Source organism: Pseudodonghicola xiamenensis DSM 18339 (assembly GCF_000429365.1).
Lineage (GTDB): Bacteria > Pseudomonadota > Alphaproteobacteria > Rhodobacterales > Rhodobacteraceae > Pseudodonghicola > Pseudodonghicola xiamenensis.
In genome coordinates, this window is sequence record NZ_AUBS01000010.1 from 57,672 (window position 1) to 113,490 (window position 55,819).

The window sequence follows — 55,819 nt, forward strand, 5'->3', positions numbered from 1 at the left end:
CCGGCCAGACAGTCGCGCGCAAGTTGCTGGTATTCCGCGGTGCCGCGTGTTTTCCACGCGACTTCTTTCTCGCTGACCTCGCGGATCACCTTTGCCGGCGATCCCACCACCATCGAACGCGGCGGAATCACGGTTTCGCCACGCACAAACGCCTGCGCGCCGACAATCGATTCCGCCCCTAGCTCTACACCATCCATAATGACGGAATTCATTCCGACCAGAGCGTTCCGGCCAATTGTGCAGCCGTGCAGGATCGCGCCATGGCCGATGTGACCGTCGGTTTCCACGACGGCGTCGCGGCCGGGAAAGGAATGGATGATGCAGTTATCCTGAACATTGGCTCCATCCCCGATCACGATTCTGCCGAAATCGCCCCGCAGGCTTGCGCCGGGTCCGATGTAGCATCCATGACCCAAGATGACATTTCCGATCAGAACGGCCTGAGGATGGACATATGTATCATCGGGAACAACGGGTATAAACCCTTTGAATTCATAGCAATGCGCCATTTTTCTTGCCCTTTCGTAGTCTGTAAACCAATGGTCGCGAAATCCAGACATCCCAAATGCATCATTCGCTGTGTCAGGCCATGGTCAGACTCAGAGGTCTGGACCGAAAATTGCCCGGACTTCCGAGACAGGCAGCGCGAACAACCAAACATATGTTAGAAACTTCGACAAGCACCATACTCCACAGTGTGATCGTGTTGACAGGTCCGCGTGGCGTCATGTAAATTCTAACAAACGGTAGAAAATGCAATGGCACTTGTATAATTCAGGCCAGTCCAAACCTGAGAGAGAGAAATGTCAGATAAAGCCTATGTCGTCGGCGTCGGGATGGTCCCGTTCCAGAAGCCGGGGAAATCCGAGAGCTACGATGTGATGGCAACCGCGGCGACCCGGTCCGCTCTGGCCGACGCGGGTCTGGACTACGACAAAATCCAACAGGCCTATGTGGGCTATGTCTATGGCGACAGCACTTGCGGCCAGCGCGCCCTGTACCATGTTGGAATGACCGGCATCCCGGTTCTGAATGTGAACAACAACTGCTCGACGGGGTCGTCCGCCCTGTTCCTGGCGCGTCAGGCCGTGGAAAGCGGCGCGGTGGAATGTGCTCTGGCGCTTGGGTTCGAGCAGATGCAGCCCGGCGCAATCGGTGCAATGTTCCATGACCGGGTCAGCCCGTTTGCAGCTTTCGACGCAGAAACCGACGAACTGGTTGGCAGTGCCGAGATCCCACTGGCACTGCGGTACTTCGGCGGTGCGGGCAAGGCGCATATGGACGAGTTCGGCACCCCCCTGGAAACCTTCGCAAAAATCCGCGCCAAGGCCAGCCGACATGCGGCCAAAAATCCGGTTGCCCTGTTCCGGCAGGAGGTGACGGCGGAAGACGTCATGGCCGCCCAGGTCGTCTGGCCCGGCGTCATGACCAAGCTCATGGCCTGTCCGCCAACCTGTGGCGCGGCCGCCGCGATCATTTGTTCCAAGGAATTCGCCGACAAGCACGGACTGGACAGTTCGGTTCGGATCTCGGCGCAGGCCATGACGACGGACGGCCCGGAAACTTTCGAAGCCCATGACATGCGCGAAGTGGTCGGCTTTTCGATGGCCAAGCGCGCCGCCGATCAGGTCTACGAGGCGGCGGGCATCGGGCCTGAGGACGTGGATGTGGTCGAACTGCACGACTGTTTCGCCCACAACGAGCTGATCACCTATGAAGCGCTTGGTCTTTGCGGTCGCGGCGAAGCGGCGAAATTCGTTGATGATGGCGACAACACCTACGGCGGAAAATACGTGACCAACCCGTCGGGCGGCCTTTTGTCCAAAGGCCATCCGCTTGGGGCGACCGGCCTAGCGCAATGTACCGAGCTCGTTCAGCAGCTTCGCGGCCAGGCAGATGCGCGCCAGGTTGATGGCGCACGTCTGGCGCTTCAGCACAATCTGGGCCTCGGCGGGGCCTGCGTCACCACGCTTTATGAAAAAGCCTGATAGCGCCTTTCGGGAGGAATCAATATGACTGGAAAACTCGACGGGCGCGTGGCGCTGGTCTCGGGCTCGGGCCGGGGCATTGGCCACGAAATCGCTCTCAAACTGGCCTCGGAAGGGGCCCGGCTGGTGATCAACGATCTGGATGCCGATCCGGCCAATGAAACCGCCGAGGCGGTGCGCGCAACGGGAGCCGAGGCCGTGGTCTGTGTCGGCAGCGTCACCGAGGACGGTTTTGCCGAACGGTTCATCAAGGCCGGCATGGACAGCTTTGGCGGGCTGGACATCATCGTGAACAATGCGGGCTATACTTGGGACAGCGTCGTTCAGAAAATGACCGACGAACAATGGCAGGCGATCATCGACGTTCACCTGACGGCCCCCTTCAGGATCCTGCGCGCCGCGCAGCCGGTGATCAGCGCCAAGGCCAAGGAAGAGGCCGCCGCCGGACAGGAAGTGTTCCGCAAGGTGGTCAACATCTCGTCCATCGCAGGGACCGGCGGCAATGCTGGCCAGATCAACTATTCCGCCGCCAAGGCCGGCATTCTGGGTGTCACCCGGACGATGGCCAAGGAATGGGGCCGCTACAAGGTCAACGTCAATGCCGTGGCTTTCGGCCCGATCCGCACCCGCCTGACCGAGGGCAGCGCCGACGGAGACAGCACGATCCAGGTCGAGGAAAAAGAGATCAAGGTCGGCGTGAATCCCGACCTTCTAACCCAGATGGAGCGCATGATCCCGCTAGGCCGGGTCGGCACGCCGGAAGAGGCAGCCGGTGCCGTCTATCTGTTCTGTGCACCCGAATCGAACTTCATTTCCGGGCAGCACATCATCTGCGGCGGCGGTTTCGTGATCTAAAGCATTTGCCCGGAGCCGATAACGGGGTCCGGGCAAGCACATTGTTGTCTGGGCGGCCTCTTGGCGGTCGCCCATGCGGAATTTCCCGCAAACTCCAATCGGGCACGATTAAGACGATTGACTCACTTGCGCTATTGACCTAACAGTCGTTAGTTAGGCGCTGAGGCGAAACGAAGGTCTATGGCACAAAGCACTGCAAGCAAAGTCAACGAGACATCGCGCAGCGCGGTCGGACGGGACGGGGTGCTGGACATTGCCGCGCGGCTTTTCCGCGAACAAGGCTACGGGTCCGTTTCGCTCCGAAAAATTGCCGAGGCCGCCGGGATCAAGGCGGGTAGCATATACTATCATTTCGGTTCCAAGGACGAGATCGTCGCGGCCGTTCTTGATGCAGGGATTCGGGTCGTTCACGCGAGTATGAGAGACGCCATCACCGACCTGCCAGCCGATACCGATGGCGAAACGATCCTGCGCTCTGCGATCCGGGCGCATTTGCGCGCGCTTCTTGATGTGAGCGATTATACATCGGCGAATGTGCGTATTTTCGGGCAGGTGCCGCAATCCGTCCGGGATGCCAACTTGCCCACGCGCAGGGCCTATGAGGCAGAGTGGGACAGTCTTCTGTCCCAGCTTAAGAAAGATGGCACGCTGAAGCAAGACGTCGATATCCGTCGCCTGCGCCTGATGCTGATCGGTACATTGAACGCCACGCTCGATTGGTTCGACCCGGACCGCGGTAGCGCCGATGCGTTGTCACGCACCTATGCCGATGTGTTCCTCAACGGGATACTCCAAAGACAGGATACCTAACTTCATGGCACGTCTTGAAACAGCGGTGCTGACCGCATCAGAGACCTACACCCGCAACCACGCCGCACAAAGCGAGCGCGTCGAAATGCTGCGCGCGCGGATCGCCGAAGCAACGGCTGGCGGCCGCCCCGACATGGTCGCGCGGCATCGCAAGCGCAGCAAGCTGTTGGTTCGCGAACGGATCGACCTGCTGGTGGATACGGGCACTGCGTTTCTTGAGCTGTCGTCGCTTGCCGCCTACGGTCAATACGGGGGCGAGGTGCCCGGTGCGGGAATCGTGACCGGTATCGGGATCGTCCACGGGCTTCCCTGCGTTGTGATCGCCAACGATGCGACAGTGAAGGGTGGGTCTTTCTATCACGAAACCGTGCAGAAACACATCCGCGCCCAGGAAATCGCAGCCGAGAACCGGCTGCCCTGCCTCTATCTGGTGGATTGCGGCGGTGCCTATCTGCCAGAGCAGGACCGGGTTTTCCCCGATGCCCGCCATTTCGGCAATTCCTTTTATCGTCAAACCAACATGTCCGCGAGCGGCCTGCCGCAGATCTCGGCGGTCTTTGGAGGCTGCACGGCCGGTGGGGCCTATATCCCGGCCCTGTCGGACGAAGTCATCATGGTACGCGGCAATGCACGCATCCATCTGGGCGGCCCCTCGATCGTCAAGGTGGCGATCAACGAAGAGGTTGATGGAGAAACATTGGGGGGGGCCGAGATGCATTCGCGCGTCTCCGGTGTGTCTGACCATCTGGCCGAGGACGAGTATCATGCGCTTGCTCTGATGCGCGACATCGTATCCGAACTGGGCCTGTCGCGCCCGATGGGTCCCGATGCAACCTGCGCGCCGCCGGCGCGCAACCCAGAGGAACTGCTTGGCGTCATCAGCGCCGATCGCAAACAGCCCTATGACATGCGCGAGGTTCTGCTGCGCATGATCGACGCCGGCGAATTCCGCGAATTCAAGCCCGGATGGGGTGAGACGCTGGTCTGCGGCACCGCGCGGATTCACGGCTATCGAGTGGGCATTCTCGCAAATAATGGGGCGCTTGTGTCCAACAGTTCGCTCAAGGGCGCGCAATTCGTGTCGATGTGCGATCAACGCAACATACCGCTTTTGTTCCTCCACAACATCTCGGGCTTCATGGTCGGCACCGAAGCCGAGCGCGGCGGCATTGCCAAAGACAGTGCCAAGCTGGTCTATGCCATGTCGGTTGCCAAGGTGCCGCGCCTGTCGGTCCTCTTGGGCGGCTCATACGGGGCAGGCAACTACGGCATGTGCGGACGTGGTTTCGCCCCGAATTTTCTCTTTGCCTGGCCCACGGCGGAACTGGCCACCATGTCTGCCGACATCGCCACAAATGTGATGCTGGAACTGCGCCGCCAGAAAGGGGGCGACCCGGGCAAGATGGAGGCCGACATGAAGCTGATCGAGGAGCAGGTTCGGGCCCAGTATGCTGAACAGTCCGATCCCTATTATGCCACCTCGCGGCTTTGGGATGACGGGCTGATCGAACCCGCGCAAACCCGCGATATCCTTGGCCTGTGCCTGGCCATCGTGACATCGGTGCCCGAAGCCGGTCGCCATACGCCTGTATTCAGAATGTGAGGCTTCAAGTTGACCAATACCTACAACACGATCCTTGTCGAAACTGATGCGCGCGGCGTCGCCACGCTGACGCTCAACCGCCCCGACAAACACAACGCGCTGAATGGCGAATTGATCGCAGAGCTATACGATGCCGCAGAAAAGCTGGCTGCAGATGACGATGTGCGTATTGTGGTCCTGACCGGCGCGGGCAAGAGCTTCTGCGCGGGCGGCGATTTCAACTGGTTCGCCTCTAACGTCAAGAAAACCCGTAGTGAAAGGGTCGCACAAAGCGCCACGCTGGCGCTGCTGTTGCGCCGTCTTGACACGCTGCCTAAGCCCTTGATCGGGCGGATCAACGGCCCGGCCTACGGTGGCGGTGTCGGCATGATCTCCGTCTGCGACTACACCATCGGCGCCGAAGACGCGCGCTTCGGTCTGACCGAGGTCAAACTGGGCCTTCTGCCCGCGAATATATCGCCTTATGTGGTGGCCCGCATCGGCAAGGTGCATTCGCGTGAAACCATGCTGTCGGGGGCGTTGTTCGACACGGTCCGTGCCGAGCGGATCGGTCTGTTGACCGAAGTTGTCGCGCCGGCCGACCTGGACGCCACGGTGAACCGGTTGGTGCATGATCACCTTCAGGCCGCGCCGGGTGCCGTGGCCGATACCAAGGCGCTGATCGCCTATGTCGCGTCCCACGATCTGGAGACCAACATGATCTACACCGCCGACCGGCTGGCCGATGCGTGGGAGACGGAGGAAGGTATCGAAGGCATCAACAGCTTCATCAACAAGGGCGTTCCGTCATGGCGGGTGAAATGAGCTTCACCCGCGTTTTGATCGCCAACCGGGGCGAGATTGCCCGGCGCATCCAGCGCGGGTGCCGCAAACTGGGGCTGGAAAACGTAGCGGTGTTTTCGGACGCGGACCGCGACGCGCCCTTCGTGGCCGAGGCCGATCATGCCGTCTGCATCGGTGGGGCCGCCCCGTCGGACAGTTATTTGAACGTCGAGGCCATCCTTGAGGCCGCGCGGGCGACGGGCGCGGGTGCGGTGCACCCGGGCTATGGTTTTCTGTCTGAGAATGCCGGTTTCGCGGCGGCGGTCGAGGCGGCGGGCCTTGTGTTCATCGGGCCGGAACCCGACGCTATCGCGCGGATGGGCTCCAAGATCGAGGCCAAGGCTGCCGCCGAAGCCGCAGGCGTGCCCGTCCTGCCCGGCTATCGCGGCGAGGATCAGTCCGACGCGCGCCTGCTGCAAGAGGCCGAGGCGCTTGGCACCCCCTTTCTGGTCAAGGCCAGCGCCGGCGGCGGCGGACGCGGGATGCGGCTTGTCTCCGATCTGGGCGACGCACCCGAAGCGATTGCATCTGCCCGGGCCGAAGCGCAGAGCGCCTTCGGCGATCCGGCGGTGTTCCTCGAACGCTATGCGCCCCGTGCCCGCCACGTCGAAGTGCAGGTTCTGGGCGACACTCACGGCACCGTGCTGCATCTGGGCGACCGCGATTGTTCGCTGCAACGCAACCACCAAAAGCTGATCGAAGAAGCCCCCGCCGCCGATCTTCCCGAGGCTGTGCGCGACCGCATGCGTGCTGCAGCGGTGCGGTTGGCGCTGGCGATCGGCTATCGCTCCGCCGGGACGGTGGAATACCTCTATGACCCCGGGCGCGGTGAATACTACTTTCTGGAAATGAACACCCGCTTGCAGGTCGAACACCCCGTGACTGAGGCAATCACCGGCATCGACCTTGTTGAATGGCAGTTGCGCATCGCGCGGGGCGAGCCGCTGACACTGGCGCAATCGGATGTGAAATTCGACGGGCACGCGATTGAAATCCGCATCGCCGCCGAAAACCCGGCCGAGAATTTCCGCCCCGAAACGGGCGAGATCAGCCTTTGGGCTCCGCCCGCCGGCGTGCGGCTCGATACCGGGGTCGAGGCAGGCTCGGTCGTCAGCCACCATTACGATTCGATGATTGCCAAGCTGATCGTCCACGCGCCGGACCGGGCCGGTGCGATCCGTCAGGCGGTCGTCGCAATGGATGCCTTTGCCGTCGGTGGCGTCGGTCTGAACCTGGCCTATCAGCGCGCGTTGCTGACACACCCGGATTTTGAGGCGTTCCGTCACCATACCTCGGGCCTGCCCGAGATGTTTCCAGGCGGCTGGACTGAACCGTCCGCTGATCCCCGGGACATGGCCTTTGCCGCGATGGCGCTGCATCTGCGTCTCGTGCCGGCGGGCGCGTCGCCCTGGGAAAGCCTGGGGTCATGGCGACTCACAGCCCCTGCGAGACAGTCCGGCGCGGCCTTCTATTGGGACACAACCAAAGACGAACCGATCCGCATGAACGGCTCCGGGTCGGGGTTGACTGCCATTCAGCCGGACGGCCAGACCATCACGGTCGAGAGTGCCGCTTTAACAGGATGCCGACTGAGCGGACGCATCGATGGGGTTCCGTTTTCGCGCATCGCTTACGTCGTGCGCGCGCCGAGTCACTGGCGAGTGCACCTGCAAACCCCTGCTGGAATGACCGCGACAGACCTGCGTACGCTGGAAGACCAGCATCTGCAACGTGCCACCGGCGGGTCTGGCGTCGCTGACCTGTTGTCCGCACCCATGCCCGGCGCCGTGGCCGAGGTGCGCGTCGCACTCGGCGACCGCGTCAAAGCCGGTGACACCCTGGTGGTGCTTGAGGCCATGAAGCTGTTGCAAAGCCTGCCCGCGCCGGTCGCGGGCGTGGTGACTGAAATCTATTGTGCACCCGGCGATACGGTCGCCGGGCACGCCCCACTTATCAAACTCGATCCAGAGGAAAACACATGACCAGACAAGACAGCATTACTCAGGTCACCGGCCCGTTCAACGAAGACCTCGAGTTGATCCGCAACCAGTTGCGCCGGTTCATTGAAGCCGAGGTGATCGCCAAGGCCGAGCCTTGGGAGGAGGAGGGCAAGGTACCCCGCGACGTGCTGCGCCGGATGGGTGATCTCGGCGTGCTGGGGATGCGCTATGACGAACAGTATGGCGGCGCGGGGCTGGACGTGATGTCCAGCGTGGTTTTGGCCGAAGAGGTCGGGCGATCCACTTTCGGCGGGTTCTCGGCCACGGTTCTGGTCCACACCGACATGGCCTCGCCGCATCTGGAAAACGCCGGCACGCCCGAACAGAAGGCGCGCTGGATGCCGTCGATCGTCTCGGGCGAAATGATCACCGCCGTTGCTGTGACTGAACCGGGCGCGGGCTCGGACGTGGCCGGCATGCGCACCCGCGCGGTGCGGGACGGGTCGGACTGGGTGCTGAACGGCACCAAGATGTTCATCACCAACGGCGTGCATGGCGATCTCTACTTTGTCGGTGCCAAGACCGATCCCGATGCCAAGGGGTCGCGCGGGATCACCATGTTCGCGGTCGAAAAGGGCACGCCGGGCTTTTCGGTGGGCCGGGCGTTGAATAAGACCGGCTGGCTGTGCTCGGACACTGCCGAACTGATCTTCGAAGAAGTCCGCATCCCGACCGAAAACGTTTTGGGCGAGGTCAACCACGGCTTCTATTCGGTAATGAAGAACTTCCAGAACGAACGCATCGTGCTGGGTGCGATGGCCTGTGCCGAGGCGCAAACCGCGCTGGACATAACTGTGGATTACGTCAAGCAGCGCAAGGCCTTTGGCGGCGCTCTTTGGGACAAGCAGGCCGTGCGCCAGCGACTGGCCGACTGTCAGACGCGGATCGTGGCAGGGCGTCAGCTGGTCTATCACGCCGCCGGTTTGGATGCCGCGGGCCGTGACTGCGTGAAAGAGGTCTCGATGGTCAAAGCCTATTGCGGCGAACTGGTGAACAGCGTGCTCTATGACTGCGTCCAGTTTCATGGCGGTATGGGCTATATGCGCGAAACACCGGTGGAACGCATGTCACGCGATGCCCGTGTGCAGGCCATCGGCGGCGGGGCGAGCGAAGTCATGTTGGAAGAAGTCGCCAAGCGCATGTGAGCTTACTATCCAAAAAAGTAACAATCTACAGAAACAAGGACGAAAAAGATGAATCTGGAAACCACTCAAAGCCGATCAGTCGCAAGACTGACCCGAGAGATCTCGATAATACTCGTCGGCACAATTCTTCTGACAATATCCGCCAAAATCGTGGTGCCGTTCTACCCCGTACCTATGTCTACACAGACCTTGGTTGTCTTGGGTCTGGGTCTTTTCCTGGGGCCGGTGCGTAGTAGTCTTGTTGTTGTGACATACCTTTTTGAAGGTCTGCTTGGCCTGCCGGTCTTCGCAGGCACGCCTCCGGCTCCGGCAGGACTGGCATATATCGCGGGTCCCACAGGCGGATACCTGGTAGGCTTCGCACTTGCAGCGGCGGCTGCCGGTTGGGTTGTTCAAGCACTGCAAGGACTTTGGCCTTCATTCAGAGCATCTGTCGCGGTCTTTTCGGGCTCGATACTCATGTATTGCGCAGGGCTGTTCTGGTTGGGTGGCTTTGTCGGTTATGGCGAGGAATTGCTGAACGCCGGGCTTTACCCATTCCTGATCGGGGATCTGACGAAGGCGACAATTGCTGTAGTTCTGTATTCTGCTTACCATAATCGCCGCGCTGTGTGACTGCCAGCCCAAGACCGTATCAGACTGTTTTAGTCTCATACGGTCTTAGTCCGATATAAGTTGAAATGGTCCGATGCCAGATTTGGTAGGCACCGGACGCCAGCCTGAGGTTTCCGGCGCCATGCGAGAGCAACGCACAAAACTGTGCGAACCGGATTGTTCGCAATCAATAACTGGTCGCACACAATGAAAAGAAGCAGCATGTTTTTCTCAGAGCCGGAGCCTTGCCGCGCGAAGGGAGTCGAATTGGCCCCTGGAATTCTGAGGATCGTCGCGAACAATCCCGGAAAGATGACCTACCACGGGACAAATAGCTACATCATTGATACGCCTGATGGTCGGTTCATAATCGACCCCGGCCCAGCAGAAGACAGTACACATTTCGAGGCAATCATCGAAAATTTGGGGGCCAAACCATCCGGGATTCTGCTCACACACCACCATTCTGATCATTTTGGAGTCGTCCCAGCCCTGCGAGCACGGACAGACGCACCTGTTTATGCCTCACGGGCATTCCCTGACGATGCATTTCGACCTGACCGGTTTCTGGAGGACGGACAGGTCATTGCCGGTCTTACCGTCCTGCACACACCTGGTCACGCGAGCGACCACCTTTGTTTCGCGAGACCTGACGGAGTGCTCTTCACGGGCGACCACGTTATGAGCTGGAACAGTTCGATCGTCAGCCCCCCTGACGGAAACATGCACGACTACTGCGCGCAGCTACAGCGGCTGATTGAGCGCGACGATAGGATCTACTGTCCGGGGCACGGACCTATACTCCGGGATCCGCAACCTTACGTCAAACGGTTGCTTTCCAACCGCATGCGTCGCGAGGCGGAGATCCTCGCCCACCTCTCAAACACCCCGGGTTCGGTCCAGAATATCGCCGCTTCCGTCTACCAGAAAACCGACCCACATATCGCAATGGCCGCAGAACGAAACGTTGCGGCGCATCTGGAGAAGCTGTTGTCTGAGTCGCGGGTGGTACAAGATGGCGGAGTCTGGAAATTAACATAAGACGCGTTATGCGACTAGCAACAAAACATTGAAATCATTTGAATTTCGCCCTCTACCTCCTCCCTGTGGGCGAACCTCTGGCGGCATCGGCTTTGCCGATGCCGCCTCTTTCACCGGGCTAGGATCGGATACGGCCGGTGCGTAGCGAGACGCTCTTGCAGCCAATCAATCCTTAAGAAAAAATGAAGGTACACAAGAACCAGTGAGTGTTAACAAGGAAGAAGCGGCTCCGGTCGCTCGACTGATCTGTAGTCGCATCAACCGGACGGTTGGCTGGGTTTATCGGTGGAACACGTCCGAGCTGTCGATCCTCTGGATCGGCGCCGCCCGCACCGCAGACCACATCGATCCACCTCTGCGCCCGGACATGCTTGCAGCTGCACAGGCCGTTACTTCGGATGAGGTAACACGCTTCCTGGAAAAGCTGTCGCGCGGGTGAACGATCTCATAATAGTCGCTCCATGTGCGATCGGCGGAATAATAGCGACAGACAAATTGACCCCCAAACAATAGTATATTATTGCAGGGTGCAGATTCGACCGTCAGCCGACTGAGTTCCTCGTCATGCGCAGTTTTCTTCGTCATTTTGCCTTCGCAACGATTGTGAGCACGGCTTCCCTCTTCGGCGCCTCGACCAATGCGTCGGCCCAGACCTACCCGATCGATTGCGCCATCCTACTCTGCCTCTCCGGCGGCTGGCCGGCATCAGAGCCCTGCTCCCGGGCGCGTGCAGAGTTCATCCGCCGGATCACGCCGTGGCCTGTCGAGCCCCCGCTGCAGATCTGGCGTTGCCCCATGGGGGCCTCCTTCAAACCTGAAGACGGTCCCGGTCGCACTCCGCGTGTCTTTGACATCCTCTTCTCCAACGCTGCTCCTCTGCCTCAGAGCCTTGCGGAATCTGACCCCGAGAAAGCTGACACCCTCTTGCCCGTCGTCCTGCGGTCGCAAGGTGTCCACCCCCTACCCCATCCTGACGGGTTCGCATTGCATCTGATCCAGGACCGCGCAGACATCGACATTAGTGGACCGGACTTCAATTTCGTCCGTTCTATCCGTGTCTACGATGTGCGTTACGCACGCCAAAACGAGTCCCGTGACAGCGATTGCAGCCGTTACGAATCCGTCCTTATCGGCACCTATGGAATCCAGGGCGATTTTTCCTGGTCTCGTTCGTCCGTCGCGGCGTTGCCCGAGGCCCATGTCGGCTTGGAACGTTGGGGCGATCATTGTCCCTCCATCTATCACCGCTCGGTCTTCGTCGACTGGCGCGACTACGAGGGCAATTACGGGTTCGAGCAGGTGAATTACTGAGCCGTTTGCCTCTGCGCCAAACCTGTACCAAAGACCGTGCATCGCAGCGCCCCATAACAATTCGTTTTTATCATTGCCCTTCGGTCCCACCGGGGCTTGATCTCGTCATACCGTCCGAGGCGACAAGCCAATCGCCTCGTCCTAAATCCGGTGATCGAGTTCCGTCGCCGCCTCGGCTGCCGCCAATAGCGTAACCGCATCGATCTGCAGAGCACGAGCGAGTACGATCAACTCAACCACGTCGACCCTACGCTCTCCGCTTTCCAGACGGGCGACGAAGGACTGGTGACATCTCAGACGCAAAGCGAGCTCCGCCTGCGTTAAACCAGCCACCTTCCGCGCCGCAATCAAAGCGTCGCGAAGTGCCTCATGTCCCGAACTCCTGATCGTTTTCGCCACGTGTCACAAACCTCTTGTGACAGGGCTAATCTACTTTATAGATTATCTAAAAAGTGGATAATGGGTATTTACTTGATGATAGAGACTCCGAATTGCTCGCCGCCGATACGGACGGTTATCACAAGACGGCGGCCCTTCGAAAAGGTCGCGGCCAATTCACTCGTCCATCAACTCCAGGAAACGCCCGTAGTCCTGGCTCACCTCCCGCGCCTCTTCGAACGCCCGGGCGCGCTCAACTTCAAGGCACCGAAAGTAGCTTTGGATGTCCTGGATGTAGAGTTCAAAGTCGCTGCGGATGAGATCGACATAGTCCCGCGCGGCTTGAGAATCGCTTGGCACGAACGGCCTGGGCGGCGGCAAACAGGACGCGGCGGAGACTTCGCCTGCCAGGCACGCGACCAGAAGTATAGCTTGTGCCATGATCGACACGCACAACCTGAAGGCGTCCAAGCCCCTTATTTTCTTGATCAAATGCATGGGAACCGTCTATTCGTCAATTGAGCAACAATCCGCTTGTCGCATCAAAAGTTTATCTTGTGCGCCAATACTATATCATCGTATGCCTGGACTTCAACACCTGAAGCCTGGTCATTCGCCCTATTGGAGAACGTGATCCGGGTGATGGACCTAGAAAAAGAAGCCCCGAATGTGGTCACCGAACCCAGATTCCGCGATCTGGTCGCCAGCGGCTATCGCGTCGAAGTTGTCTGCAAGGAAGACGCCTTCAAGAAAGGCCCCAACTGGCATGGGGTCTGGATCATGCGCGCCGTCAGCGACGATGGGATCGAGAAACTTCTGGTCACGGCCCGGACCCGAACCTCGCGCAACGACATCAAGATCCGCGAGATCAAGACCGTCACCGGGGTCATCTCCTTCCTGCAAGGGATCGGTTTCTCGCACGCCGACGTGCCTCTGGAAGAGGGCAAGCGGACGGTTCACAAACTCTCCAGCGAAGAGATGGCTGCCAGCCGGGCTTAGCGCCCTTTTCCTTTCCTACCTGGGCCTCCCGGCATCGGCAGACATGGTCCTGGTGATGGCGGGGGACGGTTCTCTTTCGCCGTCGCGCGCCCAGGAGCGGTTCGCGCGCAACTACAATGACGGGGTTGGCGTTGGCTCGGCTTCGGACGGTTTGCGCATCTTGGGCGAGGAGCGCCGCACTGAGCGACGTGAAGGGGTGCGCGTCGCGGCGATGATCCCTCGCGCGCTCACACCACGCCCGGATATCCTCGCCGCGATCGAGGAGACCGGACTGCGCTATGCGAGCCACCCTGGGCTCCGTGCAGCCGATATCACCGTCACGGACTGGCTCCACCTCTATCGCGCCAATATCGAGATCGAGAGTGCGTACAATCCGCACGCCGTCTCCCATGTCGGGGCGGTCGGGCTCGGGCAGTTGATGCCCGATACAGCCCGCGCTCTTGCCGTCGACCCCCATGATTGGAAACAGAACCTCGACGGCTCCGCGCGTTACCTCGCCCTGATGTTGGCCGAGTTTGGCGACGCGCGACTCGCGCTCGCCGCCTACAATGCCGGACCCGACGCCGTGCGCGAGCATTCCGGCATTCCACCGTTTCGAGAAACCCAAAACCACGTCCAGCGGGTGCTGGCCGTCTTCAACCGGCTGGAAGGAGCGTCCCCATGAAGCCATTGACGAAATCCCTGATCACCCTTGCCGCTCTCCTCATCGTTGCGGCAGAACCGGCCCTGGCCCAGAGCATCGACCTCTCACCGATTCAGAGCTTGCTTCAGGGCATCGTGGACGCGCTGACCGGACCGCTTGGAGTCGTCATCGCCACCCTCGCGGTCCTCGGCGTGTTCCTCAGCTGGTTCTTCAACATCATCGATCTGCGCCAAGCCCTCTGGGTGCTGGTGGGCATCGCGGGTGTTGCGGCCGCGCCGACCATCGTTGCCGCCGTCTTCGGGTCGTGAGAGGAGGCGAACGTGGCCGAACGATCGCCGCTCTTTCTGGGCCTCGTACGCCCGCCCAAGCTCCTCGGCCTGCCGATCATGTATGCCATGGTCTGGCTCTTCGGCTCTGTGCTGCTCTTCGTCTGGGTGCAGCACCTGGTTGTCCTGGGCATCACGGCGGTGCTCTATCCGGTTCTCTGGAAAGCGGCTGACTGGGATCCGCGTTTCATCGACGTGATGATGACGGCGATGCAGGAGACGCCGCCGACGCGGAACCGGTCCATCCACGGGGGCGATAGCTATGCGCCATAGTGAAGCCCTGGACGAGACCGTCGATGAACGCACCCTCATGCCGGCCTGGTATGCCCGCGAGAAACGCCTCGCGCACATGCTGCCCTATGTCAGCCTCGTCGATGATCAGACAGTCCGCACCCGGGTCAACGAACTCTTCCAATGCATCCGCCTGAGCGGGGTGAACAGCTACACCACGGACGACGCCTATCTCGACAAGGTGACGGCGCTCTTCGCCCGGATCATCGCGCAGCTGGGCCCCGAGTTCAGCTACTACGTGCACAAGGTCTCGAAGTCGATCACGCCGGACCTGCTCCCGGTCAAGGGGGACGGCTTCGCGGCGGCGGTGGATGATGCCTGGCGCGCAAAGCTGGCCTCGGCAGGTCTCCGGGACAAGACCCTCACACTCACAATCATCCAGCGCCCACCGCCCAGAAGCTTCCTCGGCTTCGTGAACCGTTCCGCACCGGAGCGATTCAAGGAAGAGACCGCGAAACGGCTCAGACGCCTCAAGGAGGCGGTCGGGGTCTTCAACTCCGGCCTGGCGGAACTCAAGCCCCGCATCCTCACGGCGACCTCTGGCGAGTTGGTCGGGTTCCTCGGTGCGCTCAACACCGGCCGCGAACTGCCGCTCTATCCCGCAAACCGCTACGGGTTTCTGGCCTACAACGTTGCCAATACTCGCGTGACGTTTCTGGAAGATCATTTCGAGCTCTCTGACGGCGTGGTCGGCCATCGCTTCGGTAAGAGCTTCACCATCGGCGAATATGCCGAAGGTACCACCTGCACCATGTTCGACATGCTGAACCTGCCGGTCGACATGATCGTCACCCATTCCTTCACACCGATCAATTCGAACCTGATGGCGGGCCGGATCAAACGCCAGAAGCGCCAGATGCAAGCCTCGCAAGACGCCGCTCTGTCGCTCCTAGAGGCACTCGACATCGCGCATGATGATCTTGAGGCCAAACGCCAGAGCTTCGGTGAGCACCACATGGTGGTGACCGTCTTCTGCGACAGCCTCGACGAGTTGCAAACCCTCGGGGCCGAGATCGTGAACGCCGCGGCCGCCGAAGGCGTGAAGATGATCGGCGAGCGGATGGCCGCGAAATCGCATTACTTCAGCCAGCATCCGGGCAACCAGCCGAAGCGGGTGCGCGCCAGCGCCGTTACCAACCGCAACTTCGCGGATTTCGCAGCACTTCATCGCACCCAGCTCGGCAAGGAGAAACACCAGCTGCCCTGGGGCCAGGAGATCACGCTCTTCCCGACGCCGGAACAGAGCGCATATCGTTTCTCTTATCACGAACAGGGCTCGCCAGAGAAAGAACCGACCAGCGGGCATACCCTGATCCTGGGCCGTCCCGGTTCTGGTAAATCGGTCCTCTCGGCCTTTCTGATGACTCAGGCCCGGCGCGTCGGCGCCCGCATCTTCGTTTTTGACTATCGGCTCGGGATGGAGATGGCCGTCCGCGCCAATGGTGGGCGCTACGCCTCGATCAAGGCGGGACAGACGACCGGTCTCAACCCGCTCTGGACCGAAATCGATGAGCGCGGCACCGCCTGGCTCTCGGATTGGCTCGCCTCGCTCCTCTATCGCTCTGACAAGCCCCTGACCCCGGCCCAGACCAACCGCATCCAGGAGGTGGTCCGCCAGAACGCCACAGCCACCAACCCGGCCTTGCGGAACTGGAAGGACTTCGCCTCGCTCTTTGTCTCGACCGACGACAATGGCGACCTGCACCAACGGCTCCTCGAATGGACGGAGGATGGCCGCTACGGCTGGATCTTCGGCCAGAGCCTCGAGGACACCTTCTCCCTTGATGGCGATGTCGTGGGGTTTGACCTGACCGGTATTCTTGACAGCGAGAGCGAGAAGGAGCGCATGGCGGTACTCTCCTATCTCTTCCGCCGGATCGAGCGAGAGATCGAGGACCGTCGCCCCACCATCATCGTGATCGACGAGGCATGGAAGGCGCTCGACAACCCATACTTTGCCGAACGGCTCTCGAACTGGCTGGTGACCGCCCGAAAACAGAACACCGTCGCGGTGATGATGACGCAATATGCGAGCCAGCTCGAACGCACGCGGACCGGCAAGACCATCGTCGAGGCGGTGCCGACGCAGATCCTGCTCCCCAACATCCGGGCCCATGCCTCGGACTACGCGATGCTGAACCTCTTCGAGAAAGAGCTCGACGTGCTCCTGAACACCGGCAGCGACAGCCGTCTCGCCCTCATCCGCGACGACAGCGGCTCCGTGGTGGTCGACGCCGACTTCTCCGCCCTCGGCCCCCTCCTCACCATCCTCGGCGGCATGGAGAAGGGCGAGGCCCTCACCGGCCCCGACTACCGCGACAGACCTGATTTCTGGAGGCTCTCATGATCCGACCCCTCATCCTCCTCGCCGCACTCGGCGTTCTCTCTTCCTGCGCCGAATATCGCGAGCCCCAGGCCAACTGCTTCGCCTTCCGCGCCTCGCTAGATCAGGTCGAGCCGGATTGCATCTTCACACCCATCGGAAACCCGGAAGACGGCGTTGAGGTCTAGGGTCGCACATATCCTCCTGGCGGCTCTCCTACCGGCGGCCGCGCTCGCCCAGGGCGTTCCCACCAACGATTCCGGGCTGACGGCCCGCGATATCGTCGAGACGGGCGACCGGGACGCCGACCTCGCCGTCCAGCGTGAGAAACTCACCGTCGAAGAGTTGCTGACCGAGATCGAACGGGAACAGCTCGCCACGCTGCGCGCCATCCTCGACGCTCAGACGAGCTTCGGAGGCCAGGGTCTTCCGGGCATGGTCGCCGATCTGGAAAGCGGCAGCGGCGCTTCGGACCGGTCCGCGGCGGCGGTCTATGGCTCCGGCGATGTCGATCCCAATCCGGGCGGCGCGGGTATGTTCGGGGATGCGGCAGAAAACATCGAGCAGCTGATCATCCGGGTCGCCCAAGAAACCCACGGGCGGCCCGGGGTCGGGCGGGCCGGTCTTTCCGTCGTGCAATGGCGCGCCCTCCTGCAGGCGCTCATCTGGCAGGAGAGCCGCTTCTCCATCGGCGCACGCTCGCCCGTGGGCGCCTTCGGCCTCACCCAGATCATGCCGGGCACCGCGAGCGATCTCGGAATCAACCCGGAATATTATGACAGCCCCTACTTGCAGGTCGAGGGTGGCGCGCGCTACCTCGCGGCCCAGCTCAACACCTTCGACGGCAACGTCGTCAACGCGCTAGCGGCCTATAACGCCGGGCCTGGCCGTGTGTTCGAATATGGCGGCGTACCGCCCTTCAAGGAGACCCAGCACTACATCAGGGTCATCCCCGAACGCTACAATCTCTACCTCGCGCGGATCGGCGGCATCGAAGCGCTCGGCACGATCGACCCCGCGCTTCTCACCAACGCCAATCTCTCGTTCAGCGGGTTCGGCGCCGCCTTCTACGGCAGCAATTCCCCCGCCGCCATCCGGCAGGCCGCCCTGCGCGTCCAGGACATCGTCACCATGATCGGCGCGACCCAGGACATCCAGGAGAGCATGGCGCTCAACACCTATGCCCGCGCCGAACTGGTCCGGCTGATGGCCGCGCGCATTCGCCTGAAAGCCGCACGGACCCAACCGCTCAGTGCCGCCCAATTGGCTCAGGCCGCGGCCCGCATTGCCGAGAACGAATTCATGGAGTTCACATTGGAGGATCTGGATTGATGGCCCGCAGAATGTTCATTTCAGCACCATTTCGCGCGTTGACCCTGGCCAGCGTCTTGGCGCTTTGCTCGCCTTTCGTGACCAGTGCCCCCGCCCTGGCCCAGGGCGTGCCGGTCGTGGACACCCAGAACATCGCCCAAAACATCCAGCAGCTCCGGCAGATGATCGAGGACGAGATCCTGCAAAACGAGCAACTCGTGCAGCTCCGCGAACAGCTTGCCACGCTCACGGAGCAGCTCGCCGAGCTACAACGAACGTATGAGGCGTTAACGCGTCTCGCAGAGTTGCCCGAGATCATCCGGACACAGATGGAAGACGAACTAAACGGTCTCCTGGACCAGGAGTTCGGCGACATCATCGCCACGATTCAAGCCATCAAGACGGGGGATTTTTCCGGGCTCACCGGATCCGGCGCCGTCGAGATCGAAACCCAGATGGACCGGGTGCTGGCCGATCTCGGCTTCGACGAGGACACGCTCTCGGAAATGGCCCGCAGCGGCAATCCCGGGGCCGTGCGCGTGGCGACACAGGCCACGACCGGCGCGCTGGTCTCGGCCGCGGCCCAGAACAGCTATGAGGATGCCGGGCAGTCGCTCGAACGTGTCGACCGGCTCGTCGGGCTCATCGACGACATGGATGAGCTCAAGGAGAGCGTCGATCTCAACACGCGGGTGACGGCAGAGCTCGCCATCGCGCTCGTCGCCATGTGGCAGCTCGAAGCGATCCAGACCGTAGGAGATGGCACCGGCGGCGTGATCGATGCCGCCACCATCGCCGAAGAACAACGCTTCATGGAGTTCACGCTTCCGGAACTGAGCGCGGATTGAGGACTGATTGTTGGACGAAGAAACCGCCATCATCGAGGAGGAACTGGTCTACGGCGCACTGAGACGGGAACGGCTCTGGCAGCGCCTGGGACTCATCGGCCTCGGCTTTGGCATCCTGGGCTGCCTCAGCGCGGCCGCCGTGGCCATCCTCGATGTCGATCCGCCCCCAGTTGTTGTGCCTTACGATCCCGCCACCGGCTTCGCCCTCCCCGAAGCCACCGTCGGGGCCACCACCGTCACCGAGAACCGCGCCATTATCGAGGCGGAGGTCTTCCGCTACGTGACGGACCGCGAGGTCTACAACCAGCTCGACAATGACGTGCGCATCCGCAGCGTGTTGCGCCGTTCGGACCGTGCAGCAGGGGCCTCACTGCGCCAGATCTGGAACTCGGCCAATGCAGAGTATCCGCCGTCAGTCTACGGGCCAAATGCACGGCTCGATGTCGAGATTCTCAGCATCAACCTGATCGGCAACAACCGGGCCACGGTGCGGCTTCGCAAGCGCCTGACCTCGATCCAGGGGGTCCAAGCGGGCCTCTTCACCGCGACGCTCCTCTTCGAGTTCCGCCCCGAAGAGAGCCGCTCCATCGACCAGGTCTGGACCAACCCGTTTGGCTTCACGGTCGTCGAATACGCGATCCGCTCGGACAGATTGGAGAACCAGTAAGTGCGCTTCCGGAACAAGAAATCAGGGAACGCCTTGCCAGCGTCCCAAAAGCGCGAGAGGCGCCAGGCTTTTTGCAATGCGAAACACGCCGGACACGCCAAGGCGTTCCTCGCGACCTTTTTGATGGTCTCACTGTTTGCGTCCTACGCGTCAGCCGAGGCGATCCCGCGCGGGGGACCCAACGACCACCGCGTCCGGGTCGCATCCTACCAGGAAGGCCAGGTCTACAGGCTGAACGTTTCCCTGACCCATGTCACGACCATCGAGTTCGGGACAGGCGAGAGCATCCGCTCAATCATCGCCGGCGACACGGAAGGCTTCGAGATCGACGGTGTGCCCGGCGGGCGGGCCTTTGCTATTAAACCCGTCGCGCGCGGCGTCCATACCAACGTGACCGTCTACACCAACAGACGGAGCTATTATTTTAATGTGAACGAGGTCTCGAGCCCGACCTTCTATGTCGTGCAGTTCCGCTACCCCGAGGACAATCGCCGCCCTTCCAACGCCATCGCGCGCGCCGCACCGAACACCAATTACGCGGCCAGCGCACGGACGGAGTTCACGCCGACCCGGGTCTGGGACGACGGCACCTTCACCTATTTCGCCTTCCCGCGGAACGCACCCGTCCCGGCGATCTTCCGGTACACGAACGGGCGCGAGCGCACGGTGAACACAGGCCCGGTCGAAGACGGTGTGATCCGTGTCTCGGGCGTGGGGCGCCAATGGGTGCTGCGTCTGGGCGAGGACGTGGTCTGTATCGAGGCGACGCCGCCCGCGGAGGCCGCCTCATGAGTGACAACAACCCGGATCTCGAACAGCGCCTCGCCGCACTCGAACGGGGCAACCCGCGCCTCGGACCCGCTCCGAAACGCCGCTCGCCGCTCCTCGCCCTCCTCCTCGCAGGGCTCATCCTTGCGGGCGGCTTGGTCCTCTTGCTATTCTCGGGCCCTGGGGAAGAGGTCGCCCTGCCGACGGCCACCCCGGACGAGTTCCAAACCGAGGGTGACGGGTTCGGAGAGATCGAACTCTTCGTGCCACCACCCGCCCCGGAACCCGAGATCGTTCTCGTCGAACCAGAACCCAACGCCGAACTTCTGGCGCAGATCGCCGCGCTCCAGGCCCAGATCGAAGAACTGCGCGATGCGCCGGACTCCGACGCCGGGGCGGACAGCGCGGCCGCCGAGGCGATCGATGCGCTGACCGCACGGATCGCCGACCTACAGGACGCCTCCGAGAATGCTCAGGAACAATTCCAGGCCGAACTCGCCGCACGAGATCGAGAGCTGCAACAGCTGCGTATGGACCTGGACCTCGCGCGGTTGGAGGCCAACAAGCCGACGCCCGCCCCGCTCGGACCCACCGACGAAGAGTTGCGCGCCCGCGAAGAAGAGAGGCTGCGGCGCGAGGAAGAGGCGCGACGGCTGGCCGAACTGCAACGCCGGGCCGAGGAGGAGCGTGCCTTCCAGGAACGGCGGATTTCCTCCCCCGTCATCGCCTTCGGCGGAACGGGCGGCGCCAATGCGGGCGAGACAGAACTTACCGAGCGCACCTTCGGCGAGGTGACAGACTTCGTGCTGAACGGCGCGTTGCCGAGCGCCATCACACAAGCCGAAGTCATCGCAAATCCCTCGAACACCGTCATCCAGGGCACGATGATCCAGGCCGTGATGGAGACCGCACTCGACAGCTCGCTCCCCGGACAGACCCGTGCCATCATCTCAGAAGACGTCTTCAGCTATGACGGCTCACGGCTCCTGATCCCGCGCGGCTCGCGCCTCATCGGACGCTTTCGTTCCGGCATCGAGATCGCGCAGCGCCGGGTCACCATCGCCTGGGACCGGATCATCCTGCCCAACAACCAGACCGTTCAGATCAGTTCCTTCGGCGGCGACGAACTCGGGCGCTCGGGCGTCACCGGTTTCGTGGACACGCGCTTCGACGAGCGTTTCGGCTCTGCCGCACTGATTTCGATTATCTCCGCCGCCCCGAGTGTGGCCGCCGCCCAGGTCGAGGATGAGACCACCGCGGACGTACTTGAAGATGTGGGCGACGACCTGGCCAACGCCACCGACAGTGTGATCGGTGAATATCTCTCCATCGGTCCCGTCATCTACGTCGACCAGGGCGCACGCGTCACCGTCATGGTCGACCGGGATCTGGAGATTTTCTGAGATGACGCTCTCCTACCTCCAGACCTCGCTCGACAAGCTGAAGGACGCCGCCCGCGATGACGTGATCGAGATATGCATCAACCCGGATGGCTCTTGCTGGGGTGAGTTCCAGGGGGATCACTTCATGCGGGCACTGGATCAGCGTCTGACGGTCACGGAGGTGCGCGATCTCGGCAACCAGATCGCCTCCTCAGCCAACACGACTATGAGCAAGGACAAGCCCATCGTCTCGGTCTCGATCACCTATCGGGGCCGCCCCATCCGTGCCCAAGTCGTAACCCCGCCCGCGGTGCTCTCGGGCATGTCGATCTCGCTCCGGTTCTTCTCGAGCCTACCGCTGGACCATATCGAGCTTCGTTTCCTCTATGGCGAAGAGCGCAAGCTCGAGGAACTGCGCCAGGAGAAAAACCGCGCGCTGCGCGAGGTCGTTGCCGCCGGTGACATCTACGCGGCCATCCGCTTCTGCGTCGAGAACAAGCTCAACATGATCGTCTCCGGCGGCACCTCGACCGGTAAGACAGTCGCGGCTCGAAAAATCCTCTCCTACGTTCCCGATGAGGAACGGATCGTCACCATCGAGGAAGCCGCAGAGCTTCTCCCCGCTCAGCCGAACGCGGTGACCCTGATCGCCAACCGCGATGCGGAGTTCCAATCCGCCGACGTGCTTCTAACCGCGACGCTGCGCATGAGGCCCGACCGGATCATCCTCGGAGAGGTGCGCGGCAAGGAGGCCATGACCTTCCTCGAGGCGATCAATACCGGCCATGGCGGTTCGATGACAACCCTCCATGCCGAAACCCCGCAGCTCGCCGTCCAGCGTCTCGCCATCGCCGCGCTCAAGACCGAGATCCCGATGACCTACCAGGACATGGTCCAATACATCGAAAGCTCGATCGACGTGATCATCCAGGCGGGCCGCGAGGACGGCCAACGCGGCATCACCGAATTCTATCTCCCCGGAACCGATCTCAGCGGAGGCATGACCCATGAAGCGGTTTGAATACCAGATCATCACCTATCCGATGGACAAGAAAACCAGCCTGATCGCGATGCAGGACGATCTGAACGCACGTGGGAAAGAAGGCTGGGAAGTCGTATCGGTCAGCTCGTCAGAGTTCGCGCATCTTGGCCACACCGCGTTTCTGAAGCGCGAGATTGCCGAAGGAGCTGGCGCGAAATGAGAAACGCCTTGCTTTGCATCTCGATCACCGTTGTGGGGTTTCCGGCTGCCGCCGAACGCGACTTCGTCCCCTCTCTCGACAGCACGTCGGATGTCTGCATCGATCGGCCCGCTGAGCCTGAGTGGATGCAGAACATCACCGTGCGAGAGGCTTACAGACGTGTCCTGGTGCAAGACATTTACCGTGCTCAGAACCTTGAACGTATCGTCGAAACCGGATCCTGCACCTGCGACACACGCTTCCCGTCCTGGGAAGCGGCGGAAACGGAGTTTCGGGAGCGTTTCAACACAGCCGAACGATGGGAAATGCTGGAGGCCTCGGACACTTACAACCGGCGCGCCAACGCGTTGAGACCTGACGCGATGGCAATCTGCGAAGCCGAGGGCAACTGGTAGCAGATTATGAGCGTCGTCACCTACTTCGTCGAGACCTCCCAGGGCTACCTGGATTCTGCCGCAGAGACGCAGTTCGGCGCGGTGGCGGCGACAGTCGGCACGATGCTGGTTCTCGGAACGACGCTTGTGGTCATTCTGGTCTGCGTCAACATGATCTACCAGTACCGCTCCATGGATGGACGCACTGCGTTCTGGCTCGCGGTGAAAGTCGGCCTCATAGGGGTCTTCGCGACAAATTGGGTGCAGTTTAACGCCTTCTCCTCCGCTGTCCTAAACGGCATCGACAGCATCGCCGGATCGCTTGTCGCCTCGGTCGGCGGCGGCACGCCCGGACCGTCGGGGACCTTCGCCGAGGAATTCGACCGGCTGATCGCCGAACTGGGTGAATACCTGAATGCGGCCGGTTCTGAACTGAACTGGATGGCCGGGGCGTTGCTTGACGTTCTTGGCGTACTCCTGCTCTCGATCCTGGGCGGGCTCGCCGCATTCATTCTCGTGGCATCCCGGCTGATGATCGCACTCCTGATAGGCATCGCGCCGGTGATGATCTTCCTCACCCTCTTCGAGGTGACCAAGGACTATTTCGCGCGCTGGCTCTCGGCGCTGATCTCCTTCGCGCTCTATCCGATCGTCGTTGCAGGCGTTTTCGCGACAATCACCGGCGTCAGTTCGGCATTGATCGGCGAGCTCGGCGACCCTGAGGGCGCGTCCAACATCGGGGCCCTCATCCCATTTTTCATGATGGTGCTCATGGCCAAGGGGTTCATCATCGCGACGCCGTTCATTGTCCGCGCGATCTCGGGGAACATCATGATGCCAGCACTATCAGCAGGCCTTGGCGGTACATACGGGTTCGGTCGGGCGCTTGGCGGCAGTCAGCAGGCTTATAATCGGTATCTCATTGGAGGAGCGACTGGCGCTGAATATGCTGCGCTGCGTGCGCGGCAGTTCTTCGGGGTGCAGACAATGCCGCAGAGGCCGGGTGTTAGCCAAACCGTTCCGACGAACCCTGACACTGGTTCGGGCAGCTCAGGCGCGCGAATGCTGGCACAGTTGGCCCGCCTAAGCAGGCTGGGCCGAAGGTAGCATTGACCGTCAAAGGCTTCACCAGCGGGAACATGTTCTTTGCGAGCCTATACCTTTGCCTTCAGCAGAGCTCGCGGCAAACTGCCTGAACGGATTTACCTTGGCACCATCATGCCATGTCCGGGTGAAGTGGAACGGCATCGGCGCCGGTGTTGCTGTCTGGGACGTCTATCCTGTATCCCCTTCTTACATCAAAGCATTCGACGGCAAGCTTCCTTTGGGAAATTGCCGGTAGCGGGCAGTAAATTGCCGCGATGTTCTCGTTGAATTTTTAACTTGTCACTTGACAATTTAAGAGAGTGGAGTATCTAAGGTGCCAAGGAAGAAGCACACATCAAAGGAAATCGAGGCCGTCATCCAGGAGCTCGAAGAGCTGGGATGGGACCTTATTGAGGGCAAGGGGCACGCGTGGGGGATCCTCCGATGCCCGGCCAACGATAAGGATTGCCGCTGTGGCGAGTTTTGTCAGATGTCTGTCTGGTCGACCCCGAAGAATCCACAGCAGTTCGCGAAAAGGATCCGACAGAAGGCTCTGGCCTGCGTGAAGCTTCAGAAGAACGACGAAGGTAATGCCGATGGCTGAAGAATTCGAATTCGAACTGGTCTTTGCGCTCCCCGACGGAGAGCACGATGCGTTTGCGCTCTCTGACGCGGTCTTCGAGGCGGGTTTTGAAGATGCGCTCGTGGGCACCGGTCACGCCGGTCTCCTAGGTGTAGAACTGGAACTTGAAGGGGATGAGGCCGAGAGCGCGATCCTTGAAGCGGCGCGGGCGCTGATCAAGGCGTTGCCGCAGGGCACTGTCCTGCGCGAGGTCCGTCCCGACCTGGTGTCTCTCGCGGATGTCGCCGAGAAGCTCGAGGTGAAGCGACAGGCGCTCCAGCAGCGCAAGATGCCCCTCCCCGTTGCCGGTGGCCTCTACCGCATCGATGAAATGATCGAGGTTCTGATGGAGGCCTCAAAGCCGGCGAAGGGGCAGCGTCGTCCGCGCTTTAACCTGGCTTCCGCCGCGAAGTGGTTTCGTGCCGGCCCCGCGGCCCGCAGGGTGAACGCCCAGTTGACGATGCGTGAGATCGACCCTGCGACGATTGAGCGAGCCCCTCGACCAGAGCGCGACGATCCTGGCTTTCTTCACCCGTGACAATGGTCGGCTCAAGGGCGCGGCCACAAGACGCCATCGCGACATGCTTTCTTGTCGCCCGCATGGCGGCTTAGCCAAGCCCGAATTTCTCGCCCGCCTCGCTGGCTTTTGCTTCCGAACCGGACATCTCCGCCTCCAACCGCTCCAGATCACTCACGGCGTCCTGTACCCGGACGACATCGTCTTCTGTCGCAGCCTCCACCTCCAGATCTACCTGCCGCCCGAAATCCATCTCGAACTGCCGCTGATCGTCCGCGAGGACTGCGGCACGACCGCGCCGAGGCGCTTGAGCCGGACCGGGATCAATGGGTGAGTTTCCGCCGGGTTCCGTGATCCCCATCCTGGCCTCGAAATCGCGTTCCGAGAGACCTGACCCTCGCGGAGCCGAAGGCATCGCCCGGACACTCAGGGGCAATTCCCCCATCGGAGGAACCGAGCCTTTCGGAAACGGCAGATCCCCCTCCTGCGCCGCGTGGATGCCTTTGAAAAACGGATCCTCGTAGTAAACGACCCGCTTCGCCCGGACCGGCATCTGCGCGTCCACGACCACCACGATCTCATCAAGCGGCAGACGTCGCGCCTCATCTTCCGGCAGGAGTGCGACCTCCTCCGTCCGCTCGGACTGGCTGCGGCCCTCGAACGGGTTCTTGCCGACCGCGCGGGAACGTGTGACCACGGTCTTCGTGGTCTTGCCGACAGCCTTGCTCAACTCTTCGACCGTCTTCTCGTCCGAGGGCGTCAGGTAGAGCTTGATCCCGGCGTTGCCTTGCAACGCCCGCCGCGTGTTCTCGCCGTAGATTTCATCGATGGCGGGAATGGTCTGGGTGACCACCGCGAGATGCCCGCGATAGGCGCGCAGTACTTCGATGCTCTCGGCCACGATCGGCATCTTTCCGAGCCGGTTGAACTCGTCGAGCATGATCATGACCGGCCAGGGCTCGTCCGGCCCCGGCTCCTTGTCCTGAAGCGCTGAAAGCAAGTCCGAGAAGAAGAGCCGGATCAACGGTGCCAGCGGTTTCACCATGAGGGGTTGGACGACGAGATAGACGCTGAAGGGTGTCTTGCGGATCGTCCGAAAGTCAAAGTCCGACACCGCCGTCGCATCATCGATCGCCGGGTTCTGCCACTGGTCTAGGCCGGAGGTCATCAGGAGCGAGACATAGGAGGTCAGCGTGTCATTGTTGGTGGACGCCAGCCGTGTGAATATCAGCCGCGCCGCGGCGTTCTGGACCTCATGGGCGCGCGCGAGATATTCCTTCTGCTTCTGCCCGCCCGAGGCGGCGATGCGGTAGATCTCCCCGAGCGTCGGCCGGCGGCGCTGGAACGCGAGTAGCCCGGCCGCAACGAAAAGATCGATCCCGCCCTTCAAAAGACCTTGCACCCGGTCGTTGTCGTTCTGCAGGAAGAGCGTGGCCAAGAGCTGCAGCTCCATCTGTTGGCGGGCCGGGTCTTTAAGCTCATAGATGCGCAAGAGTGGATTGTAGCGATGCGTGCGCCTGTCCTCCCAATCCGTGGGCGCGAAGCGGAACACCGCGTCGCCCTGTGCCGCCCGGTGGCGGGCCGAGGCCTCGAAGCACTCGCCCTTCACATCCAGCACCACCGCTGAGCCCTGCCAGGTCAAGAGGTTCGGGATGACGAAGCCGGTGGTCTTGCCGCGCCCGGTCGGCGCCACAATGAGCGCGTGGGCGAAGGTCCGGGAGCAGAGAAAGGGCGCGCGGGAACCGGGCTTGCCCAACTTACCGATCACGAAACCTGTGCCGGGCGCGCCGAAGAAGCCGTTCCGCTTCATCTCGCGGCGGGTCTGCCAATGGGTGTAGCCGAAGCGGGTCAGGGCCGAGCCCGACATCGCAAGGCTCATCATGAGGCCCGCCACCCCGGCCCCGCCCATGATCAGGTTGATCAGGCGGAAGTCTTCGGAACGGGCGGCCCCGATGGCGCGGTAGTTCTGGGCGATATAGAAGAAGTCGATCTCGGCCCGGAAACCCAGGTCCCGGAACGTCACGACAGCCGAGGCGATGACATAGCCGATCGCGATGGCAACCAGTGTGACCAGCACGACGCCGAGAGCGAGGCGGCGCTTCCCCATGCCTCCCATCAGTGGGTCTCCCCGCGCTCGGTCTCACCGTCGACAAGATCGGCGCGGTGGAGCTCGAACTCGCGGTCGGCGATCTCCTCCACCACGGCGCGGGTCGCCTCGCTATTGGCGGTGGCCGCGTCCGACTGCAGGTAGGTCTTTGCGGCGTAGAGCCGGTCGAGACGGTCTTCGATCTGGGTCTTCAGCACGTCGGCATCCCCGTCTCGCAGGCGTTCGATCTGCGCCGCGTCGAGCTCGCGCTCGACGGCGTCGCGGTAGGCCAGTCGCTGACCGTCGTCCTGGAACGGCGACTGCAGATTGCCGGCCCGTTCATGGTCGACGACCCGCCGGATGTCCGGATCGGCAATTGGCGCGCCCTCGACAGCGTCCGCCTCGCGCGCGTCCGAAAGCCGCCCGTCGCGGAGGTCGAGCGCCACCTGCCGCAACTCGTTTTCGCGGCGGACCTGGTCGATGGCCTCGCTGTCGCGCAGCTCGATGACGGAAGCATAGGTCGCGCCAAGCCCGCGGGCGAGATGCGACGGCATATCGGGATAGCGCGTGCGGAACTCGTCCGTGACGGCATCCGCAACGGGGGTCCGCGCGTCGCGACCTTCCATGATCCGGTCAACCTCGCGGGTGATCTCGCGGGCCCGGGCCTCGTCGGTGATGTGCTCCCTGTAGGGCTCTGACCGGTCGATGACATCGCCCGGGCGCGCGAGCAGTTCGGGACGCGCATCGAGGTAGCCGCGCTGCTCCTCCTCGATCCGCCGCTCCGCCCGGGAGGCGATCTCCCACTCCCGCGCCTCTATTTGGTCCTCGGTCAAGCCTTCCGAACGCATGTCCTGGCGGATGGCGCGCTCCATGTCCTCAGTGGCGTCCCGATGATAATGGACCCTCTCCGTCACGGTGCGATCTTCCACGACACCGTCCTCACGCAAGACCCCTGCCCGCTCCAGCGCGACGCCGAGCTGGACATGGGCCCGGTTGAGGGTCTCGCGCGCCGTCTCCAGATCCGCGCGGCGCTCGAGGTTGAGACCGTCCCTCTCGGCCACCCGCGCCAGATCGTCAGCGATCCATTGCCGCTCGAGCGCCGCGTTCTGCGCGCCCGTCTCCATCCGCGCGACGACGACGGACGAACTGATGCCGGTTCCGCGCAGCGCGGTGTCGACCTGCGCCCGCACCTCGGGGTCGCGCAACCGGTCGAGCCGGGCCGCAGCGATATTGGTCTCGGAATAGACCCCGCCCTCCGAGGGCTTCTCGGTCAGTGTCACGGAGCGCAGCCCCAAGGGCTGCATATGCGCGAGCCGCGACTGGATCTCGTTGAGGCTGCGCTCGAGCCTCGGCCGTTCGGCCTCCGGCTTCGCATCAATCATGCCCTGGACGCGCGCGACCTGATCGGCATAACGGGTCTTCAGATCCTCGAACGATTGCTCCTCTGCCATGTAGACGCCTCCTTCCGACGTGAGTTTGCCGCCCTTCGCCAGAAGCTCTCCCGAGCGGAACAGCGCATCGGCAATATCTTCGCGGTTGTCCGCGGAGGCCTCGGCGGCAAGTGAGTGATAGATGATCCGGGTGTTGGCGATCTCTTCGAGAGCGCGATCCAAGTCTGCCCCGACCCGTGGCCGTGGTTCCGCGGCCCGCCCCTCAACCTTGGCCGCATAGACCTCCCGGGTTCTGGCTGGGTAGTGCACGACACCCCGATCGAGCCGCCGCGTGGCCTCGAGGCGCACCCCGAACCTCTCGGCTTCCTCGACCATGGCGAGGCGGAAATCGTCGTAGTTGAAGCGATGATCGCGCCCCAGAAAGAAGAACTCGCCCTCCTGCGAGCGGCGGTTCAAAACTATATGCGCGTGCGGATGGTCCCGGTCCTCATGCACGGCAATAATGTAGTCGAAATGCCCCTCGTCCGACTGGAAGAACCGCTCCGCGACACTGGCGGTGATGTCGCGCACATCCTCGCCCCGGGTGCCGATCGGGTAGGACATGAGCATATGCGTCGTCTGTCCGAGCTTGGGCTTGAACCCCGCACTCCAGCGCTTGGCAAAGCGCTCCGTCAGGTCCTTGATCTCCGACCCTTCGAGTTTCGTCTTCCCGTCCAGGAAGCCGCTCGAGTCGACGATATGCGAGGACTTCGTGGTGAGGTAATCGAGCTGGTTCGTGAGCTGAGACTTCGTATGGGTGCCCCCGCCCCGGATCGCCTTGAAGACCGCCGCACGATGCCCCGCCGCCGCCCGCACAAGCTGCTTCTGTCGCCCAGCCTGCAGCCCCTGCATCGAGCCCCGGATGCGGCTCCAACCATCCCGAAAGATCTCTCCGGTGACGTCATGGACGGCATCATTCAGCCGCATGGGCAAACTCCCTCAGCGCGGCGGTCGCGGATAGCTGTATGGCATCCCGACGACGGCGCAGCAGCAAGTCAATCTCGTCTGCGGAATCAAGGATGAACCGCGCCAGCCCACGCATCTGCGCGAGGCGCAGTTCGGACAACTCTGCGTTCGCTGCGGAGCCTTCGCCCTGCCCCGCCCGGCTGGCTTTCATAATCTGCTTGGCGATCTGCACGACGCCGTTGCCGACCTCGTGCAGGGAGGCCCGGTAACGCGCCATCTCAGCCGCCAGCTGCGCGTCCGGAACGAAGGTTCCGCCCGCCGCCTGGATCAGCCGCCGGACCCCCTCCGTGCGGGTCTCGATCCCCGCCGCGGCCAGGACCTCATCGAGCGCCACCAACTCCTCCGGGGTCAGTTTCACGGTCACTGCGGCCGTCGCCACGGCCGTATCACGCTGGCGTTCCGCGTCGGCTTTCAGCGTGTACTGCACCGCCCGGGGCGTGACCCCGAAGCGCTTCGCGAGCTTGGATGTCGAGACGCCGTCCCCGGCGGCGCGGACGAGCTCCGCGCGCTCCGTCTCTGTCAGTCTCCTAGTCCGGCTCATGCGAAGAAAGCCTCCCTATTTCCTGCCACCTTCATTCAAGGTCGCCCTCATCATACGTAACTATATGTCACGGTCAATGCAATATTATCGTAGGTTACCCCCAGGCGACCTTGAATTCCGCTTCTGGCCGAGCACCGCAGGTGCGAGGCCCGGCCCGAAGGGCCCAGCAACACCGACCTTCTCCAACCGCGCCTCGGCCGCCCGTTGTCATGCCCGCGCCCGAGGGTCTGGCCGAACACGCATGTGTTCGGACGGAAGCGAGGGGCGGCGCACAATCCCCCCGACTGGGCTGACGGACAGGGTCAAGGGCGGCCAGATTTGGCCCGCCAAATCTCTGCCGGAAAAACCGGCGGGCTTCAGCCCGGCTGTTATTCCGGATGGCCCCCTTGAGGCTGGCCGGCAGACCTGTTCCAGGCGATCTCTCATATCCCCCGCCAGGACCGCTTGCGGTCCTGGCACCTTCCCGGGGGCTCCGGTCGAAGGCAGGGGCTCCCGGCCTTGGCGCAGCCCTCCCTGGGACAGGGAAAGGGCCGCCCGTGGGCGGCCCTTCCTCGTGGGCGGATTACTCCTGCGGTTCCTTCGAGCTCGGCGGGAACATCACCAGCTCCTGGACCGCGACGGGGAAGTCGAGTTTGAGGCTGAAGAACTCCGAACCGTCCCCGTTGCGGGTGTTGCGGAACATCGCGCCGACGCGCTGGAAACGGGTGCGCTCCTGACCTTCGTTGTCGGTGAACTTGACGGGAACGGTGGCGACGTAGTGGTTGGTCATTTGGGTCTCTCCTTTTTGCGATGGGGATCACCCGGCACGGGGGACAAGGGAGGTCCGCAAATGCAAATGCGGAGGGTCCGCGCGCCCCACGCGTGGAAACCGTATTTGTGTTTGCCAGAGCGTGAGCGGAGGGCACGGACCGCCCGACCCCGTGCGATCCACATCTATGAGCAAAGAGGGGAGACCCAAATGTGCACCCCGCACCTCAGCCGCCATCGGTCCTGTCGAGTTATGTCAGACATGACCAGGTCCGCCCCCCCTCTCATCAAACGTGCCGACACGATGTTCCACCCACGCCCGATCGGCACGACCGCGATCGTCGGCCTCAAGCTCGACTTCCCCGTCGCCGGTCTGGCGATCCGGGGCGGTGATACAGCCGCAGGTCTGGCAGCAGAGTTGTCGGCCCGGACGGGTCGCCGTCATCGGGCGGCGCGGTCGTTGCGCTGCGCCCGCCCCAGCGATCTGCACCCGGACGGGCGGATCGCGGGGTTTCTGGCGCGCATGAGGGCAACCCCGCCGGCTGGCTCCGTCAGGAGACCGCCGCCGGGGTATGCCACTCAGCGTGGCCAGAGGCCTCGTGTTCCGGGTGGAGGCCGGCACGGCCGGAACCTGCGAGCGCGGTGACGGCGGTGCAACCGCCGGCAGGGGCCCGTCTTGACCGGCAACCGATCACCACCGACCATCACGTTATTTGCGTCTGACTGAGGGGCCACAGACAGTTAAATAGCGCAGCAGTCCCGCCCGGCCTTGGCCGGGCGGGACTGCTCTCGTGGACAGTGTCGCAGTCGTCGAGTGCGTGTAAGGTTTCGAGGGAGGGATCACCGGGCGACGGGGCCGCCCGATGAAAGGCTATCTTCAGGCGAAGAGAGACTCGCTGAGGTGCCCGCAATGCGCACAGACCTCGCGCCAGTGGAAGTTGACACTCCCGCCATCGATGGTCTCCCAATCGGTCCGCAACGCGTCTTTGCCGCAGGCGGTGCAGGGGACGACATGGCCGCCATTATCGTGATGGTCCTTCCCTGTGGCCGTTCCGGGCTGCGTGGTGCCCGTGCTGTCGCAATGTCGGCAAAGGTCGTCCTCGGTCTTGTTCTCGTCGGTCATGATCTCATTTCCAGATGTTCGGGGAACCACCACGTGAGTGTGGTGGCATGGCCGAATGCCCGGTTTCCGAAACTGTCAGGGTCAGGGACGGCGCAGCCGCCGGCTTGCCGGGCGCAAAAGTTTTCCGGGCGCATCGCTCACCACAGGAATGGCATCGAACACTGGACCGCCCTCTCCTCCCCGGCCCCCTCGCCGAAAAGTTTTGCGATCCTTGACGCGGGCGGGTTCGGGGGCCATCCGGAGGATATGCTTCCGCACTCATGTGTGTGTGATTGACGACAGGTTTGCCCGACGCGAGCAGGCAAAGGGTGCTGCCCGGACGCGGGAGACGGATGGAGCGGCGGGATCGTTTTGGCCCAAAGCCAAAACAGACCAGAGCGCAATCCGACGGAGCCGCCGGGGAGCGACCTGCTCGCGAGACGGGCAAACCGGATCCTCAGGTGCCACGCCGCGGTGAGGCCGAATGGCCGAATGCGCGATCGGCTACGGGCCGATATCTCCACCGCGACTTGGCTTACCGTACGGAGGAGGCCGTCAGTGTGCGGATAGGCCCGTGAAAACGAGACAAAAGGGCCGCCCGAAGGCGACCCTCTCTCTTTCACTCGTCTGCCGTCTTCTTCGCCGGATCGGCGACCCGCATGACGGTGAGCCCTTTCGCCACGGCCTTCTGCCCGAGGTTCAGCGCGACCCCGTTGCCTCCGAAGAGCACAACTCCCGTCGCAGCAAACTTGTCGTCCAGCATCTCATCGTTGCATTTGAAGGGTGCCGCCCGCCCATGCGCGGACCAGCGCGGATCGAAGCGCGCCTGCGCGACGCCGCGCGCCCGAGCCCACCGGGCGGCGATCATCTCGGCCCCGTGCTTGCCACCCTTATGGCAGAGGAAGATCTCCTGGTTGCGGTTCTGCCGGATGCGCTCGCGAACCTTGTCGAGTGTCGAGAAGATGACGTCGATATCGGTCCAGTCGGTCGCCCCCGACACGATCAGGGGAACCCCCTCGACCTTCGACTTCGCGGCTGTCTCGCGATCATGCTGTTCCAGCAACTGCCGGGCCTCGAAGACCGCTCCAGTCTCCTGTGCGCGAGCGCTGGCCCGCGATCCCGCGGCTGGGATGAAGACGTGGCCGGTCTCGACCTCGTAGCATTCCGCCGCCGCCTCGCTCATCACCTCGATGGCCCCGACGATCTCGCGGACCTGCAGGAAGCGGGCCTGCGCCTCTTCGAGCGCGGTCTCGGCGATCTCCGACCCGTCATGGGATTTTGCCAGGGCGCCGATCTTGTCAGCGGTGCGGTCAAGCTCCTTGCCCAGAGCGATCTTGCGGCGCTGCAGAATCGTGGCGACCCCGTGCGCGAGCGGTTCGATCTCGGTCTCGAGACCGGTGCCGCGCAGCTGGCCAAGCAGGGCCTCGAAAGTCTCGCGGACGATGCTATCGGTCAGGACGTGATCCTCGGGGATGGGCAGCTCCGCGTCTTTCTCTGTCAGGCCGAAAAGTTCGATGGTCTCGTAGGTGTTCGTGTTCTCGTAAGTCATGTTGGTGTCTCCAGATGTTCGGGGAACCACCACGTGAGTGTGGTGGCATGGCCGTACGTCTGGTTCACCGAATCTGTCCGGGTCAGGGACGGCGAAGCCGCCGGCATGCCGGGCGCAAAAGTTTTCCGGGCGCATCGCCCACCACAGGCGCGTCATCGAACACTGGACAGCCCTCTTCACCCCCGCCGGCCTCGCCGAAAAGTTTTGCGATCCTTGAGGCGGGCTGATTTGGGGGCCATCCGGAGGATATGCTTCCGCACTCATGTGTGTGTGTTTTGACGGTAGGTTTGCCCGACCCGAGCAGGCAAAGGGCGCGACCGGACGCGGGAGACGGATGGAGCGGCAGGATCGTTTTGGCCTCGGGCCAAAACAGACCGGAGCGCAGTCCGGCGGAGCGGCCGGGGAGCGACGCGCTCGCGAGACGGGCAAACCGGGACGCCGGGTGCTACGCCGCGGTGAGGCCGCATGGCCGAATGCGCGACGGACCGAAGGGCCGTTCTCCCCTGTGACACGCGCAGCCGAGCGGGGGAGGCCGTCAGGCAGTGGGTACTTCGGGCCAATTGATGCGATAAGGGTCTGAGTGTGATACGCCCGGTAGAGTGTGGACCCAGCTGCAGAGGAGGCGGAAATTGAAATATCTGATCCCGATCGTCGTGATCCTGCTGACATCACCAGCCATCGCGCAGGTGCAGATCCGGGACGCGGACACCATCGTCGTCTCCGGCACACCTGTGCGTCTGAATGGCGTCGATGCGCCCGAACTCGGGACACGGGCGGGCCAGGACGCCAGGCGCTGGATGGTGAACTATCTCCATGGCCGTTCGATAGAATGCGAACTCAACGGCGAGCGGACCCATGACCGATGGGTGGGCATTTGTTACGCCGATGGTGAGGACATCGGCGCCGCGCTGATCGCGGCCGGTCACGCGCTCGACTGTCGGAGATATTCCGAGGGTAGGTATGCCCATCTTGAGACGCCGGCGGCACGGTCGCGGACAAGGCGGGCAAGTTACTGCTAGCCATACGACTGACAGGGTGTCGAATGTCGAGGGAAAGCGACTCGAACTCTCGCGTTTTCTGAGATCTGTCGGGAAGATGTGTCGCGCAACCTCGACTCTACCGCCAAGCATTTCCAACCCAGACCGGACCTTGGGTGCGATCTACACGAAGGTAGGCAGAGCGGTCGTTGATGTTGTTCCGGACGATGTCCGCTCTGGTGATCTCGTGTCTGTCGGGTGCTTCAATCAAACGATTTGGAAAGTTCCCGTGTCTTTGAACGACTGCCAGTGCGAAAAAGTAGGGTACTCGGTCGCGACGAAACTATCGCGATCAATTTCCTCGTAGCGAACAAACCTGATTTTTGATACCTCGGCTCCGTCAGGTGCATAGTCGGAGTTTGCAAGATAGCCATGCGCAAGCAGAGAGATGTTTTGCAGTTGGTCCCCATTGGGATAAGTGTGCTGCTCAATGTTTGGGTCTGACGACAAGCCGAATGGTGTTACCCGCTCCAAAGACGCATTTGCTTCTTCCATAGCTTCGCGAAAAACAACATCCATCAAGGACTCTCCAAGTTCCATCGAACCGCCCGGTAGCCCCCAGTGACCGCTGTCTGTCCGCTTGATGATCAAGAACCTGCCCATGTCATCTTCGATCAAGACACGCGCACCGACTGCCAAGAGCCGCCTGTTTCCAACCAAGGCGCGCAATTGCCCCAAATAGCTCTCGGAAAACTGCAATGAAAACTCCATCTTGAAACAAAGACAATATGAGAACACGAACAGGCCTCGCCTTGCCGACATTCGTATAGGTGGCAGTGTTGGTCAAGAAGGGCTCAATCCGAACCTTCGCCGCACGCTGCATGAACGGCAGCTTCAATTTGCTACATGCGGTCTGGGTCAGAGACATGACAGGAAAATCGGTCTTGCCTGACATCCGACGCAAGGGCGCATCGCAAGGTGCTTCAACGCTGGCCTAGTCGGACATCATCCCTGCCGCCCGCATACTGAAGGCGTTCTTCTCCCGCCCGAAACCGACGATGATGTGATCGTGGACAACAATCTCCATCACCTTGCAGGCCTCCACGATCTTTCGGGTGAGATCGATGTCGGTCTGGCTCGGTTGGGGATCGCCGGAGGGGTGGTTGTGGCAGAGGATGAGAGCGGAGGCGTCGAGAACCAGGGCGGAGCGGAGCACCTCGCTGACATAGACCGGCACATGATCGATGCTGCCACGTGTCATGACCCTGTCGCGGATCAGCCTGTTCTTCCGGTCCAGAAGCAGCACCCGAAACACCTCGACCCGTTCATGAACGGCGTTGAGAGCCAGGTAATCGGTCAGCATGGCCCAGGACTGCAGTGCAACGGTCGAGCGGGCATGCCTGCGCAGGATGGTGCGGGCGGCGTCGAGGGTCGCGATCTCGGTTTCGGAGAAACCGGATGCGCCTCGTTCGGAGATCTCTTTGGGGTCATGCTGTATCATGTCGTTTCCAATCGTTTGGGGGGTGTCGCGGAGGGCGCTGCTCAGATCATGCCTGCGATGACGAGGCCGGATTTCATGGAAGGGCGACCGCAGGCCTCACAGAAGCCGGCGCGCTGGTCGGGTTCGAGATCGGCGGTGTGATCGCAATCGGGCGCCATGCAGATCGCGGGTACGACGCCGCCCTGCGCATAGTCCTCCAGGAAGTCCACGATCTCGGTGTAGCCTTCCGTCTCGGCGAGCGTGACCAGCTTGGGATGGATGAGATTGAACATGCGTCTAGTCCTACTGATGGGGTGAAACGAAAAGAGGGGAGCCGCATCACTGCGGCTCCCCTCACGGGACCTGCCTCTTGGGGACAGGAGGCGCGGGCCGGTCGGAGACAGGACCGGCATCGCCCCGTCAGGCCGTTTTGGGAGGAGGATCAGACCTGCACGGGCGAAAGCGCCCCGGTTGCCCGGGGCGCCAGTTCTGTAGCAGTCGCTACCTGTCAGCCGACCAGGGCGAGCCCGGCGTTGTCCGACCGGTCCTGGCCGGCGCTCTCGACGAAGGGAATGATCGAGAAGGTCTTGCCGCCCCGCTGCTCCTCGTTCTGCACGGCGTTGACCCGCAGATCGCCGTCGGGCGTGTTGATGAGGAGCGAGACGTAGTCGTTGCCGGTCCGGTTGCTCTTCGCCATCCAGGCCGAACCGACGCGGATCGGATGGCCCTTCGGCGAGCTGACCTCGATCCGGTAATCGGGATGGGTCTCCTCGGTCTTGAAAGCGTTCTCGATGAGCATGAAGTCGAGGTCGAACATCATGTTGGCGATGTAGCCGGCGAAGGCGTTGTCGGCATCCATCGCGGTCAGCTCGCCCGAGATCGAGCCGGACTTCATCGCACCGTTCGAGACCAGCGGGATGATCTCGAATTCGTGGGTCTCTGCTTCGCGGGCTTCCTTGGTCTGCACGGCATTGACCCGGAAGGGTCCAAGGCCGACATCGATCTGCATCGAGATGTAATGGTTACCGGTGGTATTGCCGGTCTCGTTCCAGGCCGTGCCGATGCGCACCTTCCGGCCGGATTTGTTCACCGCCGTCACGTCATAGTCCGGGCTCCGTTCGGACATCTTCGTCCGCGCCTCGAGTGCGATCGCGATATCGAACCGGGTCGAGTGGATCATGCCGGAATAGGCGGTTACTGCGGTCTCGGCGTTTTTCGTCAGGGTTCCTGCGAACATGGGTCTTCTCCTTGGGTTTGCCGCTGCCCGGCACTTGGCCAGAGCACACGGGATTGATTTTCGACCCCTCATGGGATCGCAAAACCACAAAGCCCTCTTTCCTTTCTCTCCCGCCTGTCAGCCCGACCCGGCGCCGGAACGGGTGTCAGACGTCGCCCCGCGCACCACCCTCCCCTGCTCTGCCGCTACATCTAGGCGCGGTTCCAATATGAAGAAGTCGGCCTCGGCCCCGTTCAGCCGTTTGCCACTCCGGTCGGTCAGACCGATGGTGCTTCCGTTCCGCACAAAGGTGATGAGGTATTGGCCGAGGCCGTCCCGATGCACCCGGTAGCCCTCGTTCACCCAATGGACGGATTTGCCGGCATCCACGGCGAGCTTGATCTCCGCGACGTTCATCTGGATCTCCATTTCAGTGTTGGCGTCGGAAACAAGAGAGGCCCGATCCGCGGATCGGGCCTCTGCACACCCGCATTCGATCTACCAGTCGAAGACCTCGAGATAGGGCACCGGCGGGACATCCCGATCGAAGAGAACGTAGTCGCACCCCGCATCCATCGCCAAGGCCATGACGGTCTTGAAGGCGTCACAGTCGACGCCTTCCGGCATGTCGGCGAGGGTTTCAGGGACGGAGAACAGCCAGCCATACTCGTTCCGCATAGACGGCGATTTGGCGAAGAACCCGTTCTCGATGGCCTGGACGGTTTGTTCAGGCAGATGTGCGGTGCTGCAATCGTAGAACCTGCGGACGTTGCGCATCATGATCCCCTCGCCTCCATCCAGTCCTTGAGGCCGAGGATCGTTTTGCCGGTGGCCACCTCGCCCAGCCATGTCGTCCGTGGATCGCCGACGGTATCTTGTGCCTGCCGGTAGATATGCCCGTTGGCCATCCAGGGCTCGGGCTGGATCCGTCCGAGCCAGTCGGCGAGGCTCGGGATGCGGCCCTGACAGTCTTCGCGGACATGCTGCTCGCCGATCCAGCGGATGGGAATTTCACGCCCCGCCGCGTTGGTGAGCGAAAGCCCGAAGACCCGTTCGGCCTCGAAGATACCTTGCGTGTGATGGCGCAGAGCACGGTGGGTGAAGATGGCGAGATGCTCCTTTGAGGCATCGAACCAGTCGTGAACGGCCTGATAGTCGGATGGCGTTCCGCCATACTTCCGGGCGGAACTTTCGGCATGATGGAGGGGATGGGCCATGTCACAGGCCCTCATCGAAACTGTGGGAGCATTCAACGTAGCGGTCGGCATGATCGAGGGTGATGCTGTCGGCGATGACATCCCAGGTCAGCGTGCCATAGCCGCCCTCGTTGTTCTCGAAGCCGGGATGCTGGTGATAGGCGACGGACCAGGCGAAGTCGCCGAGCTTCGTGGAGAGATCGTCGGGGAGCGTAATGCCGACCGGCTGCACCGTCACGTCTTCGATATTCCCGGAATCGCCGTAGCCCTCGTATTCGGCGGTGACCTCGGTGATGCCGAGGCCTCGCAATTGCGGGAGCAGCTCGTTTCGGGTGGCCTTGTTGGCGGCTTCGCGCTCGGCCTGCCATCTTGCCATCGTCTCGGCAAAGGTGGTCTCGGAGTTGGTCATGGGTCTCGTCCTCTTGTCTGGGATTGGGGAAGGTGCCGAGGGGTCCAGAGACCCGCCACGGCGGCGGAACGCGAGGGGGCAAAGCACCCTTCCACGTTCCCCCGACCGAAAGCCCGCTTTTCCTTTCAGGCGGCTCGCTCCGCCGCCGTTTGAGACCCTTCCCCCACAATCCGGGCCAGGATGGCGGCGGTATCGACGCCCTCCCCGTGGGGCACGAAGACCCGAAGCTGGAAGGCGATGATCTCGGTGAAACACCCGACCGCCTTCAGACCCTCGATGGCACCCTTATCGGCCCCGTCGATCTCGAGGCGGGCCGCGCCCGCGACGCGGCGGCGGGTGAGCGTGAGACCCCGGCCCAGATCGACCGGCGCGGTGGACCCGAGTGCGGCCGTCAGCATCTCATGCGAGGTTTTCGGGGTACCGGCCATGAAGCGGGCTCGCAGTGCTGCGGCGCCGTCCTCGCTGACGGTCCGGCCGATCATGCTTGCCTGCCCCTCCGGCGTAACGCGGTAAATGCGCTCGTTGCCCGAGGGGATGTCCTTCCAGATCGGCAGCAGCAGCCCGGTCAGCAGGTAAAGCTTCGTCGTCGTCACCTTGGGCAGGCCATCGGCCTCCTCGTCCCAAAGGCGGCGGAACTCGGGCTTTTCGATCTCCTCCCAGGCGGAGGCCTGGAACTTCCCTTCCTCGACATAGGTGGACCCGCTCGGCCGGATCACCTTACGCATGAGCGTGACGATCTCCTCGTCATACATCTGCATCGGACGCGACGAGATCAGTGCCGCGCGACCCGACGCACAGTTGATCATTGGCAGCTTGTCGGGGTTCCGGTCCAAAGCTTCTTCTGCCGAGAGCACATGGACTGGGTCGGTCACCTCGAGTCCGACGATCCGTGTCACCGCCCCGGAACGCGGACAGGTCCAGAGATCCTCCACCGAGACCTGTTCGATCCTCTCGCCACGCAACGTCTCGACGCCGAGATCGAGCGTGCCAGCGGCCCGCGCCCGCTCGGTCTGATCGGCGATCCGGCTCATGAACTCGGCGAAGAGCGCGTTCTGCATGTGGATCGGCAGGGCCAGCACCCGGTTGAGGAAGCGCTGGATTGGTGGAAGCTCTTCGAGCAGCACTCCGTCCTGATCGATCAGCCAGAGCGTGGTCCAATCCGTAAACTGCTCATAGCTCATCGCCCCGGCTCGCCCGGCGGCGAGATCGGCATAGTAGCCCCGGAGCGCACCTCTGGCGATCGGGCTCTCGAGATTGTCCTCCTCCCGGAACATGCCCTGTGAGCCGGTCTCGCGCTGGCCCTTGGTGAGGGCGCCCAGCTGATCGAGCCGCCGGGCGATCGTCGAGGTGAAGCGTTTCTCACCGTGCACATCCGAAGTGCAGACCCGGAAGAAGGGTGCTGACACTTGGGCCGAACGATGCGTGCGGCCTAGCCCCTGGATCGCGGCGTCTGCCCGCCAACCGGGCTCCAGCAGGTAGTGCCGTCGCCGTTTCTGGTTCTTGGCCGTTTGAGCGGCATGATAGGACCGGCCCGTCCCGCCGGCATCGGAGAAGATCAGGATATCCTTCTCGCCATCCATGAAGGCCCGGGTTTCCGAAGAATTGCTGCTGGCGGAGCGTTTCTCGATGAAGAGTGCTCCGTCCTGCGACTTCAGGGGGCGGATGGAGCGCCCGGTCACCTCGGCCACGGCCTCATCCCCGAAGGCCCAGAGGATCTGGTCGAGCGCCGCGGGGATCGGCGCCAGGGACATCAACTCCATCATTGCCGCATCGCGCAAGGCCTCGGCCTCGCGCGAGACCACCAGGGCGCCATTCGCATCCCGTAGCGGTTCGGCAACCATGTTCCCGTCGATCTCGACCAGCTTCTGGGCGTGGATCGGGAAAGCCTGTTCGAGGTAAGAGAGCACGTAGTCGCGGGGCGTCAGCGCACCTTCCACGAGCTCGTCTTCCGGGTCCATCGCCTCGAGCCGCCGCTTCAACAGGCTCTCGCCCGTGGAGACCACCTGGATGACGCAGGCAAATCCCTCGGCCAAATCATTTTCAATGGCACGGATAACGGTCGGGGCCTTCATGCCCATCAGAAGGTGGTTGAAGAAACGCTGTTTGGTGCTTTCGAAACGGGACTTGGCCGAGGCCTTGGCGGCGGAGGCGTTGGTCTGGCCGGAGGCATCATTGACGCCGGTCGCGGTCAACGCCGCCTCGAGATTGCGATGGATCGTCCGGAACGCGCCCGCATAGGCGTCGTAAATCTCGATCTGGGCGGGTGTCAGCGCATGCTCGAGCACGTCATATTCAACCCCATCGAAACTGAGCGCCCGCGCAGTGTAGAAGCCGAGCGTCTTCAGATCCCGGGCCACCACCTCCATCGCCGCCACGCCGCCGGCCTCCATCGCCGAGACAAAGCTTTCACGGCTCGGGAAGGGGTATCCGGGGCCCTGGCCCCAGAGACCGAGCCGGGAGGCATAGGCCAGGTTCTGCACGCTGGTGGCGCCCGTTGCCGAGACATAGAAGACCCGGGCACGAGGTGCGGCGAGCTGCAGGCGCAGTCCGGCGAGACCCTGCTGGGAAGGCTTCGCCCCCCTGCCCGCGTCGGACCCGGCCGCATTCTGCATGGCATGGGCCTCGTCAAAAGCCAGTATGCCGTCGAACGTGTCACCCATCCAGTCGAGAACCTGGCTGAGCCGGGTCGTCCCGCATTTGCCCGCCGAGCGCAGCGTTGCATAGGTCACGAAAAGGATGCCGTCGCCCATCGAAATGGGCTGATCTGGCTTCCATTTGGAGAGCGGCTGGATGTCGGCGGGCGAGCCGCCGAGGTCGGTCCAATCGCGGATCGCGTCCTCGATGAGCGTGGCGGACTTGGAAATCCAGACCGCCTTGCGGCGCCCCGCGAGCCAGTTCACCAGGATGAGCCCGGCGCATTCGCGGCCCTTGCCGCAGCCGGTGCCGTCGCCGAGGAAATACCCGAGGCGATAGGCGAGGGCCTCCGGATCATCGTCGGAGCGGGTCATCCGAGTCTGGTCCTCGTCGATGGTGAATTTCCCCGGCAGGTCACGCGCGTGGGCATCATTCGCCATGAGGATGGTCTCGAGTTGGGCCTCTGAGAGATGACCCCCCTCGATCAGGCGGCCGGGCAGGCGCAGATCGGCGGCGGCTTCGTTCGACGGGATCGAGGGTGCGACCGAGGCCATGGCGATACTTTCGACCAGAGGCGTGGGATGTTCCTGGGCCCCCGTGATCTCGATCCGCTGCGGACGGTAGCGGGCATAGATATCGGAGACCGGGGTGTTCTCGCGAGGCGTAGCGAGGCAGGTGAAGGCCAGCGGGACGGTGGCATGGGATTTGGATTTGGCAGACGCCGCCTGGGCGATTGGGCGTTTACGTGCAATAGGGACACCCACCCGGCGCGACACACGCCGTGCCTGCGCACTGGTCTCGACAAGAGAGGCAGCCGGTCGAGCCGCGGCGACGTCATCGACGATCTGGCGCGCCGCATCCAAATCGCAGGCCGCTGTGCGGACGAATTCGACCTCTTCCTGCACCTTGTCGAAGACCATCAGCTGGGTTTCGACGGTGGTGCCGAGTTTGCGGTAAACGTGGCCCGGAATAGTGAGCGCGAGACGGGGCTTTGCGATGGCCGAGGCCCGTGCCCAATGGGCCGCGTCTCGTTTCGGCGTGAAGCCCATCGGCATGATCGCCGCGAGACGTCCGCCGGGTGCCAGCCGTTTGGCAGCGCCGATCAGATGTTTCGCCGCAATGTGCTTGTCGCGCGACCGATCGACCGATGAGGCGAAGGGCGGATTCATCACGATGACACCGGGAAGGTCGGGCACCGTCAGGAGATCATCAATATGTTCGGCGTCAAAGCCGGACACCTCGCCCCCGAACACCGCCTCGAGAAGCGCCCGACGGAAGGGATCGATCTCGTTCAGCATCGGTTTGCCACCCGCGCAAACTGCAAAACCAGCCAGCGCGCCGATCCCGGCCGAAGGTTCCAGAAAGATTTCGCCGGGACGGATGGCCGCGGCACGCGTGACCAGCGCCGCATAGGGCAGCGGCGTCGAGAACTGTTGCAGGCGGATCTGCTGCTCGGAGCGCCGCGTCTCCGTCAGAAGCCGTGAGGAGAGCAATCTGGCCATCGCAAGCGCGTCCGAACTGCTGTCCCGCACAAGCTGCATGACCGCGGCGGCCTGCATCAGGTCATAGGCCATGCGCCAGAACCACGCGCCGCCGGCATCGCTGCCACCGAAAGTCTCGCGCATGATCCGGGCGAGCGATGAGCTCTTGAGCGGTTGCTTCTCAATCTCGCTGCCGATCAGGCGAATGGCCTGAAGAAGGTGAGGTTTCGATGGGAAATCGCGTGCGAGTACCGGGCTTCGGTTGTCCATATCGTCTGTCCTTTGAGTCAGGTTGTGGGTTCGACAGGACAGAAAGCCGCCTCTGCGCTTTCGTCTGCGCGGAGGCGGCTCAAGGCTGGACAGATGGCGACGCTGCCGGCGGTCAGGAACCGTTCCCGGCGAAAAACTCGGCCAGAACCGGACTCGCCTCACTCTTCGCCGAGCCGAGGAGCTCGGACCCGGCGAGCGAGGCTTTCGACAGACGCACGAGGACGCCTGTCTCCTCGATGCGGTAGCAGCGACGCTTTTGCTCTCCGCGCCGGTAATGGGTGGCGGTCACGATCTGGCAGGTGCTGCCATCGGTCAGCGTCACTGGCGCAGCCAGTTTGATCTTGTCGCCCTCGTCGTAGGCCGGGATCGCCGCCCAGTCGCGGCAGCGCTGACGCCAGGCATGGGCATAGCTGTCGGGATCCTTCAACTCGGAGAGCAATGCCAGAAGGCTGAGCGGCGCGCGCGACTCCACGGGCCCGGCGCTCTCCTCCATGTCCTTGTAGCCCCAGCAGCCCTCGTCATAGCGGGTGAGGAAGACGGCGCCGAAGGTGATCGACCCGTCGGCATCGGTCACGTAGGTTCTGTCTTCAACCGGCCCGCCATCGATGTTGGTGAGCCTCAAAGCTGCATACCAGGTCGAGCCGACCTTGCAGGCCTTGAGCAACAATGTCTTGCGGGTATCCGTCTCGAAGGTGCAGAGCCGGGCGATTTCAGCTTTTTCGTCCGCGTAAGTTTTCACGCGGCGATCAGTATAGAAGACCCAGCCCACTATGCCGCCCTCCGGTCATCGATCTCGATGAGCGCGTCGAGCGGCACCCGGTAGGGCAGCATCTCGTCGAAATCCTCGCAATTGCCGTGGTTCTGCACGATGGCATAGGTGTCGGTGGCGTCCCTGAGGATCACCCGGAATGTTCCACCGAGGCCGGAGGGAACATCATAGGTGCCGCCGATCAGATAATCGGCGGCGCGGCGCAGGAAGACGCGGATCGTGTGGCCATCGGTCGCCAGCCGAATGGTGTCATGACCACGGTCGATGAGCATTTGCACATCATCGAGAATGTCGGTGTAGAACTGGCCGGTCAGATCGCGAAACGCCGCCTGCCGGGCCGCCATCCAATCCGGGTCCCGGAACGGGTTGATGCCCTCGGCAAAAGCGTAGGAGGGATCGGCTTGCGCCGTTGTGACGATCCGCGTCGTCGAACCATCGATGCCGTTCGAGCGCAGATGGACGCCATTGCCGACGATCAGGATCAGGGCGGGTTTGCCGACCGGCCCGTTCCAGTTGGGAAGGAAGGTGGAACAGCCGCGCGCATGCGCGATCTGGGCCGCGACGCTCGCCGCGGTGAAGCTAAGAAGGGACATGGGATTTACCTGTAAGATGGAGGGAGGGGTGCGACCCGCGCCTACGTTTCGGAGCGGGCCACCTGTAGGGTCAGGCCGCTTCTGCGACTTCGGTTTCGTCTTCGGGTGTCTCGGCCTCGCTGGCATCAACCGGCTCGACACCTGCCGTCTGCATCATCGGCGGGCACCAGGCCGCGACCGCCGCGCGCTGCGCCTCCGTCAGCGTGGCGAAAGGCTCCGCAAAGAGCTTTTCGCAGAATTCGACGACTTGCTTCTTGGTCGAGGAGGCCAATGTCACCGCCTCCTGTGCGAGCCCCAACTCCTCACCGAGAATCTTCAGGAGCCAAGCCTTCTTGAAGCGGTTGAAGAGTGCAGCGTTCGGTGTCCAATGCGCCCGGATGTCCGGCATGATCTCCACCTCGAAATCGTACATCAGGCTGTCGCGCTGCCGGTCCCGTGCGAAGCAGGACTGCGTGGTCGCCGCCGTGGCATAGGCCACGAGTTTGGCCTTCTCGCCCGCATCGAGCGTCCGGAAGAGCGCGAACTGGTCGGCAGGGGATTTCGCGTCATCGGCCCAGGAGAGGTCGAGTGCGTCATGGGCCTCGGCCACCTGCTCAAGCGAGGTGCCGTCGATCTCGTCCATCTTGGCGTGGGTGCGATACTCCTGGCGGGCATCGACCTTGATCGCCTGGGTCACACCCATGCCGCTGGTCAGCACATCGGTGACCAGCTTGAAGAGCGTCAGATCAAGCGTCGCCTCCGGATGCATCGCCATGGCCGCACCGAGTGCCATTGCCCGCTCGGTTTTGAGATCTTCGGTCAGGGAAGCCGGATAGCTGATCTCGTCGCTTTCGGCCGCGCCCGTCGCCCCTTGTGTCCCAGAGGTCTTGCCGGAGCTTTCGATCTTGTCCTCGGGGCGGACGAGACCGACATGGAGGCTCACCTGCCCGTTCGACCAGGAGGCGATCACGCCGGAGCGGGCCAGATCGTCCGCGCTATAAGCCTCTTGCAATGCGCGCGCTTCGGCTTCCAACTCGTCGACCCTCTCGTAGAGCGCCTCATAGGCGTCTTCCTCGAGGCTCTCGTCCTCCATCTCGCGCTCGAGCTGTTCGAGCTCGGCGGTGATCGCCTCGATGCGCTTCTGGCCCTTCGCGTCGGGCTCGACTGCCCCCGGATAGACGCGGCCGTACTCTGCCATCGCGGCATAGTCGTAACGGGTCACGGCATCGGCCCAGGCAAAGCCCATCTCAGCCCGTGCCTCTTCGGCCGCGGCGGTCAGCTTCTCAAGCAGGATGATTTCGACCAGTTCGGCATCTTCAAGCACGGAATGCTCTTCGAGCAGATCGGCCGCGATGGCTCCGCCCCGCGCCTCGTAAACTTTGCGCACGAAGGCCCCGATATCGTCGCTGACTTGGACGCCGCGGGACTTCAGTGCGTTGCGGACCGTGTAGGCCTGCAGATAGGCATCTTCCTTGGTCAGTGCCTCGAAGACTTCCTTCTGAACCTCCTGGCTCGGGTGATCGGCGAAGGCTTTCATCGTGTCGAGGGTGATCGCCTTCGCGCGCGCCGCGGCACGGATGTCGGGATGGATGAGCCCGTAACGCAGACGGCCTTTGACGGCCGCCACGGTCGTGCCGAAGGTCTTGGCGATGGTTTCGGGGGTCTGGCCGTCGACCTCCATCATCCGGGCGAAGGCCTCGAACTCGTCGATGGCGTTCATCGGGGCCTGGGTGATGTTCTCGGCGAACGAAAGCGCCGTGGTCACGTCGCAATCATCGGGAACCAGGCGGCAGTCGATTTTGGTGCGTTTGGTGAAGCCCTTGACGGATTTGTCGGCCGCGAGTTCCAGTAGGGCCGCATGGCGACGGCCACCGGCGAGCACGCCGTATTTGCCATCGATCCTTTGCACCAAAAGCGGCTGCAGAAGACCCAGCACGGCGATGCTGGCTTTCAAATGCGCGATATTCTCGGAAGTGTAGCTCTCCGGCGAATTGCTTCGCACATTCGCGGGATGGGCCACGAGATCGCTGATGGCGATCGTGGTAGGTTGCAGGGCTTGTGTCATGGGACGTCCTTCTCGATGTGTTTGAGAGAGTCGCGCAAAACTTCACGTGACCAATCTCCGGATCCGGAGATCAAAAACACGAAAAGCCCGCTTTCCCTTTTGGGGTCAGCGGGCCGGACAGTGTTGAAGGTTGGAAATGTGCCCTGCCCTACCAGTCACGCGCCATCATGACAGTCAGCACGCGCATGGTGGTCTCAGGGTTCTCGGGCGTCTCCGCGCCATAGCGGAAATCGGAGCTGGCCTCGTAGAGGTCGACTTTCCAGAACACAGTCTCCCCCCGGATCGTCACTGCCCCGAAATCATGCCAACCCTCGGGATCGTTCTCGGGCTCGAATGAATCGAAGCCACCTGTGGCCTGAACGGCTTCTGTTACGAAACCATCGCCGGCCTCGATCAACGATTGGGTGACAACGAGACGACCCTGGATCGGCTGATCTGGGGTGATGCCCAGACAGGCAAACCTGCGGAAGGCATCGTTCTGGGCGGCGATGAAGGTTGCGTTCGGTCGGGGAGAATTTGCGGGTTCGGGATGGCTCATGGGTCTGTCCTTTCGGGATGTGTTGAAACCACCAAACCCAAAGCCAGCTTTTCCTTTCACCACGCCTTGCCAGCCGGAACAGTACCGGACTTCACGCGGCCTGCTCTCCTTGCCCGGCCTCAGACGCGGTGACGAGATAGTCGCAGGCCCGCTGCGCGTCCGCCGCATGTTTGAAGATCGCCCGCTTGTCCGAGCGGAGCACGCGGACCCAGTTGTCGAGATAGGCCGCGTTCAGCTCCAGCGTATGCGCGGAGAACCCCAGCTTCTGACCCAAAAACACCGTGCAAAGCTCGGCAATATATCCTGACAGTCCAGCCCCATTCTGAAATTTTCCGGCAATGAGAACGGTTTTGGTCATGCCGCTACCTCCTCTGCATGGGGCTGCTGCGCATGCATCCAGTCGGCCGCCTGCTGCGCCTTGCTGGCGGCGGTGAAGATGGCCTTGGGGTCGTCTTTTAGGACCTTGAGCCACGAGGCAATATAGGCGGCATGATCGGGGCGCGGATGGTGGGCGATCCCGAGGTCTGCCAAGACGAGCCCGCTGAGAATTTCCACACAGCATTCTTCGGCGGCATAGGCGGCCGAACCAAAGCGACCGGAAAGATCGCGGTCGAGCCTGTGCTTTGCGCCACTGGCGTGACCGTTCTCGTGTAGCCAGACACCGTAGAATGACGCGGCATCGCGAAACGAAGTGAACTGCGGCATGAACACGGTGTCGGCCGACGGGCGGTAATAGGCTTCCGATCCACCGAACTCCGTCTTGACGCCCAAGTTTGTGATGAACGCTTCCGCATGGGCAAGGCGTTCAGCCTCGGGCAGCACAGGGGTCGCCGGGCGCTCGTACCCGTCCACCTGAGCGATATTGAAGACAGAAAATGCGCGGGCGAACATCCGTCGATGCCCGTCATCATCGTCATCGTCGTCGGCCTGCTGGGAAACCTTGATCTCCCTCCACAAGACGACCGTGGTGGAGCGTTCTCCTTTACGCACCTGCGCGCCAGCATCCTGCCATTGCTTGTACGTTCCCCAGATACCGTCGCCATATCCGGCGGCAAAGCCCGTGGCCCAGAGCGCCAACGTGTTTATGCCGCGATAGCGCTTGCCGGATGAAACGTTGGTCGGACGCGCTATGCTGCTCCCGTTGTGGAACCAGGGCGCACGCCAGTCGCCGGCGCCGGCCTCGATGGCGGCGATGATCTCGGTGGTGATACGATTATAAACATCGGCGCGCCCGGCCGATGAGGAAGATCGGGACATGACAGGTCTCCAGGACGGGCGGAGCAGGCCTCTCCCGCTCTCCTCATCCCGTCACTCACCCCGATCCCAAGCTTCCTCTCCCTTTACCGCCGCCCGAACGGGCGGCGTCGCGCCCTCGGGCGCGATCCGGGCCAGCACACCCTCGATCCGGTCAACCTCCTGCTGGAGCGCGGTCCGCTGCAATCCGGGCAACCGCTTCTCGCGCAGCAACATGCGTGCCTCATCGGCACTCCGCTCCCAGACGGGCCTGTGATGTTCCGCGATGCAGGCGTTCGGGCAGCGGGTCGGTTCACAAAGTGCTGTCAATGGGCGGTCTGCCGCGGCATCTGTCACGCGCTTGAGGCACAGGGCGGTTGCCGGATCGAAGAAGCAATCGGCAAGCGGTCCGACATGCAGGGTGCGGGCCAGACTGGCGAGCATGGTGCGCAGACGAGACCGGTCGGCGATCATCGGCGGCAATGGCCCAAGCTCGGTGGCTGTCTCGTCGAGGGTACGCGCGACACGAGGACCGGCCGGCCCACCAAGGTCGGCCCCGCCGCGCCGCCTGTCGAAATACTCGAGCAGATCATCGATCTGGCCGAGCCGACGTTGCGCCTCGACCTCGGCGCGGAAACCCGAGGCGCTGCTACCCGCGTAGCCTTCGAACGCGGCGACGGATGCATGCTTGTACTGGATCATGCCGGCCACCGTTCCGAAAGGACGGTTTGCGATGTGCCATGCGATCGTGCGACGAAACTGGCGGGTCGTGATCCGCCAGGGCTTGCCGTCCGGCCCGGGCGGTATGGCGGGCGCCTCTTCCGTCCCGAACAGCCTGTTCAGGTGGTCACGATAGGCGTTGATCTGGCGCACGATCTCGGCGGAGACGTGCGGTTTGCTACTTCGCGTCACTGACAGCACAGGCCAGAGCGTATCGAGACCATGGGCAACAGCCGCGCGCCGGGTCAACTGTTCGAGCACCCCGATCGCATCGGCGACGGGCTCGATGGTCACCCACTCTGCCGGCGCTCCCCGGGCCCCCTTTCCCTTGTAGGCGGTGGAACGGACGCGGTGTCGTGACACGGTGCCGTCCTCGCTGCGCGCAAGCGTCAGGCATCCCCGGCGCATCGCCTGCACCTCACAATCGCGCATACCGGTCAGATAGGCGCAGACCACATAAGCCGCTGCCTGCAGCATGCGCTCTTCCAGGACGAGGGATTTGGCATCGAAGCGGAGCCGCCATGGCCGGCCGAGATCGGCATCGACCGAGATCGGCGTATCCATGCCGCCGGGTTCGATCCCGATATCCGCGATGGCGGCAGCGATGAGATCGGACGCGCCGCCGGCGAGAGCGAGATGCATCGCCGGCTCCCTGGCGGCATCGACCCCTACGTGAAGATGCAGAAGCTGCACGTTGACGACGGGCAGAAGCTCCCCGCTTACCGGATCGACGGATGCGGAACCGTTGGGCGGGCTTGCCCAGACCGGCACGCCCCGACCCTGCCGCGCGCGGGACCGGAAATAGCGCGCCAGTCGCTGCCGTTGCCGGCGGCGGCGCTCCGCATGCGGCAATCCCTGTTCCGCAACGAAAAGCCGGTCGCGGCGCGCTTCGAGCCGGGAAAGCTCACGCCGGGCGGCGAGAATGTCCCCTGCGAATACCGTGATGTAGCGCAGCGACCATGCCAGAAGCGGCGCAATGATCGGCTCGGGGATGCGCGGGGTCCGGTTCTCGGGAACATGACGATAGCCCGCGACGCGTGCGGGTGGCCGTCCGTCCCACGGTTCGAACGACAAGCCGCCGGCGGGAAGGTGCTCACGGTAGAGATAGAAGTCGATGACGATCTCGAGAAGCTGCCCGACAATGACGGGCCGCCTTGCCGGGTCCTCTCGGAGATGCCGCGCATAGGCGTCGATCAGCGGAGGATCAATGCGGGCAAGGTCCAGCGCGCCCAATCGTTCGCGGACGAAGGCGAAGAAGCGCCGCGCCCGGTTGAACGCCTGCCGCACACAGCTGGGCGGCAGCTTCGGACGATGGCCGGGAAGGTCGACATTGAGACGCGCATAGAGATAGGCGCGCATCATTGCCTGCACATCGGCATCTTCCAGCACGTCGAAATGCACGGTGACGTGGCAGCGCCGGGCGTTCTCGCGGAAGACGGCCGGACCCAGATCCCAGCTTGGATCGCCGACGCGCGACAGGTCCTCGCGGGCATGGCCCGGCTTGAGCGGCGCGCACGCCAGCACGGGCCGATCGTCGAACGCGGGAGCGCGAGCAAGGGCGGGCGCGGTCATGCGCGCGCCTCGGGAGGCAGATAGAGGCGCTCCTCCCCGGCGCGTAACCGCGCTTCGGCGACAACGGCATCGGAAAACGCGGGCAAGATCTGATGGACGATCCGGGCATGAACCTGCCCGAACTTGACCATCCAGTCGGGACCGGGAAGCCCCTGCCGCTGGTCTTCGACGAAGGACAGGAAGGCCATGATCGCGGGGAGCTTGCGGGCGGTGATGACGGCGTTGGGGCAATGGAGGCATCCCCAGAACGGCTGTTGGCATGGCGAGCCGGCCTCGGCGAAGGGGCTGCTATGGAACCCCGCGCAGGCGGCGAGCCAGAGATCCTGCTCCCCATCGAGAATGGAACCGACCGCATCCGGCGGCATCAGCGGCCCGGCCTGTTCGGGCGCTTCGCGCAGCGTCTTCTCGGCTGCTGGCGCGAGGATGGTCGGCATCGCGGCGACAACAGCGTCGCGGAAGGCATCGGCGACGGTGGCCTCGTGCAGGGGCCGCAGCGATGGCAGATCGGCGTAGTGGCGCGCCGCGACCTCGGGCGTGTGGCCGACCGCGAAGCGGGCGATGTACCCCTCAGTTTTGGTGTACCACAGCGCCTTGTGGGTTTTGCGAAGCCGGGACAGCAGAAGATGGAGCGGCTTGCCGTCCTCATCGACAATCCGGTGCCGTGCCACCCAGGCGTCGAGGCGTTCGCGCGGATGACGGATGCCGGCATGGAGACCGCCGACGCTGTGGTAAACCCAGAGACAATCGGTGGGCAGATGCTGACGGGCGACGGTCGTGATCTCGATCAGCCGGCGGAGAAGGCCACCCGGCGTGCCGAGGCCGCCGTCGCGCACGCGCATGCTCTTGTGCCCGGCGGCGCCGGCGCGTCGCTTCAGGTATCGCAGTTCGACGGTTCCGGCGGAGGGATTGGCCAGGCAATCGACCGTCAGCGCCTTCAGGCATTCCGGCTCGAGGCCGGTATCGAGAGCAAGCAGCACGAGCAATGGCGGCAGATCGGTGACGTGCAGATGATGCCGACGATGCAGGTCGTCGATCAGCGTGCTGATCGGCAAACCGCGCCGCAAGCGCATGAAATAGAGACGGCGCAACTCGACGCTCTCGGTCCGAACGGCTCCATCGCGCGCGATGAGAGCTTCGACATCGGCCCGCGCTCCGGCAATGACCGGATCGCCCTCATCGGTCCGATCCTCGGTGCCGATCCGGCGGAATATCGCTTCCACGTCCGTACGGGCCGCGTCGCGCAGCGCACGGGCGACGAAGGGGCTGTAGGCATCACGCGGGGTCGAGCGTTCCGCCGAGGTCGCCATTGTATAGCGCAACCGCTCATGGAGGTCGGGCGTGATACTGTCGGGCCGATCCGCCTCTATCGCACGCAGCGTATTGACGATCTTGCTGACCGTCACATGCCGGTAGATCGCGCCCATTCCCCCGCGTTCGAGTGCCGATGCGAAACCCTCGACATGGGCTGCGCGCATGTCTTCGGGCCCGTCCACTTCCCCCGCCTCATCGGAAAGCCAGGTGAAGAAACGGCGATAGGAGTTTACATACTGTTTGATGACGCTGGCCGCACCGATCGGGCCGCCGAGCGCGGCCGACCGGCGCAACGCGCTGGCAAAGGCGATAGCGAGCGGACGAGGATCGAGATTGGTCATGTCAACCAGGACGGTCCCGCCATGCCGCGCCTCGATGACGAACCTGAGGCCGAGCACCGGATCGGGCTTGGCTCGCTCCGGCGTGACGCGCGCGAAAGCAACGGGCCTGCCCTTGCGGGGACGCCCGCTCATGCGCCCTGCGGTCCCGGCAGCAGTGCCAGCAACTTCTCGACCGCCGAATCCACCGTATCGGCGCGGGTCGCGATATGGTCGAGATAGATATAGGTGGTGGCGAGGCTCGCGTGGCCGAGCAGGCGTTGCACCTGCTGCAGCGGGTCGCCCAGGATCAGCCGGTAGCTCTCCATCGGCCCCGCCGGCAATGCGGCTTCGCGCAGACGCTCCTGGATCAGCAAAGCGAGCATATGGACCGCGAAGGTGTGGCGCAGCTGGTGCGGGCTGATCGACAACGAGAAACCATAGTCTCTACAGCGCTTGCAGGCGCGGGCGAAGATCACCTCCCAGGAATTGGGTCGAACGGGCTGTCCGACCTCGGTCAGCCATAGCGCCGCGGGCTCGCGCGGCGTTCCGTTCTCGTTGCACAGGATCAGACGGCATCGTTCCTCTGGCGTGCAGACATCGCGCATGCGGTCGAGACCGGCGTCGGTGATATGGATCGGCCGGTCAAAGCGCGCCGCGCCATTGCGCGCGACGAATTTGGCCGCGCCTGCCGCGCGCTCGACATCGATATAGGCCGCGATCTGACGAAGCAGCCGGCGTGGGACCAGAACACTTCGTCCGCGATCGCCCTTGGTGAGCGGCGGCGGCAGGCGCAACCAGAGCTGCCGGTTCTCATCGCCGTCCGGAACAATGACCGCGAGATCACCGGAGAGCAGACCTGAGGCTTCTTCCAGTCGCAAACCTGTCGTGACGAGCAGATCGGCGAAGAGCGCGTTGCGCAATCCGTTCCGATCACGTGCGCCGGGGCGTTCGCTGCCGTCAGGCGCGAGGCCGCGCAGACCGACCTCGCGGAAGATGCGGTAGTCGTCCATCGTGACGAACCGGACATCCGACCGCTTCGCAACACGTTCATAGGCGTCGTTGCGCGCGGCGATCATTCCGCGACGTCCACCCTGCGCCGGTCGCCACACGGCACGACGGTTGAACGGTGCCTCGGCGATCAGCCCTTGCCGCTCGCCCCAGCGATAGAGGCGATCAAGGCTGGCGACGGCCCTGTTCCAGCTTGCCGCCGTGATCCGCTGACCAGCATCGCCGCGCCGACGCGCACGATGATAAGCCTCGACATCGTCGCGGGTCGCAGCCCATACGGTCTTGCCGCAAGCATCGAGAAAGCGAAGCCAGACTGTCACATCATAGGCCTGGGCGCGAAGCGAATGCCGCGATCGAATCCCCGATAGCGGCAGGTCGAGAAAGAAGCGATCCAGATCGGGGTCGTAGAGCGCGTCGCCGCGCAGGATCAACGGCACATGCGCGGCGAGACCCCCGGCCTCGCGACGCTCGCAAACAGAAATAATCGACACCAGCGCAAAACCCTCCCCATGCCCCCACCCGGCGCACGCTTCGGCCCGGCAGTTCTCAGGCTGGCCGCCGCCAGCTCTTTGGTAAGCGCGGCGGCCAGCCTGAAAACTGCCTACCGTCAACGCCTGTCACCCATCCTACGGCAAGGTGGCATGCGGTGCAGACTGTCAAGATAAAGCCACGATTTCTTCGCGGGCATAGGCCGTGTTCCCGAACCGAGCATCGCCATAGCTGCGGTTCAACCGGTGCCGGGGTTTCGTCCAGTGGCCGAGCTCGTGGCCCCAGACGGCGTAGAAATTCCGCGGGTTCTCGAAGAGCTCGATCGGGGGCAGGTAGATCTTGTCGAGGGCCGGAACGTAGCAGGCTTCGCGACCAGAAAAGCTGACATTGGCACCGATTGCCTCAAAGAAGCTCTGCATATGCGGGATCGGAGCGCGTTCGGGGTGAACTTCCGGTTCGGCCGCTGCGGGATGGAAGCGAGGGTCCAACCCCTCGATCTGATCGGCGTTAAAGACGCGGTAGGACTTCATGAAGGGGATTGTTTTGGGGTCTTCGGTTTCCGCCTCCCCGCCGTGGGCACTTTCGGCCTGTTCGCGCTCGGCCGTTCCGTAATAGACGACCACCGACGATTTCGAGCCCTTGATAATCTTAGCGTCGAGCTCATTCGCCTGCCTCAACGTCATCCAGTAGGGCGAGGAAAATCCGGCCATCAAGGTGCGCATGGTCAGCAAGAAGTTGTTGACGCCCTGATAGGGTTCGCCGTTCTGGCGGAGCGGCACAGAACTGCCGCCGACCGTCCAGGGCTTGCGCCAGGGCAACACGCCCCGGTCGATGATCTTAATGAGTTCGTTGGTGATCGACGCCGCGGCGTCGAACTTTGGCTTGCTGGATTTGGCCATGATGATCTCCGATGTCTGGTAAGTGTGCAGACCCGGAGGTACCGTCAGGAAAACACCCTTGGAGGGGACGGCAGGGTCCGTCCAGAACCCTGCCTGACCCCCAACCCCTTGGCTCCGGATCCGGCAAAACCCAAAGCTTGCTTTTACTTTTTTCATATCGCTGACACGAAATGTCTTTCGGCACCCGTCCAGCGGAAGCCCAGAAATCGCGCCAAGCTGACCCTAAGACCCTTGAGCAAGGAGAAACGCGCGAAAGTTGGTGATGCCCCGAGGGGCGGCATATCATGGCGGTGTCTAAGCGCCGTCAATTCTCAACCGAGAAAGGGATATGCC

55 protein-coding genes and 1 pseudogene (1 of these 56 running past the window's edge) are annotated in these 55,819 nt (G+C 62.9%); 28 read left to right on the forward strand and 28 right to left on the reverse strand.

The window, feature by feature from the left end; genetic code table 11:
• On the reverse strand, positions 1–560 hold the 5' portion of the coding sequence (locus G455_RS0111945; RefSeq protein WP_229861757.1) for an acyltransferase. Its footprint begins 103 nt before the window's first position; 560 of the gene's 663 nt are visible here — the first part of the coding sequence; it begins with the start codon at positions 558–560; the stop codon falls past the left edge of the window.
• A 243-nt stretch (positions 561–803) separates the two neighbouring features.
• Between G455_RS0111945 and G455_RS0111950 the strand changes: the two genes are divergently transcribed.
• The 11 genes from G455_RS0111950 to G455_RS0111995 all read left to right on the forward strand — a co-directional run bounded on the left by G455_RS0111950 (position 804) and on the right by G455_RS0111995 (position 12,169).
• A complete protein-coding gene (locus G455_RS0111950; RefSeq protein WP_028093927.1) occupies positions 804–1,988 on the forward strand; it encodes a lipid-transfer protein in 1,185 nt (394 codons plus the stop codon).
• Between the two features lie 24 nt (positions 1,989–2,012).
• Complete coding sequence (locus G455_RS0111955) at positions 2,013–2,843, forward strand: SDR family NAD(P)-dependent oxidoreductase (protein ID WP_028093928.1); 831 nt, start codon at positions 2,013–2,015, stop codon at positions 2,841–2,843.
• A 180-nt stretch (positions 2,844–3,023) separates the two neighbouring features.
• Positions 3,024–3,653: a TetR/AcrR family transcriptional regulator gene (locus G455_RS0111960; RefSeq protein ID WP_028093929.1), complete on the forward strand. Its 630-nt coding sequence runs from the start codon at positions 3,024–3,026 to the stop codon at positions 3,651–3,653.
• Between the two features lie 4 nt (positions 3,654–3,657).
• Positions 3,658–5,256, forward strand: coding sequence for an acyl-CoA carboxylase subunit beta (locus G455_RS0111965; RefSeq protein WP_028093930.1), 1,599 nt, complete (start codon positions 3,658–3,660; stop codon positions 5,254–5,256).
• A 9-nt stretch (positions 5,257–5,265) separates the two neighbouring features.
• Positions 5,266–6,060: a crotonase/enoyl-CoA hydratase family protein gene (locus G455_RS0111970; protein ID WP_028093931.1), complete on the forward strand. Its 795-nt coding sequence runs from the start codon at positions 5,266–5,268 to the stop codon at positions 6,058–6,060.
• Positions 6,057–8,060, forward strand: a complete 2,004-nt coding sequence (locus tag G455_RS0111975; protein ID WP_229861758.1) for an acetyl/propionyl/methylcrotonyl-CoA carboxylase subunit alpha — start codon at positions 6,057–6,059, stop codon at positions 8,058–8,060. The genes G455_RS0111970 and G455_RS0111975 overlap by 4 nt, the downstream gene beginning before the upstream one ends.
• Positions 8,057–9,223 carry an acyl-CoA dehydrogenase family protein gene (locus G455_RS0111980; RefSeq protein ID WP_035366643.1) on the forward strand — a complete coding sequence of 389 codons (1,167 nt, stop codon included), beginning with the start codon at positions 8,057–8,059 and terminating at the stop codon, positions 9,221–9,223. Before G455_RS0111975 ends, G455_RS0111980 begins: the two co-directional genes overlap by 4 nt.
• 48 nt (positions 9,224–9,271) lie before the next feature.
• On the forward strand, positions 9,272–9,838 hold the full coding sequence (locus G455_RS23930) for a biotin transporter BioY (RefSeq protein WP_035366645.1): 567 nt from the start codon (positions 9,272–9,274) through the stop codon (positions 9,836–9,838).
• Between the two features lie 201 nt (positions 9,839–10,039).
• A complete protein-coding gene (locus G455_RS0111990; RefSeq protein WP_028093934.1) occupies positions 10,040–10,858 on the forward strand; it encodes an MBL fold metallo-hydrolase in 819 nt (272 codons plus the stop codon).
• A gap of 202 nt (positions 10,859–11,060) precedes the next feature.
• Positions 11,061–11,297 (forward strand): hypothetical protein, encoded by a 237-nt coding sequence (locus G455_RS26385; protein ID WP_154664377.1) that lies wholly within the window; start codon positions 11,061–11,063, stop codon positions 11,295–11,297.
• Positions 11,298–11,422: 125 nt separating this feature from the next.
• Entirely contained in the window at positions 11,423–12,169 is a 747-nt protein-coding gene (locus G455_RS0111995) for a hypothetical protein (RefSeq protein WP_189658333.1), read from the forward strand.
• A gap of 141 nt (positions 12,170–12,310) precedes the next feature.
• Here the strand turns inward: G455_RS0111995 and G455_RS0112000 are convergent, their stop codons facing one another.
• Both G455_RS0112000 and G455_RS0112005 read right to left on the reverse strand, forming a co-directional pair.
• Positions 12,311–12,568: a helix-turn-helix domain-containing protein gene (locus G455_RS0112000; RefSeq protein WP_028093936.1), complete on the reverse strand. Its 258-nt coding sequence runs from the start codon at positions 12,566–12,568 to the stop codon at positions 12,311–12,313.
• 156 nt (positions 12,569–12,724) lie between these two features.
• Positions 12,725–12,988 carry a hypothetical protein gene (locus G455_RS0112005; protein ID WP_189658334.1) on the reverse strand — a complete coding sequence of 88 codons (264 nt, stop codon included), beginning with the start codon at positions 12,986–12,988 and terminating at the stop codon, positions 12,725–12,727.
• Between the two features lie 201 nt (positions 12,989–13,189).
• Between G455_RS0112005 and G455_RS0112010 the strand changes: the two genes are divergently transcribed.
• From G455_RS0112010 to G455_RS25595, 16 genes are all read left to right on the forward strand, one after another.
• The gene (locus G455_RS0112010; protein ID WP_028093938.1) at positions 13,190–13,546 is read left to right on the forward strand and encodes a hypothetical protein; all 357 of its coding nucleotides are present in this window, start codon (positions 13,190–13,192) and stop codon (positions 13,544–13,546) included.
• A 43-nt stretch (positions 13,547–13,589) separates the two neighbouring features.
• A complete protein-coding gene (locus tag G455_RS0112015) occupies positions 13,590–14,210 on the forward strand; it encodes a lytic transglycosylase domain-containing protein (protein WP_028093939.1) in 621 nt (206 codons plus the stop codon).
• Positions 14,207–14,497, forward strand: a complete 291-nt coding sequence (locus G455_RS0112020) for a TrbC/VirB2 family protein (protein ID WP_009803468.1) — start codon at positions 14,207–14,209, stop codon at positions 14,495–14,497. The genes G455_RS0112015 and G455_RS0112020 overlap by 4 nt, the downstream gene beginning before the upstream one ends.
• Before the next feature lie 12 nt (positions 14,498–14,509).
• On the forward strand, positions 14,510–14,788 hold the full coding sequence (locus G455_RS0112025) for a type IV secretion system protein VirB3 (protein ID WP_028093940.1): 279 nt from the start codon (positions 14,510–14,512) through the stop codon (positions 14,786–14,788).
• Complete coding sequence (locus tag G455_RS0112030; RefSeq protein WP_028093941.1) at positions 14,778–17,153, forward strand: VirB4 family type IV secretion/conjugal transfer ATPase; 2,376 nt, start codon at positions 14,778–14,780, stop codon at positions 17,151–17,153. The genes G455_RS0112025 and G455_RS0112030 overlap by 11 nt, the downstream gene beginning before the upstream one ends.
• Positions 17,150–17,317: a hypothetical protein gene (locus G455_RS26690; RefSeq protein ID WP_169726939.1), complete on the forward strand. Its 168-nt coding sequence runs from the start codon at positions 17,150–17,152 to the stop codon at positions 17,315–17,317. Before G455_RS0112030 ends, G455_RS26690 begins: the two co-directional genes overlap by 4 nt.
• A 10-nt stretch (positions 17,318–17,327) precedes the next feature.
• Positions 17,328–18,461, forward strand: coding sequence for a lytic transglycosylase domain-containing protein (locus G455_RS0112040; protein ID WP_035366662.1), 1,134 nt, complete (start codon positions 17,328–17,330; stop codon positions 18,459–18,461).
• Entirely contained in the window at positions 18,461–19,288 is an 828-nt protein-coding gene (locus G455_RS0112045) for a type IV secretion system protein (protein ID WP_229861760.1), read from the forward strand. Before G455_RS0112040 ends, G455_RS0112045 begins: the two co-directional genes overlap by 1 nt.
• Positions 19,289–19,298: 10 nt before the next feature.
• Positions 19,299–19,955, forward strand: coding sequence for a virB8 family protein (locus G455_RS0112050; protein ID WP_121066915.1), 657 nt, complete (start codon positions 19,299–19,301; stop codon positions 19,953–19,955).
• 123 nt (positions 19,956–20,078) lie between these two features.
• Positions 20,079–20,747 carry a TrbG/VirB9 family P-type conjugative transfer protein gene (locus G455_RS0112055; protein ID WP_035366665.1) on the forward strand — a complete coding sequence of 223 codons (669 nt, stop codon included), beginning with the start codon at positions 20,079–20,081 and terminating at the stop codon, positions 20,745–20,747.
• Positions 20,744–22,126, forward strand: coding sequence for a TrbI/VirB10 family protein (locus G455_RS0112060; protein WP_028093946.1), 1,383 nt, complete (start codon positions 20,744–20,746; stop codon positions 22,124–22,126). The genes G455_RS0112055 and G455_RS0112060 overlap by 4 nt, the downstream gene beginning before the upstream one ends.
• 1 nt (position 22,127) lies before the next feature.
• On the forward strand, positions 22,128–23,126 hold the full coding sequence (locus tag G455_RS0112065; RefSeq protein WP_028093947.1) for an ATPase, T2SS/T4P/T4SS family: 999 nt from the start codon (positions 22,128–22,130) through the stop codon (positions 23,124–23,126).
• Entirely contained in the window at positions 23,113–23,307 is a 195-nt protein-coding gene (locus tag G455_RS0112070) for a DUF4177 domain-containing protein (RefSeq protein ID WP_028093948.1), read from the forward strand. The genes G455_RS0112065 and G455_RS0112070 overlap by 14 nt, the downstream gene beginning before the upstream one ends.
• On the forward strand, positions 23,304–23,702 hold the full coding sequence (locus tag G455_RS0112075; RefSeq protein WP_028093949.1) for a hypothetical protein: 399 nt from the start codon (positions 23,304–23,306) through the stop codon (positions 23,700–23,702). Before G455_RS0112070 ends, G455_RS0112075 begins: the two co-directional genes overlap by 4 nt.
• A 6-nt stretch (positions 23,703–23,708) precedes the next feature.
• Complete coding sequence (locus G455_RS0112080) at positions 23,709–24,788, forward strand: type IV secretion system protein (RefSeq protein WP_028093950.1); 1,080 nt, start codon at positions 23,709–23,711, stop codon at positions 24,786–24,788.
• 575 nt (positions 24,789–25,363) lie between these two features.
• Positions 25,364–25,927: a hypothetical protein gene (locus G455_RS25595; RefSeq protein WP_048534205.1), complete on the forward strand. Its 564-nt coding sequence runs from the start codon at positions 25,364–25,366 to the stop codon at positions 25,925–25,927.
• Positions 25,928–25,997: 70 nt separating this feature from the next.
• Here the strand turns inward: G455_RS25595 and G455_RS23945 are convergent, their stop codons facing one another.
• The 6 genes from G455_RS23945 to G455_RS0112120 all read right to left on the reverse strand — a co-directional run bounded on the left by G455_RS23945 (position 25,998) and on the right by G455_RS0112120 (position 34,327).
• On the reverse strand, positions 25,998–28,013 hold the full coding sequence (locus G455_RS23945) for a type IV secretory system conjugative DNA transfer family protein (protein WP_051312431.1): 2,016 nt from the start codon (positions 28,011–28,013) through the stop codon (positions 25,998–26,000).
• A gap of 8 nt (positions 28,014–28,021) precedes the next feature.
• Positions 28,022–30,349 (reverse strand): relaxase/mobilization nuclease domain-containing protein, encoded by a 2,328-nt coding sequence (locus G455_RS0112100; RefSeq protein WP_028093951.1) that lies wholly within the window; start codon positions 30,347–30,349, stop codon positions 28,022–28,024.
• Positions 30,336–30,929 (reverse strand): hypothetical protein, encoded by a 594-nt coding sequence (locus tag G455_RS0112105; RefSeq protein ID WP_028093952.1) that lies wholly within the window; start codon positions 30,927–30,929, stop codon positions 30,336–30,338. The genes G455_RS0112100 and G455_RS0112105 overlap by 14 nt, the downstream gene beginning before the upstream one ends.
• Positions 30,930–31,491: 562 nt before the next feature.
• Entirely contained in the window at positions 31,492–31,698 is a 207-nt protein-coding gene (locus G455_RS0112110; RefSeq protein ID WP_028093953.1) for a hypothetical protein, read from the reverse strand.
• A gap of 855 nt (positions 31,699–32,553) precedes the next feature.
• The gene (locus tag G455_RS0112115; protein WP_028093954.1) at positions 32,554–32,799 is read right to left on the reverse strand and encodes a hypothetical protein; all 246 of its coding nucleotides are present in this window, start codon (positions 32,797–32,799) and stop codon (positions 32,554–32,556) included.
• Positions 32,800–33,397: 598 nt separating this feature from the next.
• Entirely contained in the window at positions 33,398–34,327 is a 930-nt protein-coding gene (locus tag G455_RS0112120; RefSeq protein WP_028093955.1) for a DUF2493 domain-containing protein, read from the reverse strand.
• A 629-nt stretch (positions 34,328–34,956) separates the two neighbouring features.
• On the opposite strand from G455_RS0112120, the gene G455_RS0112125 reads away from it, so the two are divergent.
• Positions 34,957–35,346, forward strand: coding sequence for a thermonuclease family protein (locus tag G455_RS0112125; protein ID WP_028093956.1), 390 nt, complete (start codon positions 34,957–34,959; stop codon positions 35,344–35,346).
• Between the two features lie 225 nt (positions 35,347–35,571).
• On the opposite strand, the gene G455_RS25600 is transcribed toward G455_RS0112125, so the two are convergent.
• The 19 genes and pseudogenes from G455_RS25600 to G455_RS23955 all read right to left on the reverse strand — a co-directional run bounded on the left by G455_RS25600 (position 35,572) and on the right by G455_RS23955 (position 55,486).
• Positions 35,572–36,063, reverse strand: a complete 492-nt coding sequence (locus G455_RS25600; protein WP_051312417.1) for an NUDIX domain-containing protein — start codon at positions 36,061–36,063, stop codon at positions 35,572–35,574.
• Positions 36,064–36,298: 235 nt separating this feature from the next.
• Positions 36,299–36,805, reverse strand: a complete 507-nt coding sequence (locus tag G455_RS0112135) for a JAB domain-containing protein (RefSeq protein ID WP_084437062.1) — start codon at positions 36,803–36,805, stop codon at positions 36,299–36,301.
• 41 nt (positions 36,806–36,846) lie between these two features.
• Positions 36,847–37,077, reverse strand: coding sequence for a hypothetical protein (locus tag G455_RS0112140; protein WP_028093958.1), 231 nt, complete (start codon positions 37,075–37,077; stop codon positions 36,847–36,849).
• A 215-nt stretch (positions 37,078–37,292) separates the two neighbouring features.
• Complete coding sequence (locus tag G455_RS0112145) at positions 37,293–38,021, reverse strand: DUF736 family protein (RefSeq protein WP_028093959.1); 729 nt, start codon at positions 38,019–38,021, stop codon at positions 37,293–37,295.
• Positions 38,022–38,138: 117 nt separating this feature from the next.
• The gene (locus G455_RS0112150; protein WP_028093960.1) at positions 38,139–38,417 is read right to left on the reverse strand and encodes a hypothetical protein; all 279 of its coding nucleotides are present in this window, start codon (positions 38,415–38,417) and stop codon (positions 38,139–38,141) included.
• A gap of 81 nt (positions 38,418–38,498) precedes the next feature.
• Positions 38,499–38,780 carry a DUF5983 family protein gene (locus G455_RS0112155; protein WP_028093961.1) on the reverse strand — a complete coding sequence of 94 codons (282 nt, stop codon included), beginning with the start codon at positions 38,778–38,780 and terminating at the stop codon, positions 38,499–38,501.
• Positions 38,777–39,217: a DUF6915 family protein gene (locus G455_RS0112160; RefSeq protein WP_028093962.1), complete on the reverse strand. Its 441-nt coding sequence runs from the start codon at positions 39,215–39,217 to the stop codon at positions 38,777–38,779. The genes G455_RS0112155 and G455_RS0112160 overlap by 4 nt, the downstream gene beginning before the upstream one ends.
• A gap of 1 nt (position 39,218) precedes the next feature.
• On the reverse strand, positions 39,219–39,605 hold the full coding sequence (locus G455_RS0112165; protein WP_028093963.1) for a DUF6878 family protein: 387 nt from the start codon (positions 39,603–39,605) through the stop codon (positions 39,219–39,221).
• Positions 39,606–39,730: 125 nt separating this feature from the next.
• Positions 39,731–43,990, reverse strand: a complete 4,260-nt coding sequence (locus G455_RS0112170; RefSeq protein ID WP_028093964.1) for a strawberry notch-like NTP hydrolase domain-containing protein — start codon at positions 43,988–43,990, stop codon at positions 39,731–39,733.
• Between the two features lie 112 nt (positions 43,991–44,102).
• Positions 44,103–44,759 (reverse strand): DUF6927 domain-containing protein, encoded by a 657-nt coding sequence (locus G455_RS0112175; protein ID WP_028093965.1) that lies wholly within the window; start codon positions 44,757–44,759, stop codon positions 44,103–44,105.
• Positions 44,759–45,352, reverse strand: a complete 594-nt coding sequence (locus tag G455_RS0112180) for a hypothetical protein (RefSeq protein ID WP_028093966.1) — start codon at positions 45,350–45,352, stop codon at positions 44,759–44,761. The genes G455_RS0112175 and G455_RS0112180 overlap by 1 nt, the downstream gene beginning before the upstream one ends.
• A gap of 70 nt (positions 45,353–45,422) precedes the next feature.
• Positions 45,423–47,396, reverse strand: a complete 1,974-nt coding sequence (locus G455_RS0112185; protein ID WP_028093967.1) for a ParB/RepB/Spo0J family partition protein — start codon at positions 47,394–47,396, stop codon at positions 45,423–45,425.
• Positions 47,397–47,544: 148 nt separating this feature from the next.
• Positions 47,545–47,934 (reverse strand): DUF3768 domain-containing protein, encoded by a 390-nt coding sequence (locus G455_RS0112190; protein WP_028093968.1) that lies wholly within the window; start codon positions 47,932–47,934, stop codon positions 47,545–47,547.
• Between the two features lie 91 nt (positions 47,935–48,025).
• Positions 48,026–48,232 (reverse strand): annotated as a pseudogene (locus G455_RS0112195) (zincin-like metallopeptidase domain-containing protein); the annotation flags it as partial.
• Positions 48,233–48,288: 56 nt separating this feature from the next.
• Positions 48,289–49,191, reverse strand: a complete 903-nt coding sequence (locus tag G455_RS0112200; RefSeq protein WP_028093970.1) for an ArdC family protein — start codon at positions 49,189–49,191, stop codon at positions 48,289–48,291.
• A 51-nt stretch (positions 49,192–49,242) separates the two neighbouring features.
• A complete protein-coding gene (locus tag G455_RS0112205) occupies positions 49,243–51,459 on the reverse strand; it encodes a site-specific integrase (protein ID WP_028093971.1) in 2,217 nt (738 codons plus the stop codon).
• Positions 51,456–53,243, reverse strand: coding sequence for a hypothetical protein (locus G455_RS0112210; RefSeq protein WP_028093972.1), 1,788 nt, complete (start codon positions 53,241–53,243; stop codon positions 51,456–51,458). Before G455_RS0112210 ends, G455_RS0112205 begins: the two co-directional genes overlap by 4 nt.
• Positions 53,240–54,709, reverse strand: a complete 1,470-nt coding sequence (locus G455_RS0112215; protein ID WP_229861761.1) for a tyrosine-type recombinase/integrase — start codon at positions 54,707–54,709, stop codon at positions 53,240–53,242. The genes G455_RS0112210 and G455_RS0112215 overlap by 4 nt, the downstream gene beginning before the upstream one ends.
• Positions 54,710–54,754: 45 nt before the next feature.
• A complete protein-coding gene (locus G455_RS23955) occupies positions 54,755–55,486 on the reverse strand; it encodes an ArdC family protein (protein WP_407636245.1) in 732 nt (243 codons plus the stop codon).
• Positions 55,487–55,819: the final 333 nt, after the last annotated feature.

Excerpts from the sequence above, each read along its gene's own strand:
- G455_RS0111980 (WP_035366643.1), top strand. The coding sequence starts at position 8,057 with ATGACCAGACAAGACAGCATTACTCAGGTCACCGGCCCGTTCAACGAA.
- G455_RS0112150 (WP_028093960.1), bottom strand. The coding sequence starts at position 38,417 with ATGAACGTCGCGGAGATCAAGCTCGCCGTGGATGCCGGCAAATCCGTC.
- G455_RS0112110 (WP_028093953.1), bottom strand. The coding sequence starts at position 31,698 with ATGACCAACCACTACGTCGCCACCGTTCCCGTCAAGTTCACCGACAAC.
- G455_RS0111955 (WP_028093928.1), top strand. The coding sequence starts at position 2,013 with ATGACTGGAAAACTCGACGGGCGCGTGGCGCTGGTCTCGGGCTCGGGC.
- G455_RS0112030 (WP_028093941.1), top strand. The coding sequence starts at position 14,778 with ATGCGCCATAGTGAAGCCCTGGACGAGACCGTCGATGAACGCACCCTC.
- G455_RS0112005 (WP_189658334.1), bottom strand. The coding sequence starts at position 12,988 with ATGGCACAAGCTATACTTCTGGTCGCGTGCCTGGCAGGCGAAGTCTCC.
- G455_RS0111960 (WP_028093929.1), top strand. The coding sequence starts at position 3,024 with ATGGCACAAAGCACTGCAAGCAAAGTCAACGAGACATCGCGCAGCGCG.
- G455_RS23930 (WP_035366645.1), top strand. The coding sequence starts at position 9,272 with ATGAATCTGGAAACCACTCAAAGCCGATCAGTCGCAAGACTGACCCGA.
- G455_RS0112205 (WP_028093971.1), bottom strand. The coding sequence starts at position 51,459 with ATGACCGCGCCCGCCCTTGCTCGCGCTCCCGCGTTCGACGATCGGCCC.
- G455_RS0112060 (WP_028093946.1), top strand. The coding sequence starts at position 20,744 with ATGAGTGACAACAACCCGGATCTCGAACAGCGCCTCGCCGCACTCGAA.
- G455_RS26690 (WP_169726939.1), top strand. The coding sequence starts at position 17,150 with ATGATCCGACCCCTCATCCTCCTCGCCGCACTCGGCGTTCTCTCTTCC.
- G455_RS0112165 (WP_028093963.1), bottom strand. The coding sequence starts at position 39,605 with ATGACCAACTCCGAGACCACCTTTGCCGAGACGATGGCAAGATGGCAG.
- G455_RS0111975 (WP_229861758.1), top strand. The coding sequence starts at position 6,057 with ATGAGCTTCACCCGCGTTTTGATCGCCAACCGGGGCGAGATTGCCCGG.
- G455_RS0112185 (WP_028093967.1), bottom strand. The coding sequence starts at position 47,396 with ATGACACAAGCCCTGCAACCTACCACGATCGCCATCAGCGATCTCGTG.
- G455_RS25595 (WP_048534205.1), top strand. The coding sequence starts at position 25,364 with ATGGCTGAAGAATTCGAATTCGAACTGGTCTTTGCGCTCCCCGACGGA.
- G455_RS0111950 (WP_028093927.1), top strand. The coding sequence starts at position 804 with ATGTCAGATAAAGCCTATGTCGTCGGCGTCGGGATGGTCCCGTTCCAG.
- G455_RS0112180 (WP_028093966.1), bottom strand. The coding sequence starts at position 45,352 with ATGTCCCTTCTTAGCTTCACCGCGGCGAGCGTCGCGGCCCAGATCGCG.
- G455_RS0111995 (WP_189658333.1), top strand. The coding sequence starts at position 11,423 with ATGCGCAGTTTTCTTCGTCATTTTGCCTTCGCAACGATTGTGAGCACG.
- G455_RS0112070 (WP_028093948.1), top strand. The coding sequence starts at position 23,113 with ATGAAGCGGTTTGAATACCAGATCATCACCTATCCGATGGACAAGAAA.
- G455_RS0112210 (WP_028093972.1), bottom strand. The coding sequence starts at position 53,243 with ATGAGCGGGCGTCCCCGCAAGGGCAGGCCCGTTGCTTTCGCGCGCGTC.
- G455_RS0111990 (WP_028093934.1), top strand. The coding sequence starts at position 10,040 with ATGTTTTTCTCAGAGCCGGAGCCTTGCCGCGCGAAGGGAGTCGAATTG.
- G455_RS0112015 (WP_028093939.1), top strand. The coding sequence starts at position 13,590 with ATGGTCCTGGTGATGGCGGGGGACGGTTCTCTTTCGCCGTCGCGCGCC.
- G455_RS0112140 (WP_028093958.1), bottom strand. The coding sequence starts at position 37,077 with ATGTTCAATCTCATCCATCCCAAGCTGGTCACGCTCGCCGAGACGGAA.
- G455_RS0112155 (WP_028093961.1), bottom strand. The coding sequence starts at position 38,780 with ATGATGCGCAACGTCCGCAGGTTCTACGATTGCAGCACCGCACATCTG.
- G455_RS0112200 (WP_028093970.1), bottom strand. The coding sequence starts at position 49,191 with ATGTCCCGATCTTCCTCATCGGCCGGGCGCGCCGATGTTTATAATCGT.
- G455_RS0112045 (WP_229861760.1), top strand. The coding sequence starts at position 18,461 with ATGGCCCGCAGAATGTTCATTTCAGCACCATTTCGCGCGTTGACCCTG.
- G455_RS0112020 (WP_009803468.1), top strand. The coding sequence starts at position 14,207 with ATGAAGCCATTGACGAAATCCCTGATCACCCTTGCCGCTCTCCTCATC.
- G455_RS0112190 (WP_028093968.1), bottom strand. The coding sequence starts at position 47,934 with ATGAGCCATCCCGAACCCGCAAATTCTCCCCGACCGAACGCAACCTTC.
- G455_RS23945 (WP_051312431.1), bottom strand. The coding sequence starts at position 28,013 with ATGGGGAAGCGCCGCCTCGCTCTCGGCGTCGTGCTGGTCACACTGGTT.
- G455_RS0112055 (WP_035366665.1), top strand. The coding sequence starts at position 20,079 with ATGGTCTCACTGTTTGCGTCCTACGCGTCAGCCGAGGCGATCCCGCGC.
- G455_RS0112075 (WP_028093949.1), top strand. The coding sequence starts at position 23,304 with ATGAGAAACGCCTTGCTTTGCATCTCGATCACCGTTGTGGGGTTTCCG.
- G455_RS0112115 (WP_028093954.1), bottom strand. The coding sequence starts at position 32,799 with ATGACCGACGAGAACAAGACCGAGGACGACCTTTGCCGACATTGCGAC.
- G455_RS0112120 (WP_028093955.1), bottom strand. The coding sequence starts at position 34,327 with ATGACTTACGAGAACACGAACACCTACGAGACCATCGAACTTTTCGGC.
- G455_RS0112160 (WP_028093962.1), bottom strand. The coding sequence starts at position 39,217 with ATGGCCCATCCCCTCCATCATGCCGAAAGTTCCGCCCGGAAGTATGGC.
- G455_RS0112135 (WP_084437062.1), bottom strand. The coding sequence starts at position 36,805 with ATGATACAGCATGACCCCAAAGAGATCTCCGAACGAGGCGCATCCGGT.
- G455_RS0111965 (WP_028093930.1), top strand. The coding sequence starts at position 3,658 with ATGGCACGTCTTGAAACAGCGGTGCTGACCGCATCAGAGACCTACACC.
- G455_RS0112170 (WP_028093964.1), bottom strand. The coding sequence starts at position 43,990 with ATGGACAACCGAAGCCCGGTACTCGCACGCGATTTCCCATCGAAACCT.
- G455_RS0112145 (WP_028093959.1), bottom strand. The coding sequence starts at position 38,021 with ATGTTCGCAGGAACCCTGACGAAAAACGCCGAGACCGCAGTAACCGCC.
- G455_RS23955 (WP_407636245.1), bottom strand. The coding sequence starts at position 55,486 with ATGGCCAAATCCAGCAAGCCAAAGTTCGACGCCGCGGCGTCGATCACC.
- G455_RS0112065 (WP_028093947.1), top strand. The coding sequence starts at position 22,128 with ATGACGCTCTCCTACCTCCAGACCTCGCTCGACAAGCTGAAGGACGCC.
- G455_RS0112100 (WP_028093951.1), bottom strand. The coding sequence starts at position 30,349 with ATGCGGCTGAATGATGCCGTCCATGACGTCACCGGAGAGATCTTTCGG.
- G455_RS0112080 (WP_028093950.1), top strand. The coding sequence starts at position 23,709 with ATGAGCGTCGTCACCTACTTCGTCGAGACCTCCCAGGGCTACCTGGAT.
- G455_RS0112105 (WP_028093952.1), bottom strand. The coding sequence starts at position 30,929 with ATGAGCCGGACTAGGAGACTGACAGAGACGGAGCGCGCGGAGCTCGTC.
- G455_RS0112010 (WP_028093938.1), top strand. The coding sequence starts at position 13,190 with ATGGACCTAGAAAAAGAAGCCCCGAATGTGGTCACCGAACCCAGATTC.